The 55,541-nt window shown below is 74.7% G+C and carries 52 protein-coding genes and 1 pseudogene (2 of these 53 only partly in view); 10 read left to right on the top strand and 43 right to left on the bottom strand.

Going from position 1 to position 55,541, the window contains the following annotated elements:
* Positions 1-249 (top strand): annotated as a pseudogene (locus ABZS80_RS11300) (YchJ family metal-binding protein); it begins 170 nt to the left of the window's first position.
* A 42-nt stretch (positions 250-291) separates the two neighbouring features.
* On the opposite strand, the gene ABZS80_RS11295 reads toward ABZS80_RS11300, so the two are convergent.
* The 8 genes from ABZS80_RS11295 to ABZS80_RS11260 form a co-directional block, all read right to left on the bottom strand.
* Entirely contained in the window at positions 292-837 is a 546-nt protein-coding gene (locus tag ABZS80_RS11295; protein WP_355055605.1) for a gluconokinase, read from the bottom strand.
* Positions 827-2,056, bottom strand: coding sequence for a D-mannonate dehydratase ManD (manD, locus tag ABZS80_RS11290; protein WP_355055604.1), 1,230 nt, complete (start codon positions 2,054-2,056; stop codon positions 827-829). Before manD ends, ABZS80_RS11295 begins: the two co-directional genes overlap by 11 nt.
* Positions 2,057-2,079: 23 nt before the next feature.
* Positions 2,080-3,033, bottom strand: a complete 954-nt coding sequence (locus ABZS80_RS11285) for a sugar kinase (RefSeq protein ID WP_355055603.1) — start codon at positions 3,031-3,033, stop codon at positions 2,080-2,082.
* Positions 3,034-3,062: 29 nt separating this feature from the next.
* Positions 3,063-3,686 carry a bifunctional 4-hydroxy-2-oxoglutarate aldolase/2-dehydro-3-deoxy-phosphogluconate aldolase gene (locus ABZS80_RS11280; protein WP_355055602.1) on the bottom strand — a complete coding sequence of 208 codons (624 nt, stop codon included), beginning with the start codon at positions 3,684-3,686 and terminating at the stop codon, positions 3,063-3,065.
* A 2-nt stretch (positions 3,687-3,688) separates the two neighbouring features.
* A complete protein-coding gene (gene dgoD, locus ABZS80_RS11275) occupies positions 3,689-4,837 on the bottom strand; it encodes a galactonate dehydratase (RefSeq protein ID WP_151461830.1) in 1,149 nt (382 codons plus the stop codon).
* Between the two features lie 5 nt (positions 4,838-4,842).
* Positions 4,843-5,658: a carbohydrate ABC transporter permease gene (locus tag ABZS80_RS11270; RefSeq protein WP_355055601.1), complete on the bottom strand. Its 816-nt coding sequence runs from the start codon at positions 5,656-5,658 to the stop codon at positions 4,843-4,845.
* A complete protein-coding gene (locus ABZS80_RS11265; protein ID WP_355055600.1) occupies positions 5,655-6,602 on the bottom strand; it encodes a sugar ABC transporter permease in 948 nt (315 codons plus the stop codon). The genes ABZS80_RS11270 and ABZS80_RS11265 overlap by 4 nt, the downstream gene beginning before the upstream one ends.
* A gap of 74 nt (positions 6,603-6,676) precedes the next feature.
* The gene (locus tag ABZS80_RS11260) at positions 6,677-7,966 is read right to left on the bottom strand and encodes a sugar ABC transporter substrate-binding protein (protein WP_355055599.1); all 1,290 of its coding nucleotides are present in this window, start codon (positions 7,964-7,966) and stop codon (positions 6,677-6,679) included.
* Between the two features lie 137 nt (positions 7,967-8,103).
* Between ABZS80_RS11260 and ABZS80_RS11255 the strand changes: the two genes are divergently transcribed.
* Positions 8,104-8,844 (top strand): FadR/GntR family transcriptional regulator, encoded by a 741-nt coding sequence (locus ABZS80_RS11255; protein ID WP_225853683.1) that lies wholly within the window; start codon positions 8,104-8,106, stop codon positions 8,842-8,844.
* Positions 8,845-8,857: 13 nt separating this feature from the next.
* Here ABZS80_RS11255 and ABZS80_RS11250 read toward each other — a convergent pair whose 3' ends face one another.
* On the bottom strand, positions 8,858-9,652 hold the full coding sequence (locus ABZS80_RS11250) for a maleylpyruvate isomerase family mycothiol-dependent enzyme (protein WP_355055598.1): 795 nt from the start codon (positions 9,650-9,652) through the stop codon (positions 8,858-8,860).
* 68 nt (positions 9,653-9,720) lie between these two features.
* Positions 9,721-10,110, bottom strand: a complete 390-nt coding sequence (locus ABZS80_RS11245; RefSeq protein ID WP_151461834.1) for a DUF2267 domain-containing protein — start codon at positions 10,108-10,110, stop codon at positions 9,721-9,723.
* A 133-nt stretch (positions 10,111-10,243) separates the two neighbouring features.
* Here ABZS80_RS11245 and ligD point away from each other — a divergent pair, with 133 nt between their 5' ends.
* The gene (gene ligD, locus ABZS80_RS11240; RefSeq protein WP_355055738.1) at positions 10,244-11,194 is read left to right on the top strand and encodes a non-homologous end-joining DNA ligase; all 951 of its coding nucleotides are present in this window, start codon (positions 10,244-10,246) and stop codon (positions 11,192-11,194) included.
* Positions 11,195-11,232: 38 nt separating this feature from the next.
* Here the strand turns inward: ligD and ABZS80_RS11235 are convergent, their stop codons facing one another.
* From ABZS80_RS11235 to ABZS80_RS11160, 16 genes are all read right to left on the bottom strand, one after another.
* Entirely contained in the window at positions 11,233-13,086 is a 1,854-nt protein-coding gene (locus ABZS80_RS11235; RefSeq protein WP_355055737.1) for a transketolase, read from the bottom strand.
* Between the two features lie 96 nt (positions 13,087-13,182).
* Positions 13,183-14,451: an MFS transporter gene (locus ABZS80_RS11230; protein WP_355055597.1), complete on the bottom strand. Its 1,269-nt coding sequence runs from the start codon at positions 14,449-14,451 to the stop codon at positions 13,183-13,185.
* 197 nt (positions 14,452-14,648) lie between these two features.
* Positions 14,649-15,614: a hypothetical protein gene (locus ABZS80_RS11225; RefSeq protein ID WP_355055596.1), complete on the bottom strand. Its 966-nt coding sequence runs from the start codon at positions 15,612-15,614 to the stop codon at positions 14,649-14,651.
* A gap of 73 nt (positions 15,615-15,687) precedes the next feature.
* Positions 15,688-16,551 carry a hypothetical protein gene (locus ABZS80_RS11220; protein WP_355055595.1) on the bottom strand — a complete coding sequence of 288 codons (864 nt, stop codon included), beginning with the start codon at positions 16,549-16,551 and terminating at the stop codon, positions 15,688-15,690.
* 55 nt (positions 16,552-16,606) lie between these two features.
* Positions 16,607-18,235 (bottom strand): protein kinase, encoded by a 1,629-nt coding sequence (locus tag ABZS80_RS11215; RefSeq protein ID WP_355055594.1) that lies wholly within the window; start codon positions 18,233-18,235, stop codon positions 16,607-16,609.
* A 170-nt stretch (positions 18,236-18,405) separates the two neighbouring features.
* Positions 18,406-18,912, bottom strand: coding sequence for a hypothetical protein (locus tag ABZS80_RS11210; RefSeq protein WP_355055593.1), 507 nt, complete (start codon positions 18,910-18,912; stop codon positions 18,406-18,408).
* Between the two features lie 17 nt (positions 18,913-18,929).
* On the bottom strand, positions 18,930-19,724 hold the full coding sequence (locus ABZS80_RS11205) for a hypothetical protein (protein WP_355055592.1): 795 nt from the start codon (positions 19,722-19,724) through the stop codon (positions 18,930-18,932).
* Positions 19,721-20,959 (bottom strand): MlaD family protein, encoded by a 1,239-nt coding sequence (locus tag ABZS80_RS11200; RefSeq protein WP_355055591.1) that lies wholly within the window; start codon positions 20,957-20,959, stop codon positions 19,721-19,723. Before ABZS80_RS11200 ends, ABZS80_RS11205 begins: the two co-directional genes overlap by 4 nt.
* Positions 20,956-22,380, bottom strand: a complete 1,425-nt coding sequence (locus tag ABZS80_RS11195; RefSeq protein ID WP_355055590.1) for an MCE family protein — start codon at positions 22,378-22,380, stop codon at positions 20,956-20,958. The genes ABZS80_RS11200 and ABZS80_RS11195 overlap by 4 nt, the downstream gene beginning before the upstream one ends.
* Positions 22,377-23,621 carry an MCE family protein gene (locus ABZS80_RS11190; protein WP_355055589.1) on the bottom strand — a complete coding sequence of 415 codons (1,245 nt, stop codon included), beginning with the start codon at positions 23,619-23,621 and terminating at the stop codon, positions 22,377-22,379. Before ABZS80_RS11190 ends, ABZS80_RS11195 begins: the two co-directional genes overlap by 4 nt.
* A complete protein-coding gene (locus ABZS80_RS11185) occupies positions 23,621-24,607 on the bottom strand; it encodes an MCE family protein (RefSeq protein WP_355055588.1) in 987 nt (328 codons plus the stop codon). Before ABZS80_RS11185 ends, ABZS80_RS11190 begins: the two co-directional genes overlap by 1 nt.
* Positions 24,604-25,638, bottom strand: a complete 1,035-nt coding sequence (locus ABZS80_RS11180; protein ID WP_355055587.1) for an MCE family protein — start codon at positions 25,636-25,638, stop codon at positions 24,604-24,606. The genes ABZS80_RS11185 and ABZS80_RS11180 overlap by 4 nt, the downstream gene beginning before the upstream one ends.
* Positions 25,635-26,924: an MCE family protein gene (locus tag ABZS80_RS11175; protein WP_355055586.1), complete on the bottom strand. Its 1,290-nt coding sequence runs from the start codon at positions 26,922-26,924 to the stop codon at positions 25,635-25,637. Before ABZS80_RS11175 ends, ABZS80_RS11180 begins: the two co-directional genes overlap by 4 nt.
* Before the next feature lie 2 nt (positions 26,925-26,926).
* Positions 26,927-27,730, bottom strand: a complete 804-nt coding sequence (locus ABZS80_RS11170; RefSeq protein ID WP_355055585.1) for an ABC transporter permease — start codon at positions 27,728-27,730, stop codon at positions 26,927-26,929.
* A 1-nt stretch (position 27,731) separates the two neighbouring features.
* The gene (locus ABZS80_RS11165) at positions 27,732-28,502 is read right to left on the bottom strand and encodes an ABC transporter permease (RefSeq protein WP_151461847.1); all 771 of its coding nucleotides are present in this window, start codon (positions 28,500-28,502) and stop codon (positions 27,732-27,734) included.
* Positions 28,499-29,470, bottom strand: a complete 972-nt coding sequence (locus tag ABZS80_RS11160) for an ABC transporter ATP-binding protein (protein WP_151461848.1) — start codon at positions 29,468-29,470, stop codon at positions 28,499-28,501. Before ABZS80_RS11160 ends, ABZS80_RS11165 begins: the two co-directional genes overlap by 4 nt.
* A 165-nt stretch (positions 29,471-29,635) precedes the next feature.
* Here ABZS80_RS11160 and shbA point away from each other — a divergent pair, with 165 nt between their 5' ends.
* The 3 genes from shbA to ABZS80_RS11145 are packed head-to-tail and all read left to right on the top strand — an operon-like array spanning position 29,636 to position 32,700.
* Positions 29,636-30,214 carry an RNA polymerase sigma factor ShbA gene (shbA, locus tag ABZS80_RS11155; protein ID WP_151461849.1) on the top strand — a complete coding sequence of 193 codons (579 nt, stop codon included), beginning with the start codon at positions 29,636-29,638 and terminating at the stop codon, positions 30,212-30,214.
* On the top strand, positions 30,211-31,047 hold the full coding sequence (locus tag ABZS80_RS11150) for an anti-sigma-D factor RsdA (RefSeq protein WP_355055584.1): 837 nt from the start codon (positions 30,211-30,213) through the stop codon (positions 31,045-31,047). The genes shbA and ABZS80_RS11150 overlap by 4 nt, the downstream gene beginning before the upstream one ends.
* A gap of 42 nt (positions 31,048-31,089) precedes the next feature.
* Positions 31,090-32,700: an ATP-binding protein gene (locus tag ABZS80_RS11145; protein WP_355055583.1), complete on the top strand. Its 1,611-nt coding sequence runs from the start codon at positions 31,090-31,092 to the stop codon at positions 32,698-32,700.
* Between the two features lie 22 nt (positions 32,701-32,722).
* On the opposite strand, the gene ABZS80_RS11140 is transcribed toward ABZS80_RS11145, so the two are convergent.
* The 17 genes from ABZS80_RS11140 to ABZS80_RS11060 form a co-directional block, all read right to left on the bottom strand.
* Positions 32,723-33,802, bottom strand: coding sequence for a hypothetical protein (locus ABZS80_RS11140; RefSeq protein WP_355055582.1), 1,080 nt, complete (start codon positions 33,800-33,802; stop codon positions 32,723-32,725).
* Entirely contained in the window at positions 33,799-34,146 is a 348-nt protein-coding gene (locus ABZS80_RS11135) for a PadR family transcriptional regulator (RefSeq protein ID WP_355055581.1), read from the bottom strand. The genes ABZS80_RS11140 and ABZS80_RS11135 overlap by 4 nt, the downstream gene beginning before the upstream one ends.
* A gap of 42 nt (positions 34,147-34,188) precedes the next feature.
* Positions 34,189-35,079, bottom strand: a complete 891-nt coding sequence (locus ABZS80_RS11130; RefSeq protein WP_355055580.1) for an SPFH domain-containing protein — start codon at positions 35,077-35,079, stop codon at positions 34,189-34,191.
* 158 nt (positions 35,080-35,237) lie between these two features.
* On the bottom strand, positions 35,238-37,016 hold the full coding sequence (locus tag ABZS80_RS11125; protein WP_355055579.1) for a hypothetical protein: 1,779 nt from the start codon (positions 37,014-37,016) through the stop codon (positions 35,238-35,240).
* Between the two features lie 187 nt (positions 37,017-37,203).
* The gene (locus tag ABZS80_RS11120; RefSeq protein WP_355055578.1) at positions 37,204-38,025 is read right to left on the bottom strand and encodes an aldolase/citrate lyase family protein; all 822 of its coding nucleotides are present in this window, start codon (positions 38,023-38,025) and stop codon (positions 37,204-37,206) included.
* Positions 38,025-39,218, bottom strand: coding sequence for a CoA transferase (locus ABZS80_RS11115; RefSeq protein ID WP_355055577.1), 1,194 nt, complete (start codon positions 39,216-39,218; stop codon positions 38,025-38,027). The genes ABZS80_RS11120 and ABZS80_RS11115 overlap by 1 nt, the downstream gene beginning before the upstream one ends.
* Complete coding sequence (locus ABZS80_RS11110; protein ID WP_355055576.1) at positions 39,215-41,365, bottom strand: alpha/beta hydrolase-fold protein; 2,151 nt, start codon at positions 41,363-41,365, stop codon at positions 39,215-39,217. The genes ABZS80_RS11115 and ABZS80_RS11110 overlap by 4 nt, the downstream gene beginning before the upstream one ends.
* Positions 41,362-43,311, bottom strand: coding sequence for an SUMF1/EgtB/PvdO family nonheme iron enzyme (locus tag ABZS80_RS11105; RefSeq protein WP_355055575.1), 1,950 nt, complete (start codon positions 43,309-43,311; stop codon positions 41,362-41,364). Before ABZS80_RS11105 ends, ABZS80_RS11110 begins: the two co-directional genes overlap by 4 nt.
* Positions 43,308-44,240, bottom strand: a complete 933-nt coding sequence (locus tag ABZS80_RS11100; protein ID WP_355055574.1) for a PfkB family carbohydrate kinase — start codon at positions 44,238-44,240, stop codon at positions 43,308-43,310. The genes ABZS80_RS11105 and ABZS80_RS11100 overlap by 4 nt, the downstream gene beginning before the upstream one ends.
* Positions 44,237-45,646: an ADP-ribosylglycohydrolase family protein gene (locus tag ABZS80_RS11095; protein WP_355055573.1), complete on the bottom strand. Its 1,410-nt coding sequence runs from the start codon at positions 45,644-45,646 to the stop codon at positions 44,237-44,239. The genes ABZS80_RS11100 and ABZS80_RS11095 overlap by 4 nt, the downstream gene beginning before the upstream one ends.
* On the bottom strand, positions 45,643-46,776 hold the full coding sequence (locus ABZS80_RS11090) for an ADP-ribosylglycohydrolase family protein (protein WP_355055572.1): 1,134 nt from the start codon (positions 46,774-46,776) through the stop codon (positions 45,643-45,645). Before ABZS80_RS11090 ends, ABZS80_RS11095 begins: the two co-directional genes overlap by 4 nt.
* Before the next feature lie 2 nt (positions 46,777-46,778).
* Positions 46,779-48,074 (bottom strand): sugar ABC transporter substrate-binding protein, encoded by a 1,296-nt coding sequence (locus ABZS80_RS11085; RefSeq protein ID WP_355055571.1) that lies wholly within the window; start codon positions 48,072-48,074, stop codon positions 46,779-46,781.
* A gap of 38 nt (positions 48,075-48,112) precedes the next feature.
* Positions 48,113-48,952 carry a carbohydrate ABC transporter permease gene (locus ABZS80_RS11080; protein WP_151462788.1) on the bottom strand — a complete coding sequence of 280 codons (840 nt, stop codon included), beginning with the start codon at positions 48,950-48,952 and terminating at the stop codon, positions 48,113-48,115.
* Position 48,953: 1 nt separating this feature from the next.
* A complete protein-coding gene (locus ABZS80_RS11075; RefSeq protein ID WP_355055570.1) occupies positions 48,954-49,886 on the bottom strand; it encodes a sugar ABC transporter permease in 933 nt (310 codons plus the stop codon).
* Positions 49,883-50,974, bottom strand: coding sequence for a LacI family DNA-binding transcriptional regulator (locus tag ABZS80_RS11070; protein ID WP_355055569.1), 1,092 nt, complete (start codon positions 50,972-50,974; stop codon positions 49,883-49,885). The genes ABZS80_RS11075 and ABZS80_RS11070 overlap by 4 nt, the downstream gene beginning before the upstream one ends.
* A gap of 194 nt (positions 50,975-51,168) precedes the next feature.
* Positions 51,169-51,609 carry a DUF4395 domain-containing protein gene (locus ABZS80_RS11065; protein WP_355055568.1) on the bottom strand — a complete coding sequence of 147 codons (441 nt, stop codon included), beginning with the start codon at positions 51,607-51,609 and terminating at the stop codon, positions 51,169-51,171.
* Positions 51,610-51,723: 114 nt separating this feature from the next.
* Complete coding sequence (locus ABZS80_RS11060) at positions 51,724-52,170, bottom strand: thioredoxin family protein (protein ID WP_355055567.1); 447 nt, start codon at positions 52,168-52,170, stop codon at positions 51,724-51,726.
* 222 nt (positions 52,171-52,392) lie between these two features.
* On the opposite strand from ABZS80_RS11060, the gene ABZS80_RS11055 reads away from it, so the two are divergent.
* From ABZS80_RS11055 to ABZS80_RS11040, 4 genes are all read left to right on the top strand, one after another.
* On the top strand, positions 52,393-53,526 hold the full coding sequence (locus ABZS80_RS11055; protein ID WP_355055566.1) for an N-acetylmuramoyl-L-alanine amidase: 1,134 nt from the start codon (positions 52,393-52,395) through the stop codon (positions 53,524-53,526).
* Between the two features lie 154 nt (positions 53,527-53,680).
* Positions 53,681-54,094: a VOC family protein gene (locus ABZS80_RS11050; protein ID WP_355055565.1), complete on the top strand. Its 414-nt coding sequence runs from the start codon at positions 53,681-53,683 to the stop codon at positions 54,092-54,094.
* A 97-nt stretch (positions 54,095-54,191) separates the two neighbouring features.
* Positions 54,192-55,277 (top strand): endonuclease/exonuclease/phosphatase family protein, encoded by a 1,086-nt coding sequence (locus ABZS80_RS11045; protein WP_355055564.1) that lies wholly within the window; start codon positions 54,192-54,194, stop codon positions 55,275-55,277.
* A gap of 196 nt (positions 55,278-55,473) precedes the next feature.
* A protein-coding gene (locus ABZS80_RS11040) for a penicillin acylase family protein (protein ID WP_355055563.1) crosses the window boundary here: on the top strand, positions 55,474-55,541 show its 5' end (the start). The gene runs 3,127 nt beyond the window's last position; only the first 68 of its 3,195 coding nucleotides appear in the window; it begins with the start codon at positions 55,474-55,476; the stop codon falls past the right edge of the window.

Here is a 55,541-nt window from a genome sequence, read left to right as displayed (position 1 = left end):
CGACGCCGGCACCTGTCGCGTACCTGGCACTCCACCACCCGGCCGGCCCGGCTGCGGCTGGACCCGGGGACGCGGTGGACCCGGCTGGAGGTGCTCGACACCGACCGGGGCGGGTTGTTCGACACCGAGGGGACGGTCCGGTTCCGGGCGCACTACCGGGAGGCCGGCCGGCCCGGCACGGTCACCGAGCACAGCCGGTTCGTCCGCGAGGACGGCCGCTGGGTCTACCTGGACGCCCTCCCCGACTGACCGACGGCCGGCGGGCCCGGCCCCCCGGCCCGCGGACGCCCGTCAGGGGCCGGCGACCGCGGCCCGCACCGGCAGGCCCAGCCGGGTGACGGCCGCCCGGACCAGTTCGTCAGGCGACGCCGCCACCTCCAGCACGACGCCGGACTCGTCCGCCCCCAGGGGCTCCAGGATGGCCCGCTGCGAGTCCAGCAGGCTGGCCGGCATGTAGTGCCCCACCCGCCGGTCCAGCCGGTCCCGGATCAGCTCGGCGGCCCCGTCCAGGTGCAGGAACTCCACGTCCGCCGGCCCCTGCCGCAGCACGTCCCGGTAGGCGCGCTTCAGCGCCGAGCAGGTCAGCACGGTCGAGACCCCCTCGGCGTGCCGGTCCGCCATCCACCCGGCCAGGGCGCGCAACCAGGGCCAGCGGTCCACGTCGTCGAGCGGTACGCCCGCGCGCATCCGCGCCACGTTGGCGGCCGGGTGGAACTCGTCGGCCTCGGCGAACCGCAGGCCGGTCAGCTCGCTGATGCCCCGGGCCACCGTCGTCTTGCCCGCGCCGGACACGCCCATCACCACGACGTGCCGGGTGGGCGGCCGGTCACCAGTCATGGACGGTGCCGTCCTTGAGCCGGTTGAACGGCAGGTACGCCGGCTGGTACGGGAAGCGGGCCGTCGCCTCGGTGTCCAGCTCCACGCCGAGGCCGGGCTGGTCGCCCGGGTGCAGGTACCCGTCGGCGAAGCTGAACGACTGCCGGAACACCTCGTTGGTGAGCGGGCCGTGCTGCATGTACTCCTGGATGCCGAAGTTGTGGATGGCCAGGTCCAGGTGCAGCGCGGCGGCCATGCCGACCGGCGAGATGTCGGTGGGGCCGTGGATGCCGGACTTGATCTGGTACTGGGCCGCGAAGTCGAGCAGCTTGCGCATGGCGGTGATGCCCCCGGTGTGGGTGACCGCGGACCGGACGTAGTCGATGAGCTGTTCGCGGATCAGCGTCTGGTAGTCCCACACCGTGTTGAAGACCTCGCCGATGGCCAGCGGGGTGGTGGTGTGCTGGCGGACCAGCCGCAGCGCCTCCTGGTTCTCCGCCGGGGTGCAGTCCTCCAGCCAGAACAGGTCGTACGGTTCGAGCGCCTTGCCCAGCTTCGCGGCCTGGATGGGGGTCATCCGGTGGTGGCCGTCGTGCAGCAGCGGCAGCTCCGGGCCGAACTCGTTGCGGACCGCCTCGAACACGTCGGGCAGGTGGCGCAGGTACGCGCGCGTGTCCCAGTCCTCCTCGGCGGGCAGCGGGATGCGCTGTGCGGGCTCGTAGTCGTACCGCTTGCCGTCGACGCTGGGCTGGGCGGCGACGCCGTACACGGCGTTGATGCCGGGCACCGCGGTCTGCACCCGGATGGACCGGAAGCCCAGCTCCAGGTGCGCGCGGATGGAGTCGAACAGCTCGGGCAGGTCCCGGCCGGACGCGTGCCCGTACGCCATGATCCCGGTCCGGGAGGCGCCGCCGAGGAGCTGGTAGAGCGGCATCTCGGCGGCCTTGGCCTTGATGTCCCAGAGCGCCACGTCGACGGCGGCGATGGCGGCCATGGTGACCGGCCCGCGCCGCCAGTACGCCGACCGGTACAGGAACTGCCAGGTGTCCTCGATGCGGTGGGGGTCGCGCCCGATCAGCAGCGGGACGACGTGGTCGGCCAGGTAGGACGCGACGGCCAGTTCCCGGCCGTTGAGGGTGCCGTCGCCCAGCCCGGTGAGCCCCTCGTCGGTGGTGATCCGGAGGGTGACGAAGTTGCGGTCGGGGCTGGAGACGATCACGTCCGCTGCGACGATCTTCACAGGGGTGCCTTTCTCGGGGTGGGTCAGCGAAGGATGTCGCCGGTTTGCCGGGAGTCCAGGAGGGACAGCTCGTCCCGGCGCGGCAGGCTCTCCCAGTCGCCGGTTCCGGCGACGGCGAAGGCGCCGAGGGTGACCGCGCGGCGCAGCCGTCCGGCCAGGTCGAGGCCGTCGAGGTGGCCGGAGAGGTAGCCGGCCGTGAAGGCGTCCCCCGCGCCGACGGTGTCGATCGCCGTGACGGGCAGCGCCGCCGCGTCCCGGCGGCCGTCGGGGGTGTACGCCCGGGCGCCGTCGCCGCCGAGCTTCACGAGCACGGTCGACACGCCCCGCGCCAGCAGCCCGGCCACCACGGTTTCCTCGTCCGCGCCGGGCGCGCCGACCAGGTCCAGTTCGTCGGCCGAGGCGACCACGACCGAGGCGTGCCCGGCGAGCGGGGTGAGCACGGCCCGCGCGGCGTCCCGGGACCACAGCTTCGCCCGGTGGTTGACGTCCAGGCAGACCAGCGTCCCGGCCCGCGCGGCGGTCCCGGCCGCCCAGCCGGCGGCCTCCCGGGCGCTCGCGGACAGCGCCGGGGTGATCCCGGTCAGGTGCAGCACCCGGGCGCCGGCCGCCAGGGCGGGCCGCAGGTCGTCGACGCGCAGCGCCGACCCGGCCGAGCCGGCCCGCTGGTAGAGCACCCGGGTCAGGTCGGCGGTGCGCCGCTCCAGGAACATGAGCCCGGCGGGGCGCTCGGGGTCGCGGACCACGTGGGTCACGTCGACGCCCTCGGCGCGGAGCTGGCGCAGCAGGAAGCCGCCCAGCTCGTCGTCGCTGACCCGGCCGGCGAAGGCGGCGCGGTGGCCGAGCCGGGCCAGCCCGATCGCCACGTTGGCCTCGGCGCCGGCCAGGTGCGGGGTGAGCGGGCCACCGGTCGTGAGCGGCCCGGCCGACCGCAGCGAGACCAGCGCCTCGCCGAGGGTGAGCACGTCCAGGCCGGTCATGGAAGCGCCGCCGGGCTGTCCGGCGCCGGTCATGCGACGGCGGCCAGGTAGGAGCGGGCGCGGGCGCGGAGGGCGTCCAGGTCGCCACCGGAGGCGGCGTCACCGACCAGCGGGCCGCCGACGCCCACGGCGATCGCCCCGGCGGCGAGGTAGCCGGGCAGCTCGGCCAGCCCCACCCCGCCGACCGCGACGAACGGGATGTCCGGGAACGGGTCGCGCAGCGCCTTGAGGTACGCGGGCCCGCCCAGCGAGGCCGGGAACAGCTTCACGGCGGCGGCTCCCGCCCGGACCGCCGCGTACGCCTCGGTCGGGGTGAGCGCGCCGGCGGCCACCGGCAGCCCGCGGCGGGCGGCCTCGCCGATCGAGTCGACGACGGCCGGGGTGACGACGAACTGGGCGCCGGCCGCGGCCACGTCGGCGACGGCGGCCGGGGTGAGCACGGTGCCCGCGCCGACCAGGGAGCCGGGCGGGGCGGCGGCCCGGATCGCGGCGATGGCGTCGAGCGCGCCGGGCGTGGTCAGGGCCACCTCCACCACGCGGACGCCCTGGGCGAGCAGGGTGGTGCCGGTGGCGATGGCGGCGGCCGGGTCGGTGCCGCGGATGACCGCCAGCAGGCGGGTGGCGGCGAGTTCGGCGGTGAGGTCGAGGGTCATGGTCACCATTCCGCGTAGGAGCCGTCCCGGTGCCGCCACATGGGGCTGCGCCAGGCGTGGCCGCGCTTGTCGGCGGCGCGCACCGCCGCCTCGTCGATCTCGATACCCAGTCCGGGCGCGGTGAGCCGCTCGACGTACCCGTCCACGAAGGTCAGTGGCGTCTTGTCGAGGCAGTAGTCGAGCACCTCGGCGCCGAGGTTGTAGTGGATGCCGATGCTCTGCTCCTGGATCAGGTAGTTCGGCGTGGCGAAGCCCACCTGGAGGCATGCCGCCAGGGCGATCGGGCCGAGCGGGCAGTGCGGGGCGAGCTGGACGTCGTACACCTCGGCCAGCGCGGCGATCTTGCGCACCTCGGTGATGCCGCCGGCGTGCGAGAGGTCCGGCTGGGCGACCGCGATGCCGGCCTGGAGGACGGGCAGGAACTCCTGCCGGCTGTAGAGCCGCTCCCCGGTGGACACCGGCGTGGTGGTGGAGCGGACGAACTCGCCGATGAGGTGGGAGTTCTCCGGCACCACCGGCTCCTCGAGGAAGAACGGCCGGTAGGGCTCCAGCAGCGGGGCGACCCGGCGGGCGCTGGCCAGGCTGAACCGGCCGTGGAAGTCGACCGCGACGTCCCGGTGGTCACCGAGCACCTCGCGGGCGGCGGCCACCCGCTGGACCACGGCGTCGAGTTCGGCCACCGAGGCCACCGCGCTCATCCGGCCGGAGGCGTTCATCTTGACCGCGGTCAGGCCGGTGTCGAGGGCGGCGGCGATCTGGTCGCGGACCTCGCCGGGCTCGTCGCCGCCGACCCAGCCGTACACCCGGATCCGGTCCCGGACCGGGCCGCCGAGCAGCTGGTGCACGGGCGCGCCCCAGTGCTTGCCGGCGATGTCCCAGAGCGCCTGGTCGAGGCCGGCCACGGCGCTGGCCAGGATCGGCCCACCCCGGTAGAACGACCCCTTGGTCAGCACCTGCCAGTGGTCCTCGATGCGCAGCGCGTCCCGGCCGACCAGCAGTTCGGCGAGCTGGTCGACGGCGGCGCGGACGGTCTCGGAGCGGCCCTCGCAGGTGGCCTCGCCCCAGCCGACGATCCCGGAGTCGGTCTCCACCCGGACGAAGAGCCAGCGGGGCGCGACCAGGAAGGTCTCGATGCGCGCGATGGTGGTCACGGTGCTCAGCCCTTCGTCGCGCCGGCGGTCAGGCCGGAGACCACGTACTTCTGCACGAACAGGGCGATCACCATGATCGGCAGGGTGACCACGGTGGCCGCCGCCATGAGGCCGCCCCAGTCGATGCTGGCGTAGCCGACGAAGTCGAAGATCGCCACGGGCAGCGTCTTGGTGTCCGCGCCGGAGAGGACCAGGGCGAACATGAAGTTGTTCCAGGAGAAGATGAAGGACAGGATCCCGGCGGTGGCGATGCCCGGCACGGACAGCGGCAGGGTGACCCGGCGGAACGCGCCGATGTGGGTGAGCCCGTCGACCAGCGCCGCCTCCTCCAGCTCCTCGGGCAGGCCGTCGAAGAAGCCCATCATGATGTAGACGATCAACGGCAGCGAGACGAACATGTGGCTGAGGATCAGCACGGTGAAGCCGCCGACCAGCTGCAGGTTCGAGAAGACGTAGTACCAGGGCACGAGCAGCGAGACGCCGGGGATGACCCGGGCCATCAGCACCACGAGGGCCGACTTATTCATGTTGAACCGGCTCATCGAGTACGCGGCCGGCACGCCGAGGATCAGCGACAGCACGGTGGCGGCGAACGCCACCCACAGGCTGTTGCCGATGAACTGGACGTAGTGCGACTGCTGGAGCACGGTCGCGTAGTTGTCCAGGGTGGGCGAGAAGACCAGCGCCTTGCCGGTGTCGTAGATGTCGACGTTGGTCTTGAGAGACGCGGCGATCATCCAGAGCAGCGGCGTGACGAGCGACAGCACCACGACGACGAGGGCCACCACCCGGAACACCCGGTACGACGGACTGGCCTTCATCGCCTGGCCCCCTTGCGCCGTGCGGTCAGGGCCCACATCGCCCCGATGATGATCAGGAAGAAGAGGATGAGGACGGTGGAGGAGACGCCGTACTCGTTGTAGTCGAAGCTCAGCCCGTAGGCGTACACGTTGAGGGTCTCCACCTCGTGGAAGGAGCCGCCGCCGCGACCCTTGGTGGCGTAGAGGATGTCGAAGGTCTTCAGCGCGTCGATGCCGCGCAGCAGGATCGCGACGATCACCGTGGGCATCAACAGCGGCAGGGTGACGTGCCGGAACCGCTGCCAGGCGCTGGCGCCGTCGATCCGGGCCGCCTCCTGCGGCTCGTCCGACAGCGAGGTCAGACCGGCGAGCAGGATCAGCACCACCATGGGCGTCCACTGCCACACGTCGATGAAGATCGTGGTGGGCAGCGCGGAGTGCTGGCCGGCGAGCCACGGCTGCGGGCCGATGCCGACCCAGCCGAGCACCTGGTTGGCCAGGCCGATGTTCGGGTCGAAGATGAGCCGCCACATCATGCCGACCGCGACCGGGGTGGCGACCAGCGGCATGAGGATGGCCACCCGTACCCATTTCTGGCCCTTGAACGGCCGCCACAGCAGCAGCGCGACGGCCATCCCGAGGACCACCTCGAACAGCAGCGCGACGACGGTGAAGGCGGCGGTCCGGCCGACGGCCGGCCAGAACCGGTCGGTGTCCGACAGCACGTCGAGGTAGTTCTGGAAGCCCACGAACTCGCTCTCGGCGCGGACGGACCCTTCGGCGTCGGTGAGGCTGAGCCAGGCGGTCCAGCCCAGCGGGATCACGATCAGGGCGGCGACGAAGACCATCGCGGGCGCGGCGAAGAGCCACTTGCGGTGGTTGTTGGCCCAGCGCGCCCAGCCGGGCGTGTCGGGCATGACGCCGACGCCACCGGGGGCGCGGCGGGCGGTGGTGACGGTTGCCATGGGATCTCCGGGGTGGGCGGACCGACAGGGGTACGCGGGTGGTGGGGCAAGGCGCCCCACCACCCGCGCGCGTGCTACTTGGCCTCGTCGTCCAGGAACTTCTGGAAGGCCTCGTTGGCGGTGTCGGCCGCGGCCGCCGGGTCCTTGCCGGTGATCGCGTCGACGATCGGCTGGCCGACGAGCTCGCGAGCCTGGCCGACCTTCACGACCACGGGCCGGTCGTGGGCGACGCCGCCCTGCGTGCTGGCGTTGATGGCCTCGACCAGGTCCTTCGGGTAGTTGGCGGTGCCCTCCGGGTTGGCCCAGACCGAGGTGCGCGCGCCCGGCACGCCGGCCTTCTGCTGCGCGAGGGTCTGCTCCTTGCCGGTGGCCCACTCGACGAACTTCCAGGCGTTGCTCTTGTTCTTCGAGGCGTCGTTGATGCCCAGCGCCCACGACGGGATGTTGTACGGCTTGGAGCCGGCCGGGCCGGCCGGGAACGGCGCGAAGCCGACGGTGTCCGACACCTTGGACTTGGCCGGGTCGGTGGCGTTCTTGTAGAGCGAGTTGGCCTCGGTGTAGAAGGCGGCCTTGCCCTGGGTGAAGATGGCCATCGCCTCGGGCCAGCTCATGTCGGTGCTGACGTTGGCCGGGCCGGAGTCCTTGATGAGCCCGCCGTAGAAGGCGTACGCCTGCTTGGCGGCGTCGCTGTTGACGGTCGCCTTGCCGCTGCCGTCGACGAAGTCACCGCCGAAGCTGTAGAGGAAGCTGGAGAACTGGGTGACCGCCGGCGACTTGCCGGTCCGGGCCACGAAGCCCGCGGTGCCCGGGACGCTGGCCTTGATCTTCGCGGCGGCCGTCTTCAGCTCGTCGAGGGTCTTCGGCGCCGCGCTCAGGCCGGCCTTGGCCAGCAGGTCCTTGCGGTAGTACAGGACCTCCTGCTCGGTGATGATCGGGACGCCCACCGACTTGCCCTCGTACGTGGTGGCCTCGACCGGGCCGGACTGGAAGTCGGAGTAGTCCCAGTCCTTGGTGGACTTCACCTGGTCGGACAGGTCGGCCAGGTACTTGTTCTTGGCGAAGAGCTTCCCCTCCTGAAGGGGGCGGTACATCATCACGTCGAGGTCGGACGAGCCGGCGTTGAGCTTGACGTTGTACTGGTCGGAGAGCTGGTCCTCGCCGAGCTGGGTGATCTCGACCTTGAGCCCGGTCTGCTTCTCGAACTCGGGCAGGGCCGCCTTGATGTTCTCCGTCCACACGTGGTTCGCCAGCGTCACGCGCACCGTCTTGGACCCGCCGCTGTCGTCGCCACCGCCGCCGCAGGCGGCCAGGCCCATGGTGGCGACCACGGCCAGAGACGTACCGAATATCGATCGACGTCGCACGTCATCTCTCCTTTTCTCGTGGTCGCCGCCCCGGGGGAAGAGCGCCACAACGCTGTAACGTCCGCTTAACCACGGGATGCTAGGCCGAAAAAGCTGATTTATTCAAGGGTCGATCACCAACTGATATGCTCCGAACCGTGGATCACTCCTCCTCCGGGGGCGAGACCGGGCTGCACGCCCGCGTGCTCGATGAACTCGGCACGGCCGTCTGCGGCGGCGAACTGGCCGCCGGCTCCGTGCTCAACATCGACGAACTCGTCGACCGGCACGCGGTCTCCCGGTCGGTGATCCGCGAGGTCCTCCGGGTGCTCGCGTCGATGGGCCTCATCGAGACGCGCCGCCGGGTCGGCGTCCTGATCCGCCCCGCCGAGGCGTGGAACGTCTTCGACCCGCAGGTGATCCGCTGGCGGCTCGCCTCCGCCGGCCGGATGGCCCAGCTCCGCTCGATCACCGAGCTGCGGACCGCGGTCGAACCGCACGCCGCGTGGCTGGCCGCCCGCCGGATCACCCCCGACGACGCGAGCGACCTGGTCGGCATCGCGGCGAAGATGTGGGCCGCCGGGCAGGCCGGGGACGAGGACCGCTTCCTGCGCCTGGACATCGAGTTCCACCGGCGGATCCTCGCCGCCTCCGGCAACGAGATGTTCGGCAAGCTCCGGGAACTGGTCGCCGAGGTGCTCACCGGGCGGCACCACTACCACCTCATGCCGCACCACCCCGATCAGCAGGCGTTGCAGCTGCACGCCGACGTGGCGTCGGCGCTGCAGCGCCGCGACGGCGACGCGGCCCGCCGGGCCATGGTGCAGATCATGGAGCAGGCGTTCGACGAGATGAAGTCGATGTGGGAGCAGACCACCGAGCCGGACCCGGTGAGCTGACCCCGGCGCGCGCTCAGCCGAACGCGACGCGCTCCAGCCAGAAGTCCAGCAGCTTCCCGTCGCCGAGGACCTCGACCACCGCCAGGTCGACCGGTCGCCGCCGGTAGACCATCAGCAGCAGCTCGCTCACCGGGCCGCGGACCGCCACGGTCGCCTTCTCGTGCGCCCGCCGCCAGGCGAGGGTGTCCCCCGTGAGGTCCACCAGCCACTCGGCGCCCAGCTCGGCGGGCACGTCGGTGGCGTGCAGGTGCAGGGTGCGGTCGGGGCCGAGCAGCTCGCGCTGGTGCGGGTGGAAGTCCAGCATCTGCGGCAGCGAGCCCAGCTCCATCCACTCGTCGAGCGCGTCGACCGCCACCGCCGGGTCGACGGCGAAGTCCACGCCCAGGGCGAGGGCGGCGTCCGCCCGGTGCAGCAGCGTCTCGTTGGCGAACCGGCGCGCCCAGAACACGCCGGCGGCCGGCACCTCCAGCGGCGTCCAGGTGGCCACGTCGGGTCCCGCCGCACCGAGCGCGCCGGCCAGCGCGGCGGCGCTCTCCACCAGCCAGGGGCCGACCACCGCGGGCTCCTCGTTCGCGTACGGCGACAGGTCCCGGAAGTGGGTGTCCGACGGCGGCCGCTCGGCCCGCGTGCGCACCACCTCGGCCGCCCAGCGCTGGCCGCCGCCGAGGTGCCGGGCCAGCTGGCCGACGTTCCACCCCGGACAGGAGGAGACGGGCGTGGTCAGGTCGGCGCCGTCGAGGTGGGTGCGGAGCAGGTCGCTCTGGGCGACGATCTCGGCGCGGTGGCGGTCGAAGCTCAGGGCGGCCATCAGCCCACCGTAGTGGCCGGCCGGAGGCACCGGGGGAAGCCGCCGGTGGGCGTTTCGTCCCCGGGCGGTCAGGGCGTGCGGGGCACGGGCTGGGCCAGCGCGCCGATCTCCCGGGGCAGCTGCGCGAGGGCCTGCTCGAACTCGACGTGCCCGACCACCCGGTGCAGGGTCTGCAGCACGGCCCGGGCGCCCCGCTCGGCGACGTCCGGCGCCGTGCCGGCGCGCTCGGCCACCCGGCGCAGGAACTCGTCGTACCCGAAGGCCTCCGGCTCCTCCGGGCGGGCCCGGGCCAGCAGCGGGCGCAGCTCGTGCGCCACGTGGTCGGCCAGGTCCGCCGCCTCGCCGCCGCTGATCCGCTCGGCGAGGGTGCGCAGGGTGGCCTCGGTCAGGGATCGCGCGGTGTCGGCCGGGACGCCCGCCCGTTCGGCCACCTTCGCCACGAACTCCAGCTCCGCCATCGTCGGTCCTTCCGTCCCGGAGACGGGTGGCTACCCGCCGAGGACCACCACAAACAACCGCCGTTCGGGCAAAAGACCGAAAACCGGCGTCCGCCGAGGTCGCGACGGCCAGGATCGGGACGTGGCCGCCAGGATGCCGACGCTCGTGCCGCCGATGCTCGCCGGGCTCGGCCCGCTGCCCACCGGGCCCGGCTGGGGCTACGAGTTCAAGTGGGACGGCGTGCGCGGGGTCGCCTACGTCCACCGGGGGCTGCGGCTGCTCAGCCGCAACGACCGGGACGTCACCCGGGCGTACCCGGAGCTGGGCGAGCTGGCCGACCTCCTGGCCGGGCGGCGGGCGGTGCTCGACGGCGAGATCGTGGCGCTCGACCCCGGCGGCCGGCCCAGCTTCTCGGCGCTGCAACGGCGGATGCACGTGCGGGCGCCGGCCGCCGCGCTGGTCGCCGCCACCCCGGTCCGGTACTACCTGTTCGACCTGCTGCACCTCGACGGGCGGGACACCACGGCCCTGCCGTACACGGAACGGCGCGCGGCCCTGGAGGGGCTGGGACTCAGCGGCGAGACCGTCGAGACGCCGCCCTACTGGACCGGCGAGGCCGGCCGGGACCTGGCCACCGCGGCGGCCGACCTCGGCCTGGAAGGGGTGGTCGCCAAGCAGCTCCGGTCGCCGTACGAGCCGGGCCGCCGGGGCGCGGCGTGGGTCAAGGTGCCGCTCAACGAGACCGTCGAGGTGATCGTGGGCGGCTGGAAGCCGGGCTCCGGCCGGCGGTCCGGCGCCATCGGGTCCCTGCTGCTCGGCATGTACGACGAGCACGACCGGCTGCACTACATCGGGCAGGTGGGCACCGGCTTCACCCAGGCCGTGCTACGCGACCTGGCGGGCCGCCTGGAGCCGCTGACCCGGCCGGACCCGCCCTTCGCCGAGGTGCCGCGCGAGCACGCCCGGCACGCCGTCTGGGTCGACCCGGTGCTGGTCGGTGACGTCACCTTCCGGTCGTGGACGCCGGACCGCCGGCTGCGCCACCCCTCCTGGAAGGGGCTGCGCAGCGACCGGGATCCGGCGGAGATCCGGCTGCGGCGCTGACCCCGGGTCCCCCGGCGAGCGGGTGGCGGCGGGCGGGCTCAGGCGAGCGCGCGGGCCGCGCCGACGATGGCGTACGCGCCGATGCCCGCCCGGTCCATCTGCTGGGCCGGGGTCCCGGAGCCGGGCAGTCCGCGTACGGCCAGGTGGTTGACCCGCACCGGCTCGGCCAGGCCGGCCAGCTCCTCCAGCACGGCGGAGCCCAGCCCGCCCTGCGGGTAGTGGTCCTCGACCACCACCAACCGGCCACCGGTGTCGCGCACGGCGTCGAGCAGCCGCTGCCGGTCGACCGGCTTCACCGAGTAGAGGTCGATCACCCGGGCGTCGATCCCCTCGCGGGCCAGCTCGTCGGCTGCCGCGAGGCAGTTGTGCACGGTCACCCCGGCGCCGATGAGCGCCACGTCGGTCCCGTCGCGCAGCAGCTTGCTGCCGCCGACCGGGAAGTCCTCGCCGTTGTCGTAGAGCACCGGGTACTTGCCGCGCGTGGTGCGCAGGTAGCTGACGCCCTCCCGGTCGACCATGGCGGCGACCAGGGCCGCGCAGGAGACGGCGTCGCTCGGGTAGAGCACGGTCGACCCGTGCACGGCGCGCAGTGCGGCGAGATCCTCCAGGCCCATCTGCGAGGGGCCGTCCGGGCCGATCTCCACGCCCGCGTGCGAGCCCGCGAGGGCGATGTCGGCCCGGGAGATGCCGGCCATCCGGATGAAGTCGTAGGCGCGGGACAGGAACGCGGCGAAGGTGGCCGCGAACGGCCGGTAACCGCGGACCCGCAGGCCCACCGCGGCGGCGACGAGCTGCTGCTCGGCGATGAACATCTCGAAGAACCGGTCCGGGTACGCCTCGCCGAACTTGTCCGCCCGGGTCGAGTCGCTGACCTCGCCGTCGAGGACCACCACGTCCGGCCGGGCGCCCAGCGCGCGCAGTGCATCCCCGTACGCGTTGCGGGTGGCCACCTTCGCCCCCTTGTCGTACCGGGGCAGCTCCGGCGGCGGCCCGGCGGGAGCGGGGGCCGCCGGCGCGGCGGCGGGCCGCGGCCCGGTGACCCGGATCTGCCGCACGCCCCCGAGGGCCTGGACGGCCCGCTCGGCCTGGTCCGCTTCGAGCGCCTTGCCGTGCCAGTCGGGCCGGTTCTCGATCTCCGGCACACCCTTGCCCTTGACCGTCCGGGCCAGCACGACCGTCGGGCCGGTCGCCTGCCGGGCCTGCCCGAACGCCTCGTCGATCGCGGCCAGGTCGTGGCCGTCGACGACGATCGGGTGGCAGCCGAACGCCTCGACGCGCCGGCGGTAGGTGTCCAGGTCCCACTCCAGCTCGGTCGGCCCCCGCTGGCCGAACCGGTTCACGTCCACGATCGCGGTGAGGTTGCGCAGCCCGTAGTGGCCGGCCTTGTCCAGGGCCTCCCAGATGGAGCCCTCGGCCGTCTCGCTGTCGCCGCAGAGCACCCACACGTGGAACGGGAGCTTGTCCAGGTACCGCCCGGCCAGGGCGACGCCGACGCCGACCGGCAGCCCCTGGCCGAGCGAGCCGGTGGCGGTGTCGACCCAGGGCAGGACCGGGGTGGGGTGGCCCTGGAGGCGGGAGTTCAACTGGCGGTAGGTCTCCAGCAGCTCCTGCTCGCTGATCGCGCCGGTCGCGCGGAAGGTCGCGTACAGCAGCGGCGAGGCGTGCCCCTTGGAGAAGATCAGGTGGTCGTTGGCGCGGTTGCCCGGATAGGACCAGTCGTAGCGCAGGTGGCGGGCGACCAGCACGGCCAGCAGGTCGGCCGCGGACAGGCTCGACGTGGGGTGGCCGGAGCCGGCCCGGGTGCTGCACCGGATCGAGTCGACCCGGAGCTGGGCGGCGAGGTCGGCCAGCCCGGCCAGCTCCTCGTCGCGCAGGGTGCGCTCTGCTTCCATCGTCACGCCGCGTCGCCTCCGTCCCGACCAGCCCACCGCCGGTCGCCGGGCCGCCCCGGGGACGGCCGGCGCCGGCCACTTCCGCCCATACGGTAGTCAGGAAACATCCGCATTTTCGGACAACGACCTATTCGCCCGGATTCGGCGAGCGGAACGGCGGGTGGCCAGCCGGCCGGCCAGCAGCAGGTACGGCAGCACGGCCACCGCGAACGCGACCGGGTGGCCGGCGGCGCCCGCCACGACGCCGTACCCGGCGTAGACCGCGATGATCGTCAGGTCGGTGGCCATCCCGGCCACCGAGGTGACCGTGGCCCGGTCGGGCCCGCTGATCCGGGCCTGGAGCCGGGCGTCGGCCAGCACGGTGGCGAGCTGGAACGCCGCGAACGCGACGCCCACCAGGACGAACCCGGCCGGGTGGCGGACCAGGGCGCCCGCGGCCAGGGCCAGCGCCGCGCCGGCCAGCAGCGCGGCGAAGCCGCGGTCGGTCAGCCGCTCCCCCGCCGGGGCCAGCAGCCCGCCCACGGTGGTGCCGGCCCAGACGAGCAGGAGCAGCAGCGGCACGGTGGCCGCCGGGATCCCGGTGTCCCGGGCCAGCAGCGGCGTGTACTCGTCCAGGCCGCCCCACACGGCGGCGACCGCCGGCACCAGCAGCAGCGCACCCCGCACCGACCGGTCGGCGCGCGCCTCGGCCAGCCCGCCGCGCAGGCTGGCCAACCAGCCGGGCTCGGCCGTCTCGGCCTGGTCCCCGCCGGGCTGGTCCGTGCGGTGGCCCCTCGGCTCCGCAGACCGGTGTTCGGGGAACCGGGTGGCGATCGCCGCGGCCGCCAGGCACGCCGCCATGCTCGCCGCACCCACCGCCGGATAGCCGCCGAGGGCCAGCACCGGGGCGGCCAGCCCCATGGCGCCGACCACCCCCAGCAGCTCAGCGGTCCTGGCCCGGCCGGCCAGCCGGGCGTACCGGCCGGCGGCGCCGAGCCGGTCGAGCTCGGTCCAGACCAGCGCCTCCTGGGCACCGGAGCGCAGCGCGCCGCCCGCGCCCCAGAGCAGGAAGCCGACGGCGAACGCCGGGTAGGACGGCACGAGCACCCAGAGGGCGAAACCCGCGGCGGTCAGCAGCGGGGCCAGGCAGAGCAGGAGACGCCGGGAGGCGGCGTCGGCCCAGGCGCCCGAGGGCACCTCCAGCAGGATGCCGGCGGCCGACCAGAGCACGAACAGCGAGGAGATCTGCCCGACCGACAGCCCGGTGTCGGCGAAGAGCAGCGTGTAGACCGGGTAGAGCAGCACCAGGTCGGTGAGGAACGCGTAGGCGTAGAGCGTGACGGCGAGCCGGCGCTCGGCGGGCACGCGGGCGGAGACGACGAGCATGAGGACCTTCCCACGGGGACGGAACGGACACCGGACGTGCGGTGTCCGCGGTGGCCCGCGGGCTCGACCCTCGGCAGGGCATCAATGTCGCCAGTGCATGCGCCGATCGTAACCGGGCGCCCGGCCCCCGCGCCGCCCCGCGCGGACGGACCGGGGTGGGACCCGGAAGGGCCCCACCCCGGTCGGCGCGCGGTCGGTCAGCGGCGGGAACGGTCCACGTCCGCCTGCGGGATGACCATCGTGGCCTCGCTGTCCGCGGCCTGCTCGGCCGTCGGCTGCCGCGGGGTGGTCGGCTGGGTGCGGTCCGGGTCGGCGTACGCCGGCACCGGCTGGGTCGGCTCCGCCGCGCCGTGCGGGGCGACGGGCTGGGTCCGGTCGGCGTCGGTCTCGCCGGCCACGGGCTGGGTCAGCTCGGCCTCGGCGTACGGGCCGGCCGTCCCGCCGAACCGCGCCTCGACGTCCCGCCGCCCGGCCTGGTACGCCCGGGCGTGGGTGGCGATGGTCCGCGACTCCTCCTCGGCCCGGGCCAGCCAGTTCTCCCAGCGGCTCTGCATCGGGCGGACCAGGCCGCCGCCCACGCCGACGACCAGGATGCCGCCGACCGTGGCGAGCACGGCGATCAGCACCGGGGTGGTCACCGTGGTGGCGACGCCGATCTGGTTGAGCGCGGCGATGACGCCGAGGCCCAGGATGAACACCGAGGCGATGTTGGCGAGCACCCGGCCGTAGGAGAGGCCGCCGAGGGCGCTGGAGATGATGTCCTTCACCGCGCGGGCGATGGCCGCGGCCACCACCACGATGACGATGGCGACGAACGCGCGGGGCAGCCAGGCGACGACGCCGGCGATCAGGTCGGAGATCGGGTTCGGGCCCCAGATGCCGAAGGCGAGCTGGAGGGTGACCAGCAGCACCGCGTAGTAGGCCAGCTTGGCGACGATGTCGCTGGCGTCGTACTTCGAGCGCGCGAGGGCGGTCTTGATGCCGCCGCGCTCGACGGCCCGGTCGAAGTGGACCCGCTCCAGGACCTTGTCCACGATCTTCAGCACGGCCTTGGCGACCAGCCAGCCCACGATCAGGATGGCGATGAAGGCGACCGCCTTGGGCAGGAACAGCATCACCGAGCGGAACGCGTCGCCCACCGCGTCCCCGAAGTTGTCTCTCATCGAAGGGCCTCCACGCACAGGGTCAGGGTTGGTTAGCCTGGAGCTACCCTGACCAGCCGGCGGGGAAACGCGGTCAGCCACCGGGGCAGCGGTAGCGGACCTGCGTGCCGGCCTGCAGCGGCGACGGTTCGACGAGGTTGACGGTGGCGCTCTCGGTGGTCGTGCCGGCCCCGCTGAACGTCCACTTGAGGGTGAGGGTCGCGGTCTGCTGGCCGCGACCGACCCGCTCGGTGAGCAGGCCGCCCGGCGGGCCGTCCGAGCGGAACCACTGGTAGCGGATGACCCCGCCGCGCCCGTTGGTCCGCACGGTGGCCACCACGTCGACGGTCACGTCGCAGGCCACCCCGGGCGGCCGGGGCACCGCCACGGTGACGCCCTCGACCTCCAGCGGGCGCAGCCGCTGCCACAGGTAGAGCCCGACCACCACCAGCAGCGCCGCGGTCAGCAGGGTGGACAGCACCGAGACGACCCGGCGCCAGACCGGGCGGGACGGCCGTGCCGGAGGCATCGCCGGCCAGGCCGGGGCGGGCGGCGGGGTGGCCGGGACACCGGGCCCGAAGCGCAGCTCCCCGCCGGGGGCCGGCAGGCCGCCGGGGGCCGGCGCGCCGCTCGCGGCCCGCGCGTCCGCCGTCGCCCCTCGGTACGCCCCGGAGGTCGCACCGCCCCCGGCCACGGTGGCCGGCCCTGTCGGGTGCTGCCGGGGCGGCGCGCTGAAGTGCACGGTCGGCTGGGCCGCACCCGTCGCGGCGGCGGCCGGGGAGCCGAAGTGCACGGTCGCGTCCGGGCTGTTGTGCCGGCCAGGCGGTGGTGGCCCGAGGTGGACGGTCGCGTCGGTGGGGTGCGGGCTGCCGCCGTGGCCCAGGTCGACGGTCGCGCCGGGGTCGGTGGGCAGCGCCCGGGTGGGCAGCGCCTCGGTCGGCTCCTCCGGCCGGGTCACGACGGCCGTCCCCGGGTCACGGTGCGGGTCTGGGCAGCGGGCACGGTCACCACTCCTAGCCGGGGGTGCAGTAGTTGTAGAGCGTCACGTACACCGGGGACGCCGAGGTGGTCGCGTTGCCGGCGGCGTCGACGGCGGTGACCTGGATCGGGATGCGGCTGCTCTGCTTCGGCCCGGGCAGCGGGCCGAGGGTGCCGCGGAACATGCCGCGCCCGGCGGGGGCCATCGACCCGGTGCGGGTGGCGCCCTCCAGGGTGTAGCGGAAGGTGACCTTCAGGGCGCCCGGGCCGCTGCGGTCGTCGGTGACCGTCGCGGTGACCGTGCTGGTCTTGTCGCCGTACGGGCAGCCGTTCGGTTCGAGCTGCCCGGGGTCGGCGGTGACGCCGCCGACGGCGGGGGCCGTGACGTCGGGCGGGGGCGGCGGTGCGGTGCTGGTCGACGGGGCCGGTGCCGGCGCGCTGGTGCGTACCGGTGAGCGGGTGGGCGTCGCGGACCGGGAACCGCTCGGCGTCGCCGGCGGGGTGGCCGACGCGGACGGGATGGCGGTCGCGGTCGGCGCCGGCGTGCCGGTCGGGGTGGCGCCGGTCGGGTCGGTGACCGTGGGGCCGGCGACGGCCGGGCCGGTCGGGTCGCCGGCGGCGGGTCCGTCGTTGGCCGCGTAGCTGTAGCCGGCGCCGCCGGCGACCAGGGCGGCGACCAGGACGCCACCGGCCAGGGCGGTCCGCGCGCGGCCCCGGCGGAACCGGCCGTCGCGCCCCACCGCCGCGCCGAGCGTGGTGCTGGCCAGGCTGGTGGCGCCGCCCGCGCCGTCGGGGAACGGCCAGAGCGCGGCGAGCAGGGCGGCCCGGCGGGCCAGCTCGCGGAGCCCGCGCTCCTCCCATTCCCCGCCGTATCCGGCGCCGGCCACCCCGTCGAGGATCTCCAGGAACACCTGGGCGGGCTGGGGCCGCTCGTCGGGGCGCTTGGCCATGCCGTGCCGGAGCAGCTCGTGCACCGGCGCGGGGGCCGGGTCGGTCGGGATCGGCGCGGAGGCGTGCTGCTCCCGCAGGGAGAACAGATCCGGCCCCTCGTACGGGGGCCGGCCGGTGAGGCACTCGAAGAAGGTGGCGGTGGCCGCGTAGATGTCGCACGCCGGGCTGGCCGGCACGCCCGTCCACTGCTCCGGCGCCATGTAGCGGGGTGTGCCGGAGACGGTGGTGTCGGAGCCCTGGCCGAGCGGCATGGCGATGCCGAAGTCGGCGAGCTTGCTCAGCCCCTCCCCGGTGACCAGCACGTTCTCCGGCTTGTAGTCGCGGTGCACCACGCCGCGGGCGTGGGCCGCGGCGAGGCCGGCGAGCGAGCCCTTCAGCACGCAGAGCGCCGCCTCGGGGGTGGTGGGGCCGTGCGCGCGCAGCATCTGGCGCAGCGAGACCCCGTTTACCAGCTCCATCACGATGGCGGCGCCGTGCGGCGACTCGACGTACTCGTAGAGGCGGCTGACGTGCGGGTCGTCGATCTCGCCGAGAAGCCGGGCCTCCTCCCGGAAGGCGGTCCGGAAGGAGGAGTCCGCGCCGAGGTCACGCACCAGGTACTTGACGGCGACCGGGGTGCCGGTGGCGTCGTGGGTGGCGAGCACGACGCTGCCCGACGCACCGGCGCCGAGCCGACGGACCGGCGTGTAGCCGGACAGCTGCCAGCCGCTCATGCGACGGCCTCCACGGCGTTCCAGGGGCGGGAGTCGGCCTCCGCCTCGCTGGTCATTCTGGTCGCGCCGGCGCAGGAGTCCATCGGCGCAACGGATGCTTCCGCCTGTGCAGGCGGATGGTCGGGAACGGACACACCGCCACTGCTAGCAGACGCCGGCAAGCCCGCCGGTCAGATGGCGGTGGCCTGGACGACCTTCCACTCGCCGTGCACCGGGACCAGGGTGAGCACCACCCGGTTCTGGTCCACCTTCTCCCCCGCCGTGGTCACGTTGCGCCGGTACTGGTTGAGGTAGAGCAGCAGCTCCACCCGGTCCGGCCGGGCGTCGACCACGCCGGTCGCGGACACCTCGGCGAGCACCACGGCCTGCTGTTTCGTGGCGGTCGCCTTGAGCGCCGTGGTGGTCTGCGCGTACTCGTCGGCGAACGCGCCGGTGGCGAAGGTGCGGCCGTTGGCGACGCTGTCGTCGAAGGTGCGGTAGTCGTAGGAGAAGAGGGCCTTGGCGGCGGCCGGCGCGGTGGCCAGGGCCTGGCGTACGGCCTGGTCGCGCTGGCCGGCGCGGCGGTCGGCGGTCCAGCCGGCCACCGCCACGGCGGCGGCCAGCAGCAGCGCGACGACGAGCAGCGGCACGGGCCGCAGCCGCACCCGGGGTCGACGCAGGACGGTCGGTAGGCGCATGGGTCTCCTCCTGTCGGTCATCCGACGAACTGGAGCTTGGTCACGAGCCAGTCCCCCGAGTCCCGGTCCCGGACCAGGTCGAGCTGGATCCGGTAGTGCGACGGCCGCCCGTCGGGCGACTTGACGTTGCGGACGGTGGCGTCGACCGCCACCAGCACCACCGCGTGCCGCCGGTCACCGGAGACGATCCCGGCGCGCAGCACGCTGCCCTGCGACTGGACCTTGTTCTCCACCACGGCGGCGCGGACCTGCGCCTGACCGCGGGTGAACTCGTCCTTGAAGTCCCCGGTGGCGCCGGCCGTGATCCGGCTCAGGTCCCGGTCGACGCTGGCCGCGCTGACCGAGACGAAGTTGACGGCGGCCTGCCGGGCGGCGGCCACGGCCTCGCGGCGGGCCTGGTCGGTGGCCCGGTCGACGTACCAGCGGTGGCCCTGCACGCCGGCGCCGGCCAGGGCGGCGGCCAGCAGCACCACGAGCAGCGCGATGAGCGCCCGACGCCGCCGGGGCGGGGCGGTGCCCGCGGGCCCGGCGTCGGCGTCCGGGTCGGCGGGCTCCGGATCTGGCTCGGGCAGGTCCTCGACCTCGGCGGGATCGCCGACGACGGTGAGGTCCCCGGCCTCGGCGGGGTCCTCGACCGGCTCCCGGTCGAGCCGTTCCAGCACCCGTTCGATGGGCTCGCCGGACGCGGAGACCGCGCGGTTGACCAGGCGGCGGCGCGGCACCGTCGGGCCGCCGGCCTTCGCGCCCTTGATGACCTTCAACGTGGTGTTCCTACGGCTGGGCACCGCCACCTCCTCGGGTACGCCGGTCACGGGGTCACCCCGGCGAGCAACAGCTGTTTCCAGGACTGGGCCCCGGCCGTGCGGTACTGGCCGCCGGTGCCGCCGAACTGCAACGGGCGGCCGTCGGCGCCGAGCACCAGGCCCGTCGCCGGGTCGTACCCGGGGTCGCCGCCCCGGTCGGCCCCGGGCGGGGGCGCGGGGTCGGCGCCGGAGGGCCGGGGCGCGTTCCCGGCGCCGCGTACGCTCGCCCCGGCGGCGCGCTCACCGGCGTCGCACGCCGTGGCGCCTCCGGAGTAGACGCAGGCCGGCGGGTTGCCCAGGTTGACCACCAGGCCGAGGTGGGCGGTGCCGTCGCCGGGGGTGACGGTGTACCCGCCGGCCACCGCGATCGGGTACACCACCAGCAGCTGCTCGATGCCGGGCAGCCGCCGGGCGGCGATGCCGTTGACGGTGACCAGGTTGCCGAGCAGCACGCCGACGTCGGGTTCCAGGCCGCGCAGCAGCGCCCGCAGCTCGACCCCGGCGGGCGGTCCGCCGGCCAGCAGCCGGCGCAGGTCCGGGTCGGCGGAGCGGAGGGTCGCGGCGAGCTGCGCCAGCCCGGCCGACCAGCGGCGCAGCGCCTCGCTGGACTCGGCCTGGGTGGTCAGCACGGTCCGGGCGTCGCGGATCAGCGCGAGGGTCTCCGGCAGCCGCCGGTCCGCCTCGGTGAGCAGGGCGTCCCCGGCGTCGAGGATCCGGGCCAGGGCCTGCTCGTTGCCGTCGAACGCGGTGCCCAGCTCGGTGACGAGCACGGTCAGGTCCTCCGGGTCGACCGAGCGGACCAGCGCGTCCAGGTTGGTCAGCAGGGTTTCGGGGGCCAGTGGGAGGCCGGTCCGGTCGGCCGGGATCACCGCACCGTCGGCCAGGTACGGCCCGCCGTCGCGCTCGGGCCGCAGGTCGAGGTACTGCTCGCCGACGGCGGAGCGCTGGGCCACCACGGCGCGCAGCGCGTCGGGGACCCGGACGCCCCGGTCGAGGCGCAGGTCGGCGCGGACCCCGTCGCCGCGCAGGGCGACCGCGGTGACCCGGCCGACGGGCACGCCGCGGTAGGTGACCGGGGCGTTGGCGAACAGCCCTCCGGCGCGGGCCAGGTCGACGTGGACGACGTAGCCGGTGTGGAACAGCCGCTCGCCGAGGCCGACGTAGCGGACGCCGACGTAGCCGACGCCGAGGATGCTCACCAGCACGAAGGCGAGCACCTGGAGCTTCACGGTGCGTCCGATCACGGGATCAGCCCTCCCCCGAGCACGTCGGTCAGGTCGCCGATCTGGCCGGTGACGGCGCCGGTCAGCGGGAGCACGCACTGGGCGGTGAGCACGGTGCCGTCGGGCAGTTCGGTGCCGGCGGGGAACGCGGTGCCGGGCGGGATCAGCCCCTTGGGCAGCAGCAGCCCGCCGAGCGGCACGGTGGAGCCCGGCTTGAGCAGCTTGCAGCCCGCCGGCAGCCCGCACTCCTTCGGCGGGGTGAAGATGGCCGGGAAGTCCTTCAGGTCCGGCAGGCACTTGAGCAGCGGCAGGTCGGGCAGGCCGGGCAGGATGCCGCCGCCGGGCCTGGTGCCGGGTCGGGTCGGCCCGCCGCCGGCGGGGGGCCGGGGCGTGGTCGGGGTCGCCGGCCGGGTGGTCCGCGGCGCCGGCGGGGGCGCGGCGGCCACCAGGTTGGCCAGGATGGTGGCGGCGTCCAGGTCGGCGGTGATCGACAGGTTCACGAAGTCCCCGACGATCGCGCCGGTGACGTTCGGCGGGAACGGGTACGACAGCATGAAGTCCAGGGACTTCGGCAGGTCGTCGCCGGCCCGGGCGAGCTGCTCCAGGATCGGTTGCAGGGCGGTCATGGCGGCCACCGTGTCCGCCCGGCTGCGCTCCACCACCCGGGTGCCCACGGTGCCGAGCCGGCCCAGCGCGGTGAGCGCCTTGGTGAGCTGGGCCCGTTGCCGGGCCAGCACGGTCAGGCCCGGGGCCAGGGAGTCCAGCGCGTCGCCGACGACCTGCCGCTGCCGGGCCAGCCGGCCGCTGAGCCGGTCGAGGGCGTCGATCGCGCGGACGATGTCGGCCTTCTGCCGGTCCAGCCCGCCGAGGAAGGTGTCGAGCTGGGTGAGGGTGTCCCGCAGCTCCGGCTCGCGGCCGGCGAGGGCCCGGTTCAGCTCGGCGTTGATGGTGCGCAGCTGCGCCAGGCCGCCGCCGTTGAGCAGCAGGCCCAGGGCGGCGAGGACCTCCTCCACCTCGGCGCCGCGGGTGGTCCGGGACAGCGGGATGAGGTCGCCGTCGGCCAGGTCGCCGCGGGCCGGCTCGGCCGGTGGCGGGGCCACGGCCACGTACTTCTCGCCGAGCAGGCTGCTCTGGCGGACGGCGGCGGTGGCGTTCGCCGGCAGCCGCACGGACCGGTCGATGCGCAGCCGGACCCGGGCGTGCCAGCCGTCCAGGGAGATCTTCTCGACGCTGCCGACCGTGACGTCGTCGACCTTGACGGCGGCCCGGGGCACCAGGTCCAGCACGTCGCCGAACTCCGCGGTGACCGTGTAGCCGGGTCCGGCGGGCCGGCCGCCGGGCAGCGGCAGGTCGGCGACCTCGGGCAGACCGCAGCCCGCGGGCAGCAGTGCCGCCGCCAGCACGCCGGCCAGCAAGGGCCCGCGGGTCCGCCGGGCGCTCACGCTGGGCCTCGCAGGATGCCGCCGAGCGTCGGATCGCTCGGGATGGAGGGGCCGCCCGGCGCCTCGTCGGCGGTCGGCGCACCGGGGGAGCTGATGGATCCCGGTGAGGACCCGCCTCCCGCCGGGGCGCCGGGCGGCAGCTTGAGCAGCTTGCGCAGCTGGTCGGTGAGGGGCAGCCCGCGCTGGCGCAGCGTCTGTGCGAGCTTGGTGCAGATCGCCGGCACCTCGGCGACGGGAAGCTGGTCGGCCATGAGCGAACAGGCGAAGGTGGCCGGATCGTACGGGCCGAGCGGGTTGTCCCGGGTGTCCAGGGTGCCGGAGCGGGGGTTGTAGGCGAGGTTGAGGTTGCCGATGGCGAGCGGTGCCACGTCGAGGATCTGGATGACGGCCCGCTGCTGGCGGACCAGGACCCGGGTGATGTCGGTCAGCGCGGTGACGTTCGAGGTCAGCGCGGTCCGGTTCTGCCGGACGAAGGTGGTCACGTCGCCGAGCGCGGCGGCCAGGTTGCGCAGCGCCCGGGCCAGCTCCTCCTTCTCCCCCGCGAGCTGCTCGGCGACGTCGGCGAGCTGCTGCTGGAAGCGGCGTACCTGCTGGTCGCTGCGGGCCAGGGTGGTGGTGAAGCGTTGCAGGTTGGCCACCGTGCCGAAGAGGTCGCCGCGCCCGGCGGACAGGGTGGTCAGCGCGCGGGAGGCCCCGTCGAGGGTGTCGTGCAGGTCGGCACCGTTGCCGTCCAGGTTGGCCCGGCCGGTGGCGACCAGGTCGGACAGGGCCCCGTCGGCGTTGGCGCCGCGCGGGCCGAGGGTCCGGTTGAACTCGTCGAGAGCGGCGTAGATGTCGTCGATCTCCATGGGCGCGGCGGTCCGGTCCACCGGGATCCGCGCGCCGTCGCCGAGCTCGGCGCCGCCGGTGTACGCGGGGGCGAGCTGCACGTACCGGTCGCTGACCACGCTGGGCGGGACGATGAGCGCCTGCGCGCCGGCCGGCAGCCGCAGCTCCGGGTCGTAGCGCATCTCGACCCGGACCACCCGCCCCTGCGGGACCACCTTCTCGACCTCGCCGACGCGGACGCCGAGGATCCGCACGTCGGAGCCGGCGTAGACGCCGACGGCCCGGGTGAAGTAGGCGACGACCCGCCGGTCGGGTGGTTGGTGGCGCCACACGGCCGCCCCGGCGGCGACGGCGGTGAGCAGCACGGTGGCCGCGGCGAGCGGTCGCCGCCAGCGCTGGATCCGACCGGGCATCAGCGACCTCCGGTGGCGGCGGGCAGGTACGGCTGGAGCAGCCCGTTCACGTACGAGTCGAACCAGCGCCCGTTGCCGACGACGTTGGCGAACGCCGTGACGAACGGGCCCATCCGGCGGATGGTCTGCTCCAGGTCGTCGCGGTTGCGTTGCAGCACGGCGACCACGTCGCGCAGCTTGCGCAGCGCCGGTTCCAGCCGGGTGCGGTTGTCGGCGACCAGCCCGGAGAGCTGGGTGGCGAGCTGGTCGGTGCCGACCAGGAGCTGGTGGATGGCGTCCCGCCGCCGGCTGACCTCGGTGAGCAGCTTCTCCCCGTCGGTAACCAGCTTGCGGAACTCCTCGTCGCGTTCGGCGAGCACGCCGGTGACGCCCCGGGCCCGGGACAGCAGGGTGCGCAGCTCGGCGTCGCGGTCCGAGACGGTGCGGGACAGCCGGGACAGCCCGGTCAGCGAGGTGTTCACGCTGGGCGGGGTGTCGGCGAAGGTCTCCGACAGGGTGGTGAACGCCCGGGCGAGCTGGTCGGTGTCGACCTTGTCGAGGGTGTCGGCGAGGCCCGTGACGGCCTGCACCACGTCGAACGGGGCGGCCGTGCGCTCCAGCGGGATCTGCCCGCGCTCGGGCAGCTTCCCCGGGCCGGCCGGGGCGAGCGCCAGGTACTTCTGCCCGAGCACCGTCTTGATCCGGATGGTCGCGCCGGTGTCCCGGCCGAGGCGTACGCCGTCGTCGTCGAGTCGGAACCGGACCCGCACGTGCGGCTGTGGCTCGCGGGCGAGTTCCACGGCGGTCACCTGCCCGACCCGCACGCCGGCCACCCGGACCTCGTTGCCGGTGGCCAGGCCGCTGGCGTCGTGGAACGCGGCCGCGTACGACCGGCCGGTGAGCGCGGCGATCCGGTCGAGCTGGAACGCGCCGAGCAGGGCGGCGACGAGCACGGTCAGCCCGACCGCGCCGACGATCACCGGGTTGCGTTCGCGGAACGGTCTCACCGGGCACCTCCGGTGGCGCAGCGGGCGGCCGTGGCGTCGACGCCGGGCACGGTGAGCGGCGCGTGGCCGTCGACGGCGAGCCGGCCGTCGAAGTCGCAGAGGTAGAAGTTGAACCAGGAGCCGTAGGAGGCGACCCGGGTCAGCGCCTCGTAGCGCTGCGGCAGCCGGCCCAGGGTGGCGTCGATGGCGGCGGAGTTGCGGTTCAGCGTGCCGGCCAGCTCGTCGAGGGCGCGGACGTCGGCGGCGAGCGGCGGCCGGGTCTGGCGCAGCAGCCCGGCGGTGGTGTCGGTCAGCTCGCCGAGGCTGACCAGCGCCTCGCCGATGGCGGTGCGGTCGGCGGAGAGCCCGGAGACGAACTGCTGGAGCTGGGTGATGCTCTGGTCCAGCTCGCGGTCGTGGCCGGCCAGGGTGCCGAGCACCTGGTTGAGGTTGGTGACCACCCGGCCGATCACCGCGTCCCGGTCGGCCAGGGTGCTGGTCAGCGAGGCGGTACGCCGCAGCAGGCTGGCCACGGTGCCGCCCTCGCCCTGGAGCACCTGGACGATCTCGTACGCCAGCTTGTTGACCTCGGCGGGGTCGAGCGCGGTGAACAGCGGCCGGAAGCCGTTGAACAGCACGGTCAGGTCCAGCGCCGCCTTGGTCTGGCTGAGCGGGATGAGGCCGTCGGGGCGCAGCGGGCGGGGGTCGCCGGGGCCTTCGGTCAGCGCCAGGTAGCGCTGCCCGACCAGGTTGCGGTAGCGGACGGCCGCGCGCACGCCGACGGCCACCGGCACGGTCCGGTCGACGGTGAAGGCCACCTCGGCGGTCGTGTCGTCGACCACCCGGATGCCGGCCACCTTGCCCACCCGCACCCCGGCGATCCGCACGTCGTCGCCGGCGAGCAGGCCGGTCACGTCGGTGAACCGGGCCCGGTAGGTGGTGCCGCCGGGCGGGAACGCGCCGAGGGTCTGCGCGAGCAGCCCGGTGGCCAGCAGCGTGATCGCCGCGAACACCAGCAGCTTGACCAGCGCGGGGGTCGTCTTCCCGGTCATCGGGTGGTCACCACCGCTCCGCGCAGCAGCGGGCCCCACAGCAGCACCGCGATGTCCGGCACCTCGGCGGGCGGTGTCCCGGTGAGCCCGCCGACGAGCGGCTTCACGAGGGCACGCTCCTCGCCGGTGCCGGCCCGGCCCATCTCGCTGGAGGGCGGCGCCGCGGGTGCCCCGCCGGCCGGCACCCCCACGGGCAGGGGCTTCGGGGTACGGGTGCCGCCGTAGTCGTAGCCGTCGGCGACGGCCACCTCCGGCGCGGGCACCTTCGGGTTCGGCAGGCCGCGGCAGTCCGGGCCCCCGCCGGCCGCGTACACGGGCTCGTCGCGGCCCCGCTCGTACGGGCCGCCGTCGCGGGTCACCTCCAGCGTGATGTGCATCCGGCCGCCGGAGAAGACCTCCTCGACCCGGGGTTGCAGGTCGACCAGCCCGTGCACGAGGCACGGATACTCTGGCGCGTACGCGGCGAGCAGCTCCAGCACCGGCCGGCTGACCTGGCCGAGCCGGATGAGCTGGTCGCCGTGCCGGTCGAGGAAGCCGCGGGCGGTGTCGGCCGTGTCGGTCGTGTCGGCGAGGAACGCGGCGAGCTGGTCGCGCTGGTCGCTGACGGTCCGGGCCGTGACGGTCACGTCGCGCAGCAGGGCGAGCAGGTCGGGCAGCGCCGCGTCGTAGCTGTCCAGCACGGTGGCGAGCTGGCGCAGGTCCTCGGTGAGGGTCGGCAGCTGCGGGTTGAGCTGCCGCAGGTACGCGCCGAGCCGGGCCAGGTTCGCGCCGAGCCGGTCGCCGCGCCCCTCCAGGGCGGTGGTGATCGCGCCGAGGGTGGTGGCCAGCTGGTCGGGGCGGACGGACTGGAGCAGCGGCAACGCCTCGTCGAGCACCCGTTCCAGCTCGACGGCCGTGCGGCTGCGGTCCTGGCTGATCACCGCGCCGTCGCGGATCGGCCCGGCGGTGCTGCCCGCGGGCGGGACGAGTTCCACGTAGCGCTCGCCGAACAGGGTCTTGGGCAGCAGCCGGGCGGTCACGTCGGCGGGGATCCGGCCGGTGGTGGCCGGGTCGAGCGCCAGCCCGATCTCCGCGCCGTGTCCGTCGCTGCGCACCGAGCGCACCGCGCCGACCACCACCCCGCGTACCTTCACGTCGGCGCCTTCCAGGAGGTGCAGGCCGGCGCGGTCGGCGCGGAGGGTGACCCGGTCGACCGGGGTGAATGCCCCGCGGTACTGGAGCACGGCGGCGGTCAGCGCCGCGGTGAGCAGGGCGACGAAGACGAGGCCGAGCAGACGGTGTCGCATGGTCACCCCGCGATCCGGACGGTGGTGGTGGCGCCCCAGATGGCCAGGGACAGGAAGAAGTCGACGACGTTGACCGCGACGATCGCGGTCCGCACGGCCCGGCCGACGGCGATACCGACCGCGGCCGGCCCGCCCTGGGCGGTGTAGCCGTACCAGCAGTGCACGAGCACCACGATCACGCTGAACACCAGCACCTTGCCGAAGGACCAGAGCACGTCCTCGGGCGGCAGGAACAGGTGGAAGTAGTAGTCGTAGGTGCCGGCGGACTGCCCGAAGTAGCCGACCGCGATGGTGCGGGTGGCCAGGTAGCTGGCGAGCAGCCCCACCACGTACAGCGGGATGACCGCGATGAAGCCGGCGATCATGCGGGTGGTGACCAGGAAGGGCAGCGAGGGCACACCCATGACCTCCAGCGCGTCGACCTCCTCGGAGATCCGCATGGCGCCGAGCTGGGCGGTGAACCCGCAGCCGACGGTGGCCGACAGGGCCAGCGCGGCCACCAGCGGCGAGATCTCCCGGGTGTTGAAGTACGCGGAGACGAAGCCGGTGAAGGCGCTGCTGCCGATCTGGTCGAGCGCCTGGTAGCCCTGGAGCCCCACCTCGGTGCCGGTGAAGAAGGTGAGGAAGCAGATCACCCCGACGGTGCCGCCGAGCACGGCGAGCGCGCCGGTGCCGAAGCTGACCTCGGCCAGCAGCCGGACCACCTCGCGCCGGTAGCGGCGCAGGGTGCGCGGCGCCCAGGCGAGGGCGCGCAGGTGGAAGGCGAGCTGCCCGCCCAGGTCGTCGAGATACCGGAGAACCGCCACGTCAGCTCCCCTTCTGCGGGACGACCTGGAAGTACACGGCCGTGACCACGAAGTTCAGCGCGAACAGCAGCATGAAGGTGATCACCACGCTGCGGTTGACCGCGTCGCCGACGCCCTTCGGCCCGCCCTTGGCGTTCATCCCCTGGTGGCTGGCGACCAGCGCGGCGGCGGCGCCGAACAGCAGCGCCTTCACCTCGCCGACCACCAGGTCGGGCAGTTGGCCGAGGGCCTGGAAGCTGGCCAGGTACGCCCCGGGCGTGCCGCCCTGGAGCACCACGTTGAACGCGTAGCCGCCGGTCACCCCGACCACGCTGACCAGGCCGTTGAGCAGCACCGCGACCAGCATCGAGGCGAGCACCCGGGGCACCACGAGGCGGTGGATCGGGTCGATCCCGAGCACCTGCATGGCGTCCAGCTCCTCGCGGATCTTCCGGGCGCCGAGGTCGGCGCAGATGGCCGAGCCGCCGGCCCCGGCGATGATCAGCGCGGTGACGATGGGGCCGGCCTCGCGGACGACGGCGAGCACGGAGGCGGCGCCGGTGAACGACTGCGCGCCGAGCTGGCGGACCAGCGAGCCGAGTTGAAGGGCGATGACCGCGCCGAACGGGATGGAGACCAGCGCGGCGGGCAGGATGGACACCGAGCTGATGAACCAGGCCTGCTGCACGAACTCGCGGACCTGCACCGGCCGGCGGCCCAGCCCGCGCAGCGTGTCCAGGCAGAACGCGAAGAACTCGCCGGTGTTCCGGAGCGCGGCGGCGGGCGCGTTCACACGGCCACCTCCTCGCTCGGGTCGGCCGCCCAGCGGCCCTCGAACGACCCGGGCGGCGGCGTGACGCCGTGCTCGCGGCACCACTGGCCCGGCGGGCGCTCGGCCTGGCGCGGCCGCCCGTCCGACGCGGGCAGTTGCAGCGGGATCGGCGGCAGCGGCGGGAGTTCCACCCCGGCCTGCGCCTCGGCCGCGAGCTCCTCGGCGTCCTTCTCCTCGGCCATCCCGATCGGGCCGATCCGCTGGGCGTTGAGGAACTGCCGGACCACCGGCTCGGTGCTGGACAGCAGCATCTCCCGCGGCCCGAACATGGCCAGGTGCCCGTGGTAGATGAGCCCGATGTTGTCCGGCACGGTCCGGGCCGTGTTGATGTCGTGGGTGACGATCAGGAAGGTCGCGCCGGTGCGCTGGTTGAGGTCGACGATGAGCTGGTTGAGGTAGGCGGTGCGCACCGGGTCCAGCCCGGAGTCCGGCTCGTCGAAGAGGATGATCTGCGGGTCGAGGACGAGCGCCCGGGCCAGGCCGGCCCGCTTGCGCATCCCGCCGGAGATCTCGCCGGGCAGCTTGTGCTCGGCCCCGACCAGGCCGACCATCTCCAGCTTCTCGGTGACCACGGCCCGGATCTCCGACTCCGACCGGCGGGTGTGCTCCCGCAGCGGGAACGCCACGTTGTCGTAGATGGTCATCGAGCCGAACAGCGCGCCGTCCTGGAACAGCACGCCGAACAGCTTGCGGACCTCGTACAGCTCGCGCTCGGAGAGCTTCGGCAGGTCCCGGCCCTCGATGAGGACGGACCCCCGGTCGGGCTTCAGCAGGCCGACCAGCGTCTTGAGGAACACGGACTTGCCGGTGCCGGAGGGTCCCAACAGGACGGAGATCTCCCCGGCGGGCAGGGTCAGGGTGAGGTCCGACCAGACCGGGTGCCCGCCGAAGGACTTGGTCAGTCCGCGTACCGCGACCTCGACGCCCATCGTTCCCCTCCCTTCGTGTCTCACCTGGGACATCGGGCGGGGTCGACCGGACGCAACAACTACTTTCCGTCACGAGTCGGGGACGACCGGCGAGCTATGCAAAACCCCGGAGGTGTGGATAACGTGCCGGAAACCGGCCGGCGATGAGGATGTTCCACGAACGCCATGACGACAGTGATCGAGTCCGAGCTCGTCCGCCGGGCCGCCGCGGGCGACCCGGCGGCGGTCGAGGAGCTGCTCGTCGGCGTACGGCCGGGGCTGGTCCGCTACTGCCGGGCCCGGCTGGGCCGGGTGGGCGGCGCGTACACCACGGCCGACGACGTGGCCCAGGAGGTGTGCGTGGCCGTGCTGCGCGCCCTCCCCCGCTACCGCGAGCAGGGCGTGCCGTTCGCCGCGTTCGTCTACGGCATCGCCGCGCACAAGGTGGCCGACGCGCAGCGCTCCGCCGTCCGCGACGCCGCCGTCACCCCCACCGACGCCCCCGTCGACCGGCCGGACGCCGCGCCCGGTCCGGAGCAGCAGGCCGTGGCGAGCGACCTGGCCCGGCGGCTCTCCGCGCTGCTCGACCGGCTCCCCGACGTGCAACGGGAGATCATCCTGCTGCGGGTCGCGGCGGGGCTGTCCGCCGAGGAGGTCGGCGGCATCGTCGGCATGTCCGCGGCCGCGGTCCGGATGGCCCAGTCCCGGGCCCTGGCCCGGCTCCGTACCCTGGCCGGGGGCTCACTGGACGAGGTGGCGGCATGACCGGGCGGACGCCGGGCGACGGCGACGAGGCGATGGACCTGGGGACGATCGCGCGCGACGACGCGCTGCTCGACGCGCTCGGTCGCGGCGAGGCCGCGCCCGAGGGCGACGCGCTCGCCGGGGTGCTCGCCCTCTGGCGGGCCGAGCTCGCCGACGAGCCGCCCACCGCGGTACGTCCCGGGGCGCCGGCGCCCGCCGAGGAGGCGCCCGTGCGGCGGGCGGCCCGCCGCCCCCGCCCCTGGACGCTGCGGCTGGCGGCCGCCGCCGTGGCGCTGCTGGCCCTGGTCTCCGGGCTCGGCATCGGCAGCCGGGACGCCGGACCGGGCAGCCCGCTCTGGTCGCTGACCCGGCTGCTGCACCCGCAGCAGGCCGAGGTGCGCGGCATCGAGGACACCGTGGACCGCGCCCGCGCGGCCCTGGACGCGGGCCGGCTCGACGACGCCGAGGCGCTGGTCGCGCAGGGCCGCCGGGATCTCGGCCGGGTGGAGGACCCCGCGGCCGTCACGCGCCTGGGCGCGGCGCTCGACGTCCTGGCCCGCGACCTGGCGGCGGCCCGCGCGACCACCGCGCCGACGAGCAGCACGCCCGCCGCCACCGCCCCGGCCACCCCCGCGCCCACCGCCGTCCCGAGCCCCACGGTCACCGGTACGCCCCGGCCGGCCCCCGCCACCTCGGGCGGCACGCCGAGGCCCGGGACGACCCGTCCGCCCACCCCGGCCGGCAGCCCGCTGCTGCCGCTGCCCCGGCTGCCGCTGCCACTGCCGTCGGTGTCGGTGTCCGGGCTGCCGCTGCCCGAGCTGCCGCTGCCGACCCTCGGTGGGCTGCTCGACTGAGCGCGTCCGCCCGCGCCGCCGGCCCTCCGTTAGTGTGCTGCCGTGAGCAGCGCAGCGACGGCGGCCACGACCGTCACCGAGGGACGCCGGGCGCGGATGACCACGAGCCGGCGGCTGAGCGTCATGATGCTCGGGATGACCGTGCTGGTGCTCGCCGGCGGCGGGATCGGCGCGGCGGCGCTGTCCCACACGGCTGCGGTCTCCAACCGGCTGGCCGACCACATCTCGCCGGCCCGCACCGCGGTGAGCCGGCTGGAGAGCGGCCTGCTGGAGCAGGTGGCGGCGGTCCGCGGGTACGTCGTCACCGGCGACCCGGAGCTGCTGCGCCGGTACGAGGAAGGGGTGGCCGCCGAGCGCGCGACCGCGCGGCGGGCCCGTGACCTGCTCACCGGCGAGCCGGACGCGCGCCGCGAGCTGGACGGCGCCCTCGTCCTCGCCGAGCGCTGGCGGACCGGGTACCCGGCCCGGCTGATCGCCGCCCGGCAGGCCGGCGCGGGCGCGGCGGAGCTGGCGCCGGTGGTGCGGCAGGGCGGGGTCGCGTTCGACGCCGCGCAGGCGGCGCTGACCGGCCTGGAGGCCCGGCTGGACCGGGAACAGGCGACCGGCCGGGCCGACCTCGACGGCGCCCGGGCGCTGCGGGATCTCCTCTTCGTGGCGATCCTGGCCACGCTGCTGCTGTCCAGCATCGTCATCTCGGTGCTGGTCCGCACCACGGTGCTGCGCCCGCTGGAGTGGCTGGGCGCCTCGGTGCGGCGGGTCGCCGGCGGCGACTTCGAGCACCGCCTCGCCCCGGAGGGGCCGGCCGACATCGCCCGGCTCACCGCCGACGTGGAGACCATGCGGCGGCGGATGGTCGACGCGCTGCACACCAGCCGCCGGCACCGGGACGCCCTCGAACAGCAGGCCGCCGAGCTGCGCCGGTCCAACGAGGACCTGGAGCAGTTCGCCTATGTGGCCTCGCACGACCTCCAGGAGCCGCTGCGCAAGGTGGCGTCGTTCTGCCAGATGCTGCACCGCCGCTACGCCGACCAGCTCGACGACCGGGCCCGGCAGTACATCGGGTACGCGGTGGACGGCGCGACCCGGATGCAGAACCTGATCAACGACCTGCTGGCGTTCTCCCGGATCGGCCGGGTCTACGGCGACGACCGGGAGGTGGACCTGGCCGGTGTGCTCGCCCAGGCCGAGTCGAACCTCTCCGACCGGATCGCCGAGGCGGGTGCCGAGATCGTGGCGGACCCGCTGCCCGTGGTGCACGGCGATCCGACCTTGCTCACCATGCTCTGGCAGAACCTGCTGGGCAACGCCGTGAAGTTCCGCCACCCCGACCGGGCGCCCCGCATCCGGGTGGCGGTCGCCCAGGTCGACGCCGGCTGGGAGTTCGCCGTGGCGGACAACGGCATCGGCATCGACCCCCGCTACGCCGACAAGATTTTCCTGATCTTCCAGCGCCTGCATCCGCGCGGCGGCTACGACGGCACCGGGATCGGGCTGGCCATCTGCAAGAAGATCATCGAGTACCACGGCGGCACGCTGCGGCTGGACGACGGATACGCCGAGGGCGCCCGGTTCGTCTTCAACCTGCCGAGGCCGGCCGCCCCGGCCGCCGTGCCGGAGCAGGCGGGCGAGCGGGCGCCGGTGGCCCCGGCCTGAGCGCGGGGCCACCGGCGGCGGCTCAGCCGGCGGGACGTTCCCGGTCGGCGGCCCGGCCCAGCGCCACCATTCGCAGCGTCTCCTCGCGCCGACGCACCAGCAGCACCCCGGCCAGGAAAGTGACCGGCGGGACGAGCACCAGCATGAGCCACTGGGCCGGCACCAGCGCGATGGCGTGTCCCATGTGCGCGGTCGACGCCGCCCAACCGGCCAGCGCCGTGTCGATGACCAGGGCGAGCGCGGCGACCGGCGCCAGCAGGACGGCGATCCGCCGGCGCACCGGACGGTTCAGGGTCGCCAGGACGACGACGGCGGCCAGGGCGGCGGCGGCGAGCCCGGCGACGTAGAGCCGGATCGCCAGCTCACTGCGGGCTTCCAGGTCGTAGAGGACGTAGACGGGGTAGCCAGCGGCCGCGGCCTCCTGGAAGGGCGGCCGGGCCAGCCGGCTGACCGCCAGGATCGACACCACCGCGAGGCAGGCCGCCACCAGCACCGCCAGCCGGCGCACGCCGAGGACCGCGACGGCCCGGCGGGCCGGGGCGGGCACGGTGAGCGCGGCGGCCGCCACCAGGGCGAGGGCGAACTGCGGCAGGGTGTCGACCACGTACGTCGGCTGGTCGCCCACTCCCGGCCCGACCAGCACGAGCCACCCGCCGACCCCGGCCCAGGCCAGGCCGGCGGCCACGCGGGGCAACCCAGCCAGCGCGGTCACCGCCACCGCCGCCCAGCCGGCCAATCTCAGCCAGTCGACGAGGTCGGGGGCGACGGCCCGCAGCGGCGGCGGCAGGGACGGGTCCACCAGCAGGTGGTCGAGCAGGTTGCGCCCGGCCGCGGCGCAGAGCACCAGCGCCACGAGGACGCCGGTGACGGCGGCGGCGTCGACCCAGGCCGGCTCGGTGAACCCCCGTGCGCCCACCCGCAGCCGGGCCCGCAGGCCGGCGCCGATCAGGTCGACCGTGTCCCGGAACCCCGGCCGGGTCTGCCCGGGCCGCGCGTCGGCCAGGAGGACGGCCACCATCTCCTCCTCGTACACCCGGCGGTGTTCCCAGGGGTGGACGGCGAGCAGCCGGCGGTAGCGGCGCTCCAGCTCGGCGGCGCTCACGCCACCCCTCCCTCGGGCAGCAGGCCGGCGGCGCGCAGCCGGCGGCCGGCCGTGTCGGCGTGGCGGCGCAGCCGGGCCACCTCGTCGGCGAGCCGGGTCGCGCCCAGCGCGGTGAGCCGGTAGTAGCGGCGCAGCCGGGACTGCACCACCTCCTCGCGGTCGACCTCGATGAGGCCGTCGGCGCGCAGGCGGTCGAGGACGGCGTAGAGGGTGCCGGCGCGCAACCGGACCCGCCCGTCGGAGATGCGCAGCACGTCCTCGATGACCGCGTAGCCGTGCCGGGGTGTCTCGGCGAGCGCGGTGAGGACCAGGAACGTGGGTTCCCGTAGGGGGCTGTCGGTCATGCGGGCGAGCATATACCGGCTATCGGCATATACGCGGTACCGTCACTCGGCGGGTCGGCGGCCGTCCCCGTCCGCGGCGGCCGCCGCGACGCTCTCGGTCACGGGCCCGAGCCCCGGCGCCCCCTGCTCCGTCGCGCCCGGCCCGGCCGGACCCGCCTGTTCGCGACCCCCGCCGGCCAGCCGGTCGAAGAAGCGCAGCAGCTCCACCGGGAAGGGCATGACCAGGGTGCTGTTCTTCTCCGCCGCCACATCCACCACCGTCTGCAGCAGCCGCAACTGGTACGCCCCCGGCGTGTTCGCCATGGCCCGCGAGGCGTCGGCGAGCCGCCGCGACGCCTGGAACTCGCCGTCCGCCGCGATCACCCGGGCCCGGCGCTCCCGCTCCGCCTCGGCCTGCCGGGACATCGACCGCTTCATCCCCTCCGGCAGCGACACGTCCTTGACCTCCACCCGCTCGATGAGCAGGCCCCACGGCTTCTCGGTGGGCGCGTCGATGACGGTCTTCAGCTCCGCGTTGATCCGGTCCCGGTCGCGCAGCAGCGTGTCCAGGTCCGCCTTGCCGATCACCGACCGCAGCGCGGTCTGCGCGACCTGGAGCACCGCCGACGGGTAGTCGCGGACGTTGACCAGGGCCTTCACCGGGTCGACCACCCGGTAGTAGACGACCGCGTCGACGGTCAGCGTGACGTTGTCCCGGGTGATCACGCCCTGCGCGGGCACCCCGATCACCGTCGTCTGCATGCTCACCCGCACCATCCGGTCGGCCACCGGGATGATCAGCTGGAAGCCGGGCTGCCGGATGTGCTCCAGCACCCGGCCGAAGCGGAACACCACGCCGCGCTGGTACTGCTGCACCAGCCGGATGCTCAGCGAGACCACGAGCAGCACGAGCACGACGATGATGACCAGCACGACGACGGCGGCGGCTGCCATGGTTTCCCTCGATCCCGGAGGCGCCCGCCTCCCGGCCGCGCGCGTACCCGCTCCCCCGCACTTCACGCCTGCCTGCCGGAGGCATCCGACGTGGCGGATCTTGGAGAGTTGCCGTCAGCAGCGAACGGAAACTCGCCAAGATCCGCGGGAGCGTCGGCTCAGAAGCGGCGGTCAATCGGGATGCCGCGGGGTGGGGCCTGGCGCAGCAGCCAGACCGGGTTGCCCGCGCCGATGATCTCGCCGTCGCGTCCCCGGACCTGCGTCCGCAGGTACGTGCCCGCGCCGGGCGCAACCGGCATGTCGTGCCAGCCCTCGCGAAGCTGGCGCCACGGGACCCGACCGGTCCCGATCGCCGGGGTCGGGTCCGTCACGCCGGCCCGGTCGACCGTGCCGGTGACCACCTCCAGGGTCGCGCCGGCCGGCAGGTCGGTGGCGCGCAGCCGCACCGTCACGTCGGCGGCGTCGGTGGTCACCACGGCGCCCATCGCGCTGCGGCCGCCGATCTCCAGGTCGAGGGCGCCCCGGTAGCGGGCCAGGTCGGTGAACCAGGCCTGCCCGGCGCGCAGCGCCGCCACGAGGTCGTCGCGGCCGGTGGAGGCCGCCCAGACGTACGTGACGTGCCGGTCCCGCCCGGCCCGCCAGTCGGTGCCGTGGTGGTCGTCGGTCACCCCGACGGCGGTCAGCGGGATCGCGTTGCGGGCCGCCACGTCGTACGCCCAGAGGTGGTCGTCGACCGGTTCGCGTCCGATCTCGATCAGGTCGACGCCGAGCGCGTGCCGCTCCACCAGCAGCCGGGCGAGGGACTCGCGCCGTTCCACGTCGAGCGGGTGGTTCCAGCAGACCACCCCGCCGTGGCCGTGCAGGAACTCCACCATCCGCTCGGTCGCACCGGCGTCGTTGTCCCGGTACGGCGGCGACGGGAAGGACGGCAGCGTCTGGTCGCCGCCGAACCAGTTGAGGTGCCGGACCATCGACACCTCGTACGCGCGGTGGTGGGTGACACCCGGGTACGCCCCGGCGTAGCCGCCCAACACCTCGGCGCGCAGCTCCTCGCCGCCCTGCCCGGCCCGCCGGGCCCGGTCGAAGACCAGCCGGTCCACCACGAACGCGCCGCGGGCGCCGGACCCGACCTGCACCCCGAGGCGCAGCCCGCGCAGCGAGTTGTCCCCGGCGACCAGGTCCGGCCAGAGCCGCCGCACGTCGGCCAGCAGATTGAGGGTGTGCCGCCGCCAGGTGCCGGGCGGGGCGGGCAGGTCGACGGTGCCGTGCCGGCCGTCGGCGCGGTGCCGGGTCGCGGCGGCCGCGCCGAGGCGGTAGCGGAGCACGAGCTGGCCGGCGGGGCGGCCGGCGCCGGCCGGGTGGTGGGACAGCGCGATCTCGACGATCAGCGTGGCGTCCGGGCCGGCGGCCTCGGGCAGGACGTCGAGGTGCAGGGTGGTGTCCGAGATGTTCCCGGTGTGCGTCCAGTTCCACGCCTTGCCGGCGTACCAGAGGGTGCCGGCGCCCGTGGCGGTGAGCCGCAGCGCGCGGCCGGCGTCGTCGGCGGGGGCGGCCACGAAGTCGGCGGCGGACGCGGTGAGCGCGCCCTCGGTGGCCGCCTTCCAGGTCCAGGCCAGGCCGCCCTCCGACTCCTCCGGGCCGTCGAAGTGGACGACCCGGCGGTGGTCGTGGGCGGCGACGCGGAAGTCGTGGTCGGTCCACCAGAGGACGTCGACGGCGTTGCGGCGGGCCTGGTCGAGGTGGGCGGCGTAGCTGGCGAGGCCCTCGCTGAACGAGGCGTGCAGGTGCATGGCCATGCTGATCGGTCGCCGTCCGCGCCCCGGCGGCGGCGCATCGCCGGTGACGGCCAGGCCGACCGGTACGCCGATCCCGGCGACCGCGAGGCCACCGGCGGCGGCGAGCAGGCTCCGCCGGTCCAGCCGCACCCGATCGCCCATGCCGCTCCCCCGCTCCCGTGCCGGCCGGGGCCAGCGTACGGGCGGCCCCGCCGGCCCGGCATCCGGCGATCGTGCGGGCGGCGGAGGACCGTCGGTCAAGGCAACCCGCGAACGCGCGTCGAGAACAAGGCGCCCCAGCGGACGCGCCATCGAGAACCAGGCGGCCCGGCGAACGGGCCCCGTCGGGTCAGGCGGCGTAGCGGGCGGCGAGGTCGACCACGCGGCGGGCGGCGGCCACCATGGCCCGGTCGGCGAACCGTCCGTCGGGCAGCACCGCGGTGCCGGAGTCGCGCAGCTGCGCGTCGGCGACCGCCGCGAGCAGTTCGCGGGCCCGGTCCACCTCCCGGTCGGCGGGGCGGAACGCGCCGGCGATCACCGGCAGCTGGCGCGGGTGGATGGCGGCCCGGCCGAGGAAGCCGAGCCGCCGGCCGGCCGCGCAGGAGGCGGCCAGGCCGTCGAGGTCGGCCACGTCGGCGTACACCGACATGGCCGGCGGCGGCAGGCCGGCCGCGCGGGCCGCGACCACGATCCGGCCGCGCGCCCAGAGCAGGCCGTCGTCGTCGGTCACGCCCAGGTCGGAGCGGAGGTCGGCCTCGCCGAGCCCGAGCGAGGCCACCGCCGGGTGGGCGGCCGCGATGGCGTACGCGGATTCCAGCCCGACGGCCGACTCGACAAGCGGGTGCAGCGGGGTGTCGGCCCGGGCGGCCACCGCGGCCACGGTCGCCGGTGACTCCACCTTGGGCAGGCGCAGCCCGGCCAGCCCCGGCCGGCCCGCGACGGCGGCCAGGTCGGCGTCGAGGTCGGGGCCGGTCAGCTCATTGACCCGCACCTGCACGGGCAGCGGCTGCGGGTCGGCGAGGAACTCGGCGACGGCGTCCCGGGCGTACGCCTTGCGGCCGGCCACGACGGCGTCCTCCAGGTCGAGGATGACCGCGTCGGCGCCGGCGGCCACCGCCTTGGCGAACCGGTCGGGCCGGTCGCCGGGCACATAGAGCCAGGTGAGCAGCATCAGATCACCCCGCGCTCGCGCAGCGCGGCCAGCTCGTCGCCGGTCAGGCCGAGCGCGCCGAACACGTCGTCGGTGTCCTGGCCGTGGCGGCGGCCGGCGTGCCGGATCTCCCCGGGGCTGTCCGACATCCGGAACGGCACGTTCTGCATCCGCACCTCGCCCAGTTCCTCGTCGGGCACGGTGACGACGGTGCCGAGCGCCGCGTACTGCGGGTCGGCGAGGATGTCGCGCACGTCGTAGACGGGGGCCACGGCGGCCTGGGCCGCCTCGAACGCGGCCACCACCTCGTCGCGGTCCCGCTTCGCCACCCACGCGCCGACCGCCTCGTCGAGTTCGTCGGCGTGCGCGGCCCGGCCGCTGCCGGTGGCGAACCACGGCTCGTCGACGAGTTCCGGACGGCCGACGAGCCGGACCACCCGCTCGGCGATGCTCTGCGCGCTGGTGGACACGGCCACCCACCGCCCGTCGGCGCAGCGGTAGGTGTTGCGCGGCGCGTTGTTGTTGGACCGGTTGCCCAGCCGGGGCTGGACGTAGCCGAGCTGGTCGTACCAGGTGATCTGCGGGCCGAGCATCGCCATGATCGGTTCGATGATGGCCAGGTCGACCACCTGGCCCCGGCCGGTCAGGTCGCGGCCGCGCAGGGCCAGCATGACCGCGTACGCGGCGGCGAGCGCGGTGACCGAGTCGGCCAGCCCGAACGGGGGCAGGGTGGGCGGCCCGTCGGGTTCCCCGGTGGCGGCGGCGAACCCGCTCATCGCCTCGGCCAGGGTGCCGAACCCGGGCCGGGGCGCGTACGGGCCGACCTGCCCGAAGCCGCTGATCCGGGCGATCACCAGCCGCGGGTTGACGGCGTGCAGCTCGTCGGGGCCGAGACCCCAGCGTTCCAGGGTGCCGGGGCGGAAGTTCTCCACCAGCACATCGGCGTCGGCGAGCAGCCGGCGCAGCAGGTCCGCGCCCTCCGGCCGGGAGAGGTTGAGCGTGATCGTCCGCTTGTTGCGGCCGAGCACCTTCCACCACAGGCCGACGCCGTCCCGGGCGGGGCCGTGGCCCCGGGACGGGTCGGGCTTGGCGGGGTGCTCCACCTTGACCACGTCGGCGCCGAAGTCGCCGAGGAACGCGGCGGCCAGCGGGCCGGCGAAGAGGGTGGCCAGGTCGACCACCTTGACGCCGTGCAACGGGGCGGTCGTGGTCACGGGGTTCCCTTCGCCGGGTCGACGGCGGCGAGGAACACGTCCCCGTTGCCGAGCGCGGCGCCGCCGGTGGGCGTGCCGGCGGTGCGGCCGCTGACCAGCAGCCGGCCGTCGGGCCCGACGGTGGCGTAGACGTTCTCCTCGCCGAACGGGTCGGCCGCGTCGTCGCGGGCGGTCCCGTACTGGGCGACGGCGACCTGCCGGCCCTTGGCGTCGAGGCGCAGGGTGACCACGTCCGCGCCGCCGGCCGGCACGCCGAGGGTGCTGCCCGTGAAGCCGACCACCGCGACGGTGCCGTCGGCGAGGGCCAGCACGTCCGTGCCGGCGTCCGCGCCGCGCCCGCCGGTCACGGTCCGCCAGCGCTGCGCGCCCTTGGCCGTGTACGCCACGGTGAGCACGTCGCCCGCCGTGGCGCCGGTGGCCACCACCTGGCCGGCGCCGGTGACCGTGACGCCGCCGAGCAGGTCGTCGCCCGTGCCGCCGGCCACGGTGAGCCAGTCGCGGGTGCCGTCGGGGGTGAACCGGGCGAGCCAGCCGTCGGCGCCGCCGAGCGGCGTGGTCCCGGGCAGCGCACCGGAGGTCCCACCGGCCACGTAGACGCCGTTCGCGTCGGCCGCGATCGCGTACGCCTTGTCCTCGCCGGGGCCGCCGAACTGCCGGGTCCAGGCCAGCGTGCCGTCCGGGGCGATCCGGGCGAGCACGGCGTCCTTGTCGCCGGCGCTGGTCCCGCCGAACGCGCCGCTCGTGTAGCCGGCGACGTAGGCCCCGCCGTCGGGGGCGGCGGCGAGCGCGTAGAACCGGTCGGCCTTGGCGGGGTCGCCGGCCTGGGTGAGCCAGGCCCGCTGCCCGGTGGCCGTCAGCTTCGCCACGAACGCGTCGTCGGCCGGGCTGTCCGGGTGCCGGCCGTCGAGGTCGCCGCGGGTGTACCCGGCGGTGAGCACGCCGCCGTCGGGCAGCGGCACGGTGCCGTAGAGCCGGTCGTTGGCGGTGGTGCCGAACTGGCTGGACCAGCGCACCGTGCGGTGGTCGGCGGCGAGCCGGGTGATCACGGCGTCGAGGCCACCGGCGTACGGCTGGCCGGCGACGGCGGCGGAGGCCGCGTAGCCGAGGGTGACCTCGCCGTCGAGGTGGGCGGCCACCCCGCCGGCCCAGTCTGCGCCGGCGGTGCCGTGCAGCGGGGCGGGCAGCCCGGCGGGCGGGGTGACACTGAGTGTCGCGGCCAGGTGCTTCAGGCCGTCGACGAACGCGGGCCGCCAGACGTCCCAGTCGTGCCCGCCGTCGAGAACGCGGAACTCGGCGGCGACGCCGTCGGCGCGGCGGACGGTGTTGTAGAGGGTCGCGGCCTCGTAGTCGAGGTCGTGCACGGCGTCCGCCGGGTCGGGGTTGGCCCACTCGTCGTCGCCGACGGCGATGAACATCCGCACCGGCGACTCCGGGTCGAGGCCGGGCAGCAGGGCCGGGTAGTTCAGCCGCTGGTACACCGCGTCGGAGAACAGTTCGTCGCCGTCGCCGAACGCGCCGAACTCGCGGGCTGAGGAGTCGGCCGGCGGCAGCGGCCGGTAGACGGCCGGGCTGAGCACCAGCGCGTTGGCGAAGAGGTCCTGGTGGGCGAGGGCGTAGCGCAGCGCGCCGGCCCCGCCCATCGAGTAGCCGCCGACCAGCCGGGCGTTGCGATGCGCGGCGGTGCGGTAGGTGGCGTCGACGTGCGCCACGAGGTCGCGGGTGAGCGCGGTCTCCACCGGCCGGCCGGGCCGATCGACGCCGGTGTAACCGGAGTCGACGTACCAGTTGCCCCGCTCGCTCCACGGCGCGTCGGGCAGCACGGCGATCACCGGAGGCACCTCGCCGTCGGCGATGAGGCGGTCCAGGTCACTCTTCACCCGGGTCCAGGCCTGCATGGTGTCGCCGCGGCCGTGCAGCAGGTAGAGCACCGGGTAACGGGTGCCGGCGTTCGCCGCGTCGGCGTAGCCGTGCGGCAGGTAGACGGTGTAGTCGATGGCGGCGCCGAGGGCCGGCGAGGGGGCCGTGGCGGAGGTGAGGGTGCCGGACCGCTCCCTGCCGGCGACGGCGGTCTCCGGCGCGAGGCCGGCCAGCCCGACGGCGGTCAGCAGGGCGACGAGGGCGGCGCCGGGGCGCCAGGCTCTTCTCATCCGAGGGCTCCTTGGGGCAGGTCGGCGGCGCAACGGAAGCCGATCGAGGTGGAGCGGCCGAGGCCGGCGCCGGTGAGCAGCAGCTTCACCGACACGTCCGGCGGCTGCGGGCCGCCGTCGAGGTACCAGTCGGAGCCCTCCGCCCGGTAGGCGCAGCCGCCCTTGAGGATGACGAACCGGGTACGCCCGTCGGTGTGCTCGCTCTCGGTCAGGTTCCAGACGAGGGGTTCCCGCCGGACCAGCAGGCCCGCCTCGGCGGCCACCTGCCACTCGTCCTCGGTGGGCAGTCGCAGCCCGGCCCAGTCGGCGTACGCGCGGGCGTCGGCCAGGTCGACCCCGGTGACCGGGGCGTCGGCGGGGCCCTGCCCGGCGGTGAACCGCTCCGGCCGGACCGGCCGGTAGCCGGTGGCGGCGAGGAAGCGCGCGTACTCGCCGTGGGTGACCTCGTGGGTGTCGATGGCGAACCGGCCGAGCCGCACCTGGCGGCGCAGGGTGCCGGTGTGGTGCAGGCGCGGCGGCAGCGGCTTCCACTCGTCGACGTACGGGGCCTCGCCGTAGAGGCCGGTCTCCCGGACCCGGTGGCGCACGGTCAGCTCGTGCCGGCCACCCGCCACCGTGACCATGCCGTCGGGCAGGGCGGCGACCGGCGACCACGGGGTGCGGGCGCGCACGGCGGCGCGGGCCGGGAACGACGGGTCCCCGGCCGGCGGCTCGTGCCGGGGCAGCGGCGTCTCGGTGGCGACCACGGCGGCGATCGCCCCGGCGGGCAGCGGCCCACCGACGGCCACCCGCCCGTCCTCGAGTTCGGTGACGGTCAGCTCGGCGCCGGTGACCAGGTCGACGAAGCGCCCCGGCCGGGCGTCGGTGAGCAGCCACGGGCCGTCGTGGTCGGCGCCCCGGTTGACCACCGTCCACAGCGGCTGGTCGTCGTGGGTCCAGCGGGAGGCGTACACCTGGCCGGTGCCGGGGTGGTCGGCGAGCGGGACCCAGTCCTCGGCGCGCAACCACGCGGCGTGGCGGGCCTGCACCCGGCGCATGGCCCGCAGCACGGCCCGGTCCCGCTCGTTCCAGCCGACCCAGACGCCGAAGACGCTCTCCCAGACCAGCACGCCGCAGCCGTTGAGCCAGGCGGAGTGCAGCTCGTCGAGGTGGTCGCGGTGCCAGCGGCGGGTGTGGTGCAGCACGTGCCGGCGTTCGAACCACTTGGCCCGCAGCACGCCGGGAGTGTCCGAGTCGGCGAACCACTGCGCCCAGGACATGGCGTGGTCGGCGATCCGGGCCAGCGGCACCCGGCTCTCCCCCTCCAGGACCAGGCCGGGGCGGACCGCGTCGAGGGCCTTGCGCAGCTCGCCGGCGCCCTCCTTCAGGGTGTCCAGGAAGACGCCGTCGACGCCGAGCCGGGCGGCCAGCGCGGCCACCTCCTCGGCATCGGCGCCCGGCTCCCGCCGCGTGCCGGTGTCCCACGGGTTGTAGTCGACGAACACCCGGACCCCGGCGTCCTGGAACGCGCGGACCACCTCGGGCAGCTCGGGCACGTCGCGGTACCAGTCGAACTGGTTGCGCTCGTCCAGCCCGATGACCGGGTACGCGTGCCAGAGCACCACCCCGTCGAAGCCGCCGAAGTCGCGACGCGCCGCGTCGAGGAACGCCTCGACGGTGAACTCGCCGCGGTCGTGGTCGTACAGCGTCTCGTCCCAGAGCCAGGCCAGGCAGACGCTGAAGCAGTCCCCGGCGATCTCGTCGTAGTGCGCGCCGGTGTAGCCGAGCCGGGCGCGGGCGTCGGCCCGCCACCGGGTGAGCTGCTCCCGCCAGGCCGGCCAGTCGGCGGGGTCGTCGGGGGCGGCGAAGATCTTCGCCTCGTCCAGGGTGGTCAGGTCGGCGTGCCCGCCGAGCGGCACCTCGGTGGGCCGGTCGATCGGCCGCGGCACGTACGGGTTGAAACTCACTCGGCCCCTCCGTAGGTGGCGGCGGACAGCGCGTCGATGGCGGCGCGCTCGGGCAGGGCGGTGGACGCGCCGGGGCGCTCGGCGCAGGCCGCGCCGGCGGCGCACGCCCAGCGCAGCACGTCGGTGGCGGTGTCACCGGTGAGCCCGCCGCGTTCGGCCAGGGCGACCGCGAGCGCCCCGGTGAACGCGTCACCGGCGGCCGTGGTGTCCACCGCGTCGATCTTCGGGGCCGGCACCTCGATCCGGGCGCCGTCCCGGTCGGCGTAGGCGGCGCCGCGCGCGCCGAGGGTGAGCACCACCCGGGGCACGAGGCCCACCAGCGAGTCGAGCAGGGCCGCCGGCTCGTCGGTGAACACCCCGGCGACGACGGCGGCCTCGTGCTCGTTGACCACCAGCACGTCGACCAGGTCGAGCAGTTCGGTGGGCAGCGGCCGGGCCGGGGCGGCGTTGAGCACCACGGCCGCGCCGCCGGCGCGGGCCCAACCGGCGGCCCGGGTGACCTCCGACAGCGGCACCTCCAGTTGCAGCAGCAGCACGCCGGCCGCCGTCACGGCGTCACGGTCGGCGTCGTCGAGGGTCAGCGCGCCGTTCGCGCCGGGGGCGACCACGATGCAGTTCTCCGCCGCGTGGTCCACGGCGATCAGCGCGACCCCGGACGGCCCGTCGACGGTGCGCAGGCCGGCGACGTCGACGCCGGCGGCGGCCAGGTTGTCCCGCAGCAGCCCGCCGAACCCGTCGCCGCCGATCGCGCCCACGAAGGCGCAGTCCGCGCCGGCCCGGGCGGCGGCGACCGCCTGGTTGGCGCCCTTGCCGCCGGGCACCATCCGGAAGTCGTCGCCGAGCACCGTCTCGCCGGGGCGGGGCAGCTGCGGCGCGGTGACCACCAGGTCCAGGTTGGCGCTGCCGACCACCACCACCCGGGCCGTCACGCGGCACCCCCGGCGGAACGAGCCAGGGCCAGGGTGCGGTCGGCGAGGGTGTCGAAGCCGATGCCGTCGAAGCCGGCGATGCTGCTGGCCAGCCGGTTGCGCAGTGGCGCGACCCAGCGCCCCGGCAGCCGGGCGGCGCCGGTGAGCGCCCCGGTGACCGCGCCGACGGTGGCGCCGTTGGAGTCGGTGTCCCAGCCGCCGGCGACCACCGCGCAGATGGACCGTTCCAGGTCGCCCCGCCCGTACGCGAGGGCCGCCGCGACCAGGGCGGCGTTGTTGCGGACGTGCACCCAGTGCAGGTGGCCGTGCCGCGCGTAGAGGGTGTCCACGATGGTCTCCCAGTCGTCACCGGCGGCGCCCAGGGCGCGCGCCTCGCGGACGGCGGCGGTGAACCGGCTGCCCGGCGGCAGCACCGACTCGCCCGCGTCCAGCACCGCGTCGACGTCGCCGGCCACCGGCGCGGCCGCGGCCATGGCGGCCACCCAGATCGCCCCGTACGCCCCGGCCCGGACGTGGCTCACGGCCGCGTCGCGCCAGGCGGCCTCGGCGGCCCGGTCGGGGCGGCCGGGGTTGGTCCAGCCGTACACGTCGGTGCGGATCTGCGCGCCGATCCACTCGCGGAACGGGTTGTGCCGGCGGGCGGTGTCCGGCGGGGTGAGGCCGAGCAGCAGGTTGCGGTAGGCGACCCGCTCGGCGGTGAAGACCCGCCCGGCGGGCAGCCAGTCCAGCCACGCCTGAGCCACGTCGGCACTGGTGAAACCGGGTCCGTGGGTCTCCAGGACGCGCAGCGCCAGCAGCGGGAAGTTGAGGTCGTCGTCCTCGGGCATGCCGGCGATGTTCTCGGCGAGGCTGGTCGGGGCGCTGCGCCGGTTCCACGGCCAGCGGGCGGCCACGTCGGCCGGCAGCCCCTGCGCGGTGAACCAGTCGCGCAGCGGCCACCGGCCGGTGGCGGTGAGGATCTCCCGGATCCCGTGGCGGGGAATCTTCTCCACCGGCTTGCCGAGCAGGCAGCCGGCCGCCCGGCCGAGCCAGGCGCCGTGCAGCCGGTCCCGCTCCACGGTGGTCGGCAGGTCCCAGGCGCCCGGCCAGGTCTTGCGGACCCCGTCGAGGTCGTCCGGCTCGTCGGCGGCGTCCGGGCCGGGCAGCGCGTCGGCGGCGTCGAGCAGGTCGACGGCGAGGGCGCGCAGCGCGGGCGGGGCCGGCACCGGTGAGGCGCCGCTGACCGGGGCCGTGACGTCGCCGCCGGCCGCCGCCCAGCGCTCGGCCAGGGCGGTGACGTCGCGGCCCTCGTCGCGGCTCGCGGCCAGCTCGTGCGGCAGCAGGTCCTCCGGCTGCACCCAGGTCAGGCGCAGTCCGCCGGCCGTCCCCCTCGGCCGGCCGGCGGCCGTCGCGCCCGCAGCGCTCATGCCAGCCCGCCGAACCGCTCGGCGCGCCGGGCGAAGCGCTCCCGGTCGCGGTCGAAGACCTCGGTGGCGACCCCGGCGAGGACCCGGGCGGGCTCGACCAGGTCGGTGCGGGAGGCGGTCGCGACCACCTCCGACCACTCGGCCGGCACCGCGGCCGCGCCGCCGAGCGCCCCGGCGATCGCGCCGGCCATGGTGGCCGTGGAGTCGGCGTCCCGGCCGTAGTTGACCGAGCCGAGCACGGCCGCCCGGTAGTCGCCGCCGGCCACCACGAGCATGCCCAGCGCCGCGGGCAGCTCCTCGATGGCGTGCAGCCGGCTCGGGCGGCGGGCGCCCAGGCCGGGGCTGCGGTACTCCTCCCCCACGGTGTCGTAGGGGGCCACGGCGGCGCGCAGCGCCGGGATGGCGGTCTTCCAGTCGTCGTGCCCGCGGGCCTCCTTGACCACCGCGTCGATGGCGGCGCGGGTGCCGTCGCGGGCCAGGTCGAGGGCGGCGGCCACGACGTCGTCGACGCTCCCGCCGGGAGTGGCGGCCGCGGCGACCGCGGCGGCGAACACCGCCGCAGCCTCCCGCCCATAGCTGTGCTGGTGCGCCCCCGCGATCTCCACGGCCTCGGCGTACGCGCCGGCCGGGTCGCCGGCGTTGACGATGCCGACCGGCGCCATGTACATGGCGGCGCCGCAGTTGACGATGTTGCCCACACCCGCCTCGCGGGGGTCGGCGTGGGCGTGGTGCAGGCGGGTGACCAGCCACCGCTCGGCCGCGGCCAGGCGGTGGAAGGTCACCCCCTCCCGCTCCAGGTCCGGGATGTACACCACCCGCTCGATCAGGTCGGGGACGAGCAGTTCCACCACGTCGTACGCGTCGAGGTGGTCCCGCTTGGCCGCGTACGCCCGGACCAGGGCGTGGGTCATCAACGTGTCGTCGGTGATGTGCCCGTCGCCCTTGTGGTACGGCGCGAGTGGCCGCGCGGTGGCCCAGTCGGCGTGGTACGGGGGGACGATCCCCTCGACCCAGCCGCCGAAGCGGGCGCGGATCTGCTCCGGGAGTGCCGTCTCGGTGGCCCCGCCGAGGGCGTCGCCCACCGCGGCGCCGACCAGGCAACCGACCGACGTGTCGAGCAAGAGTGACATGATTACCTCAGAACCTGCTTGCCACCGTCGACCAGCTGCGTGCCGAGCTGGTCCAGGGTGATCTTGTTGGCGAAGTACTGCTGGAGGGCCGGGGTGGCGTACTTGGTCTTCCACTCCGGGTAGCCGTCGGCCTTCTGGAACGGGGCGACGGTCAGGTCGGCGGCGCTGTCCGCGGCGACGTCCCAGCCCTGCTTGCCGTTCGTGAGCTTGACCAGCTCCTGGTTGGCCTGCTTGCCGGTGGGCACCAGCCAGTCACCCTTGGCCAGGGCGGCCATGTTGGTCGGGTTGAGGAACCACTCCAGGAACTGCGCGGCCTGCTTCTTGTGCTTGCTGTCCTCGGTGATGGACAGGGTCTGCGGGTTGGCCGCCTGCTTGGCGGAGAGGCCCTTGATCGGCGGGAGGGTGACCCACTCGAAGCCGGCGGGGGCCTGCTCGACCATCTGCTGGCGCAGCGAGACCGAGCCGGGGAGCATGGCGTACTTGCCGCCGAAGAAGCCGGGCAGGGTGTCCGCGCCGCTCATGCCCAGCGCCTCCGGGGAGGCCGACTTGCTGGTGTAGAGCATGTCGTGGATCCGCTTCGGCACCTCCTTCTCCGCGTCGCCGACCTTGACCTCGGTCTTGCCGCCGTCGCTGTAGAAGAACTTGCCGTCGTAGTTCAGCGCCAGGTTCAGCACCCGGTTCGTGGGCGACTTGAGGGCCCAGGCGGCGCCGTACTGGCCGGGCTTGGTGAGCTTCTGGGCGTTGGCCTGGAACTCGTCCCAGGTCCAGCCGCCGTCGGCGGGCGGAACGGCGACGCCGGCGGCGTCGAGCAGCTTCTTGTTGGCGATGACGACCTGCGACTCCAGCAGGAACGGCACGCCGGTGACCTTGCCGTCGAAGGTGGCGGTGTCCCAGACGCCCGGGTCGATCTGGCCCTTGAAGTCGTCACTGAGCAGCTTGGAGACGTCGGTCAGGTAGCCCTGCTTGCTGAACTCCCCGATCGCCGAGGCCTCGTAGTGCACGACGTCGGCCACGTCGCCGCCCTCGAACGAGGTGACGAGCTGGTCGTGGATCGAGTTCCAGTCGCCCTGGACGTACTCGACCTGGATGTCGGGGTGCTCGGCGTTCCACTTGGCGACCAGGTCCTTGTTGGCCTGGAGCGACTCCTTCTGCCAGGCGAGGCTGAGGAAGCGCAGCTTGACCGGGCCGGACGAGTTCTCGTCCTCGCCGCCGCCGTCACCGCACGCGGTGAGGGCGCCGAGCCCGACGACCGCGACCGCGGCGGCCGCGGCGAGTCGGCGGAACCTGCTACGGAGCATGGGGGTTTCCTCCTTGTTGGTGGTTGGGGGGGATGTGGTCAGCCCTTGACCGCGCCGGCGAGCGACCCGGACGAGAGGCGGCGTTGCATGACCGCGAAGAAGATCAGGCTCGGCAGGGTGGCCAGCAGCGAACCGGCCGCCAGGGGACCCAGGCGGGCGGTGCCCTCGATGCCGACGAACCGGGCCAGGGCGACCGGCAGGGTCGCCAGCTCGGGCGTCTTGACCAGCACCAGCGCGAAGAAGAACTCGTTCCAGGCGGAGATGAAGGAGAACAGCGCGGTCGCCACGATGCCCGGCGCGAGCAGCGGGAAGACGACCCGGCGCAGCACCTGCAGGCGGCTGGCGCCGTCGACGCTGGCCGCCTCCTCCAGCTCGCGCGGGATGTTGCGGACGAAGCCCTGCAGCATCCACAGGGCGAACGGCAGCGCCCAGACCACGTAGATGAGCACGAGCCCGGCGTGGGTGTTGGCCAGCCCGACCTGCCGCAGGATCAGGAAGATCGGGATGATCAGCAGCACGAACGGGAAGAGCTGCGACAGCAGCACCCAGCCCAGCGCGACGGTGCCGAGTTTGGTCCGGAACCGCGCGAGGGCGTACGAGGCGGGCAGCGCGACCAGCACGGTGAGCACCGCCGAGGCGAGCGACACCTGGAGGCTGTTCAGCGCGGCCCGGCCGAGCTGCTGCTCGGTGAAGGCCTGCACGAAGTTCTGCACGGTGGGGTTGCTGGGGATGAGCGTGGGGTGCAGCTTCACCAGTTCGCGCGGCGGCTTGAACGCGGTGGACAGCAGCCAGACCAGCGGGAACCCGAGGAAGATCAGGTAGCCGGTCAGCGCGACGTACTGGAGGGTCCGCCCGGTGCGGCTCGGCTTTCCGAACATGTCAGTTCGCCTCCCGGAGTCGGCGCCGCAGGTAGACCGCGAGCAGCGCCACGATGATCACGACCATGACGTTGCCGAGGGCGGCGGCGTAGCCGTAGTTGCCGTAGCGGAACGCCTCCTCGTAGGCGAACAGCATCGGCAGCATGGTCTTGCCGCCGGGCCCGCCCGCGGTGAGCACGTAGACCAGGCCGAACGAGTTGAAGTTCCAGATGAAGTCCAGCGAGGTGATGGCCACGACGACCGGCGCGATGGCGGGCAGCGTGACGTTGCGGAACCGGTGCCAGGTGCTCGCGCCGTCCACGGCGGCGGCCTCGTGCAGCTCGCGCGGCACGCCCTGCAACCCGGCGAGGAGCACCACGGTGGTCTGCGGCATGCCGGCCCAGACGCCGACGAGGATGACCGCGGGCAGCGCCGTGCTGAAGTCGCCGAGCCAGTTGGTGCGCAGCCCGTCCGCGCCGACCCGGTGGAAGAACTCGTTCAGCAGGCCGGCGTCCGGGTGGTAGACCAGCTTCCACAGGATCCCGACCACCACCGGGGGCATCGCCCACGGCACCACGGCCAGCACCCGGGCCAGGCCGCGGAAGCGCAGTTGCTGGTTGAGCAGCAGCGCGAGGCCGAGGGCGAGCACGAACTGGAGCACGGTCACCCCGACCGCCCAGAGCAGGCCGATCTTGAACGAGTTCCAGAACAGCTCGTCGCCGAGCAGCTCCCGGTAGTTGGCCAGCCCGGTGAAGCTGATCTCGACGTTGCGGCCGGCGCGGGCGTCGGTGAAGCCCAGGTAGATGCCCCGCACCAGCGGGAAGACCGACAGCACCATGATGGGCAGCAGGGACGGGAGCAGCAGCAGGTAGATGCCCAGCCGGTCGGAGCGGGACCTCGCCCTGCGGGGCCCGTCGGCGCGGGCGACGTCGGGCCGGTCGGCCACCGTGGTCATGCCGTCACCTCCGGGGTACGCGGCGCGGGCGCCGGCGGGGCCGGCGCGGGAACGGTCAGCGGGGCCGTGGCGCTGGAGGCGCGCACGGCGAGGCTGGGGGCGACCTGCTCGCGGCGCGGCGGCAGGCTCGGATCGGCGATGCGCGAGAGCAGCAGTTCGGCGGCGCGGCGACCGCGCTCGGCCGAGCCGAGGGAGACGCTGGAGAGCTGCGGGAACATCATCCGGGCCAGCTCGGTGTCGTCCATGCCGACCAGCGCCACGTCGTCGGGGACGCGCCGGCCGGCGGCGAGCAGGGCGTGCAGCGCGCCGACGGCGATGAGGTCGTTGGCGCAGACCAGCGCGTCGGGGTGGGCGCGGGCGAGGAGGCGTTCGGTGGCGGCCCGGCCGGCCGCGTACCGGAAGTCGCCGACCTCGACGAGGCGCTCGTCGAGCGCGATGCCGTGCCGGGCGAGGGCGGCCCGGAAGCCGGCGTCGCGGGCCGCGCCGGGCACCGTGTCCAGCGGGCCGTTGACGAAGCCGATCCGCCGCCGCCCGGCCGCGACCAGGTGGTCGACGGCCAGCCCCACGCCGGTACGCGAGTCGGTGCGGACGTTGTCCACCGGCGCGTCGGCGGCGAGTTGCCCGACCACGACCACCGGGACCGGGCTGTCGACCAGCGCGGCGAGGTGGTCGTCGGTGACCCGGATCGGCGAGACGATCATCCCGTCGACGTAGCGGTGGGCCAGCCGGCGCAGCAAGGCCGTCTCGTTGTCGATCCGCCCGCCGGTGGCGTGCACCAGGAGCTGCCGCCCGGACGCGGCCACCACGGATTCGATGGCGCGCATCATCTCGACGTACACCGGGTTGCCGATGTCCTCGACGGCGAGCGCCACGAGGCCGGTGCGCTGCGACTGGAGCGAGCGGGCGATGGCGTTGGGCACGTAGCCGACCTCGGCCGCCGCCTCGCGCACCTTGCGGATCGTCTCCGGGCTGCCGCCGACGCCGTTGAGCACGCGCGAGGCGGAGGCGATGGAGACACCGGCGCGGGCCGCGACGGTGTGGACGGTGGGCCGGCCGTCGGCCGACTCCTGTAAACGTTTACGACCCACGCCCCGCACCTCCAGCTGCTTGCTGTAAACGTTTCCGGGAGTTTGCGCCTGACCCGACGGTCAGGTCAAGGGCTCGTTACGAAAACGTTTCCAACCGCGCTGACCGGGGTCCCCGTGATCGCCGCACGCCAGCCCGGCGGGGTGGCGGCATCCCGCGGCCCCGAACCCCGCCGGCTCGGCGAGCTGGCGTCGCGTCAGCATGGGGGTACCGGCGTGCGGGCGGCGAGAGGCCGGCCCGTCAGGCGGCGGAGCGCCAGGTAGCCCTCGCAGCCGAGGCAGAGCCCGAACGCCGCGTTGAGGAAGGCGGCGGCGAGCGCGGCGGCGGTGGCGACCAGCCCGAGCAGCGGCAGCCCGGCCAGCCAGCCGACCGCGCCGACCGTGGCGAAGGCGAGACCGACGAGCTGGGCGAAGCGGACCGGGGCGAACGGCTCCAGCTCGACCGGCGGGGCGAGCCGGGGCGCGACCACGGCACGGAAGACCAGCCCGTACGGGCCGAGTCGCGGGTGGACGGCCGTCAGCGCGAAGACGACGGCCTGGGCCAGCACGAGCCAGCCGGAGCCGGTGACCAGGGCGACGGCGAGGACGACGGTGGTGAGGGCGGCGGCGAACCGCGGCCCGCGAGGGTCGAGCAGCATGGGGGCTTCCGTTCGGCGGCGAGGGGGTCGGTCAGGCGGTGGTGACCGGGGCACAGAGGCTCGCCGCGAGCCGCCCGTGGTCCACGACCCGTCGCCGGATCAGCCGCACCCCGGTCACGCCCGCACCTCGGGGGCCAGCGGGGCGAGCGCCGCGAGCAGGTCCGCCCGGTCCGGCACGCCGGCGGCCCGCCGGACGATCCGGCCGCTGCCGTCCACGAGCAGCACGGTCGGCGTGCGCCAGACGTCCAGCTCGCGGGCCCGGTCGAGGTGTTCCTCGACGCCGACCTCCAGCAGGGCGACCCCGTCGACCCGCCCCGCGACGTCCTCGAGCACGCGGCGGGCGGCCCGGCAGGGCGCGCAGACCGGTGCGGAGAACTGGACCAGGGTGACCGTGCCGGGGCGGACGCCGAGAGCGGCCAGCGCGGCCCGGTGGGGCGCGTCGCCGGCCGGGGCCACGACGCGCAGCCGGCCGTCGCGGCGGCGTCGCCACCAGCCGAAGGCGCCGGCGGCCGCGAGCACGGCGACGAGCACCAGGACACCGGTCAGGCGGGGTGGCTGCACGGATCCAGGCTGCCACGACGGCCGGCGGCGGAGGGTCCGCCGTCCCAGCCACCGGACGTGAGATCGCCTACTCCCCCGGTAGGAGAGAAGGTCCCGCGATCGGCGGTCGTCGCATTTGTCCTCTGGCGCACCGGCCGATCCTGGCAATATTCTCCACTTCGCGCGCAGCAGTTGGAGTTCCTTTACAAGCCCGCCCACCCGTCGGGTCACCAAGGAGATGCCATGCACTTCGACCACCCCGAGCTGGACCGTCGCACCCTGCTGCGGGCCGGCCTCGGCGCCGCCGCGGTCGCGGTCGTCGGGAGCGAACTCGCCTTCCCGGCCGCCGCGCAGGCCGCGCCGGGCGCGGACCTCGACTGGATCATCAGCTGCGACGAGTGGGGCGCCCGCCCGCCGGCGGACCCGCTGTCGATCAGCGCGATCGCGAGCAACAAGATCATCGTGCATCACATGGCGTTCCCGAACAGCACGGACTACTCCGAGGAACACGCCAAGCAGCTGGCCCGCGACTGCCAGGACCTGCACATGGACACCAACCGCTGGTCGGACACCGGGCAGCACTTCACGGTCAGCCGGGGCGGCCACGTCCTGGAGGGCCGGCACGGCAGCCTGGAGCGGTTGCAGGCCGGCGACCGGCAGATGATCTCCGCGCACTGCCCCGGCGAGAACGGCCGGGCCATCGGCATCGAGAACGAGGGCACCTACGTCACCGAGACGCCGCCCGAGGAGCTGCTCGACTCGCTGGTGAAGCTCTGCACCGCCATCTGCCGGCAGTACGGGCTGCACGCCCACGACATCTTCGGCCACTGGGACTTCCGGGCGACGCAGTGCCCGGGCGCGATGTTCTACCGGGAGTTCCCCGCGCTCCGTCGCCGGGTCTTCGCCACGCTCGGCACCCACCTGTCCGACGTGCCGGCCCGCCGCTGGCCGGACATCTGGCGCTTCGTCGGCGGCCCGGTGGTGAAGGTCGCGCAGTACCTGCTCACCTTCCGCGGCTACACCGTCCCGGTCACCGGCGTGTTCGACGCGGCCACCGTGGCGGCCGTGGCGGACTGGCAGGCGCGCAACGGGATCCCGGTCGACATCGACGCCACCCTCACGGCGCCGACCTGGGAGACCCTCGCGCCGGAGCTGGACAAGGACGCCACCGGCATCCCGGTGCAGGCCGTGCAGTTCATGCTCAACCTCAAGGGCTACGCCGACGTGGCGGTCACCGGCGTGTACGACCACCCGACCAAGAAGGCCCTCCAGGACCTGCAGCGCCTGCACGGACTGGCGCCGAACGGCAAGGTCAGCACCACCACCTGGTGCGCCCTGGTGGGGGGTGTGGTGCGTCAGTCGTTCCAGAAGAACTGACGGCGCACCGGCGGGGAAAAGCGGTGGAGGTGGCAACGGCGCCACCTCCACCGCTGCCGTCGCACCCGCTGCGACTCACCGGTCACGCGTCGTTGTGACTGTCGTACCTGCCTGCGACGATGACCCTCGTTCACGGACGAAGGAGGGTCGCACAATGGCGTCTCGGCTCAATCCCTACATCAGCTTCCGCGACAACGCGCGGCAGGCGATGGAGTTCTACCAGAAGGTGTTCGGCGGCAACCTGACGCTGAGCACGTTCGGCGAGTTCGGCAACCCGGATCCCGCGGTGGCCGACAACGTCATGCACGCCCAGCTGGAGACCGACCGCGGCTTCACGCTGATGGCCTCGGACACGCCGCCGGAGATGGAATACCGGCCCGGCACCAACATCTCGATCAGCCTCAGCGGCGACGACGCCGACGAGCTGCGCGGCTACTGGCAGCAGCTCGCCGAGGGCGGCACGGTCGCGCTCCCGCTGGAAAAGCAGATGTGGGGCGACGAGTTCGGCATGTGCGTCGACAGGTTCGGCATCAACTGGATGGTCAACATCGCCGGTTCCCAGGCCTGACCGCCGGGCGGAGGTGACCCGAACGGCGGTGTCCACGGTGGTGTGACCGGCGCTAGCCTGCGCCGATCAACGCATCCCGCCGGGAAGGACGACAGTCATGGACGGCAGACTTCGCGCACACCTCCGACGCCTGGCCGGGCTGGCCACCGCGGCCGCCCTCGCGGTGGCCGGCCTGGGGCTCGTCGCCCCGCCCGCACACGCGGCAGCCGGGCCCAAGGTGTCCGTGCTGACCCGCAACCTCTACCTGGGCGGGGACCTCACGCCGTCGATCGGGGCGCCGACCCTGCCGGCGTTCCTGGCCGCGAACGCCGCCCTGCTGAGCCACGTGGATCTGGTCGACTTCCCGGCCCGGGCGGCCCTGATCGCCGACGAGATCCGCGAGCGCAAACCCGACCTGGTCGGCCTGCAGGAGGTCGCGCTGTGGCGCACCGGGCCGCTCGGCGACCCCGCCCCGGCCACCGAGGTCCGCTACGACTACCTGGCACTGCTGATGGCGCGGCTGGCCGGGCCCGGCCACCGGTACGACGTCGTCGTGGTCCGGGACGAGGCGGACCTGGAGGCCCCGGCCGGGGTGCCGCACCTGCGGGACGTCCGGCTGACCATGCGGGACGTGATCCTGGTGCGGCACGGCGGCCGGGTCAAGGTGCACGCCACCTCGTCGGGCACCTTCGTCAACAACCTGGTCTTCCCGCTCGCCGCCACGGGCGGCACCGCCACGAGCACCCGCGGCTGGACGGCCGTGGACGCCACGGTGGGCAGCCGCGACTTCCGGTTCGTCAACACCCACCTGGAGGCGTTCCACCCCGGCGTCCGCCTGCTGCAGGCGCAGGAGCTGCTGCGCGGCCCGCTGAGCGTCCCCGGCCGGCTGATCCTCCTCGGTGATCTGAACAGCGGGCCCGAGCTGCCCGACCCGACCAACCGGCTCGCGTACCTCGCCCTGGTCGCCGGGGGGATGGTCGACACCTGGCCGATCCTGCACCCCGGCGATCCCGGCTACACCGCGGGGCTGGGCGACGACCTCACCGAGCCGGCCGGCGACGTCGAGCACCGGATCGACATGGTGCTGGTCCGCGGCGCGGTGGCGGCGGTGTCCAGTGAGGTCTTCGGCACCGAGCGGCAGACGCCCGCCGGCCGGTGGGCGTCGGACCACCTGGGTCACCAGGCCGTGCTCGCGCTGCCGTGATCGTGGCGAAACGTCGGCATTCGCGCCTGGTGAACGCCACCTATCCCAAGGCATGGAACGCCATCAATCATTACCGGGAGGTAGACATGAGTCACTCTCACCTCCGGGTGTGACGCCCGGGCACGGAGGGCGAGACGTCGGCAAGCGGTAGCCGGGCGCAGCCCCGGCCCGACTCCGCACATCCGGAGGATCCGCCATGCCCCGTCCCACCACCCGTGCCCGGCTCGCGGCCCTGGCCGCGACCCTCACCGCTGCGGCGAGCGC

Origin of the sequence: Micromonospora sp. NPDC005305, assembly GCF_040607315.1 — a bacterium.
Lineage (GTDB): Bacteria > Actinomycetota > Actinomycetes > Mycobacteriales > Micromonosporaceae > Micromonospora.
The sequence above is the reverse complement of the archived record's forward strand: the minus strand, read 5'-3'. Positions and strand labels throughout refer to the sequence as shown.

Excerpts from the sequence above, each read along its gene's own strand:
- ABZS80_RS11130 (WP_355055580.1), bottom strand. The coding sequence starts at position 35,079 with ATGGCAGCCGCCGCCGTCGTCGTGCTGGTCATCATCGTCGTGCTCGTG.
- ABZS80_RS11245 (WP_151461834.1), bottom strand. The coding sequence starts at position 10,110 with ATGGCGGAGCTGGAGTTCGTGGCGAAGGTGGCCGAACGGGCGGGCGTC.
- ABZS80_RS11110 (WP_355055576.1), bottom strand. The coding sequence starts at position 41,365 with ATGAGAAGAGCCTGGCGCCCCGGCGCCGCCCTCGTCGCCCTGCTGACC.
- ABZS80_RS11230 (WP_355055597.1), bottom strand. The coding sequence starts at position 14,451 with ATGCTCGTCGTCTCCGCCCGCGTGCCCGCCGAGCGCCGGCTCGCCGTC.
- ABZS80_RS11055 (WP_355055566.1), top strand. The coding sequence starts at position 52,393 with ATGCACTTCGACCACCCCGAGCTGGACCGTCGCACCCTGCTGCGGGCC.
- ABZS80_RS11150 (WP_355055584.1), top strand. The coding sequence starts at position 30,211 with ATGACCGGGCGGACGCCGGGCGACGGCGACGAGGCGATGGACCTGGGG.
- ABZS80_RS11080 (WP_151462788.1), bottom strand. The coding sequence starts at position 48,952 with ATGTTCGGAAAGCCGAGCCGCACCGGGCGGACCCTCCAGTACGTCGCG.
- ABZS80_RS11235 (WP_355055737.1), bottom strand. The coding sequence starts at position 13,086 with ATGGAAGCAGAGCGCACCCTGCGCGACGAGGAGCTGGCCGGGCTGGCC.
- ABZS80_RS11085 (WP_355055571.1), bottom strand. The coding sequence starts at position 48,074 with ATGCTCCGTAGCAGGTTCCGCCGACTCGCCGCGGCCGCCGCGGTCGCG.
- ABZS80_RS11090 (WP_355055572.1), bottom strand. The coding sequence starts at position 46,776 with ATGTCACTCTTGCTCGACACGTCGGTCGGTTGCCTGGTCGGCGCCGCG.
- ABZS80_RS11265 (WP_355055600.1), bottom strand. The coding sequence starts at position 6,602 with ATGGCAACCGTCACCACCGCCCGCCGCGCCCCCGGTGGCGTCGGCGTC.
- ABZS80_RS11045 (WP_355055564.1), top strand. The coding sequence starts at position 54,192 with ATGGACGGCAGACTTCGCGCACACCTCCGACGCCTGGCCGGGCTGGCC.
- ABZS80_RS11050 (WP_355055565.1), top strand. The coding sequence starts at position 53,681 with ATGGCGTCTCGGCTCAATCCCTACATCAGCTTCCGCGACAACGCGCGG.
- ABZS80_RS11250 (WP_355055598.1), bottom strand. The coding sequence starts at position 9,652 with ATGGCCGCCCTGAGCTTCGACCGCCACCGCGCCGAGATCGTCGCCCAG.
- ABZS80_RS11180 (WP_355055587.1), bottom strand. The coding sequence starts at position 25,638 with ATGACCGGGAAGACGACCCCCGCGCTGGTCAAGCTGCTGGTGTTCGCG.
- ABZS80_RS11215 (WP_355055594.1), bottom strand. The coding sequence starts at position 18,235 with ATGAGCGGCTGGCAGCTGTCCGGCTACACGCCGGTCCGTCGGCTCGGC.
- ABZS80_RS11125 (WP_355055579.1), bottom strand. The coding sequence starts at position 37,016 with ATGGGCGATCGGGTGCGGCTGGACCGGCGGAGCCTGCTCGCCGCCGCC.
- shbA (WP_151461849.1), top strand. The coding sequence starts at position 29,636 with ATGACGACAGTGATCGAGTCCGAGCTCGTCCGCCGGGCCGCCGCGGGC.
- ABZS80_RS11075 (WP_355055570.1), bottom strand. The coding sequence starts at position 49,886 with ATGACCACGGTGGCCGACCGGCCCGACGTCGCCCGCGCCGACGGGCCC.
- ABZS80_RS11120 (WP_355055578.1), bottom strand. The coding sequence starts at position 38,025 with ATGCTGCTCACCTGGCTCTATGTGCCCGGCGACCGGCCCGACCGGTTC.
- ABZS80_RS11270 (WP_355055601.1), bottom strand. The coding sequence starts at position 5,658 with ATGAAGGCCAGTCCGTCGTACCGGGTGTTCCGGGTGGTGGCCCTCGTC.
- ABZS80_RS11160 (WP_151461848.1), bottom strand. The coding sequence starts at position 29,470 with ATGGGCGTCGAGGTCGCGGTACGCGGACTGACCAAGTCCTTCGGCGGG.
- ABZS80_RS11225 (WP_355055596.1), bottom strand. The coding sequence starts at position 15,614 with ATGAGAGACAACTTCGGGGACGCGGTGGGCGACGCGTTCCGCTCGGTG.
- ABZS80_RS11285 (WP_355055603.1), bottom strand. The coding sequence starts at position 3,033 with ATGACCGGCCTGGACGTGCTCACCCTCGGCGAGGCGCTGGTCTCGCTG.
- ABZS80_RS11175 (WP_355055586.1), bottom strand. The coding sequence starts at position 26,924 with ATGCGACACCGTCTGCTCGGCCTCGTCTTCGTCGCCCTGCTCACCGCG.
- ABZS80_RS11095 (WP_355055573.1), bottom strand. The coding sequence starts at position 45,646 with ATGAGCGCTGCGGGCGCGACGGCCGCCGGCCGGCCGAGGGGGACGGCC.
- ABZS80_RS11190 (WP_355055589.1), bottom strand. The coding sequence starts at position 23,621 with ATGCCCGGTCGGATCCAGCGCTGGCGGCGACCGCTCGCCGCGGCCACC.
- ABZS80_RS11065 (WP_355055568.1), bottom strand. The coding sequence starts at position 51,609 with ATGCTGCTCGACCCTCGCGGGCCGCGGTTCGCCGCCGCCCTCACCACC.
- ABZS80_RS11210 (WP_355055593.1), bottom strand. The coding sequence starts at position 18,912 with ATGCGCCTACCGACCGTCCTGCGTCGACCCCGGGTGCGGCTGCGGCCC.
- ligD (WP_355055738.1), top strand. The coding sequence starts at position 10,244 with ATGCCGACGCTCGTGCCGCCGATGCTCGCCGGGCTCGGCCCGCTGCCC.
- ABZS80_RS11135 (WP_355055581.1), bottom strand. The coding sequence starts at position 34,146 with ATGACCGACAGCCCCCTACGGGAACCCACGTTCCTGGTCCTCACCGCG.
- ABZS80_RS11295 (WP_355055605.1), bottom strand. The coding sequence starts at position 837 with ATGACTGGTGACCGGCCGCCCACCCGGCACGTCGTGGTGATGGGCGTG.
- ABZS80_RS11280 (WP_355055602.1), bottom strand. The coding sequence starts at position 3,686 with ATGACCCTCGACCTCACCGCCGAACTCGCCGCCACCCGCCTGCTGGCG.